Source organism: Flavobacterium lacus (genome assembly GCF_003268815.1).
Taxonomy (GTDB): Bacteria; Bacteroidota; Bacteroidia; order Flavobacteriales; family Flavobacteriaceae; genus Flavobacterium; species Flavobacterium lacus.
Genome location: NZ_QLSV01000011.1, coordinates 57672 through 115342, shown reverse-complemented (window position 1 = coordinate 115342; position 57671 = coordinate 57672). Strand labels below are relative to the sequence as shown.

Below are 57671 nucleotides of genomic sequence, written 5' to 3'. Positions count from 1 at the left end.
TTTCAAGCCTCCTTTTGATCACATCGCAACTTGGATAGATCATGGATATCAACCTTATAATTTTACTCTTTATCAAAATAATAATATCGATGTGAATGAGTTTTCAACAAATTTAAAGAGTAAAAACATCAATATTCTCTGGAATTACATCGATTCGGGAACCTCCACAATAGGTGTAATCAATCAGTTAAACAGAAACGACTTTACATTAAGCAGTTTTTATAAAGGAATTCTAAATCATCCTTTTAAAGATAAACTCGCAATGATGATAAAGAATATTATATTTCATTTTTACGCTGACAGAGAATTAATTCTTAAATATGGAAAAACAGCCGGTAGTTTTAAACGTTTTTTTTATCAACGAAATGTAAAGTCCTTTTTTACTTTTATTAATTGTGTTTTTAGTTTGTTGATTCCTATTTTAAAAGTTTTTTTATTTTGGAAGTCTAATAAAAATAAACCATATAAATTGGCAAATTATTCTCCACTTTTTTTTAAACATAAGATTCTTGATAATGAGTTTTATATTTTTCAAACATTAGAAATGGTTGATTTTAAAAAAGCATTACAAAAAGAAAATATTCTTAAACTTATAGATGAGAAAGGAATATTCATCGCACATACTTATTTTGCTGTCCCGATGAAATTTCATACAGGAAGAATTTTTAAAAAACCTAATCAAGTTGATGATGAAGTAGCTCAAAATTTTGCCAATTTAGGAGAAAAGATAGCAAAAAATGAAATTTGGAATCCAACTCTAGTAGAATTGGTAGATTATTTAATTAAATTTGAAAGAACAGAGTTAGATGTTGATTCAGATGGAAAGATTGTCGTAGCAAACTCAATAGATTTAATACATAGAATAGTGAATTAATGGAAATTATTTTTTCTAAAGATAATGTTTGGTTAGCTAAATGGGATGACTTTGTGCAAAACGAAAATAGAGCATCACATCTGTTACTTTCAGATTGGAATAAAGCATTTAAATCCTATGGCTTTGATTTTGAAATTGGCCTTTTAGTTGAAAACGACAAAATTATTGGGGGATTTTCTGCGGTAATTGCAAAAGCTCTTTTTTTTAAGTTTTATATAGTTCCTTTTGGTCCCATTGTTTCTGATGGTTATGAAAGTAAAGTGAATGGATTAATCGAGAAAGTAATTGAAAGAGCTAAATTTTATAAATCGAGCTATTGTCACATTACAATCCCAGAAAATGCCGATGGAAACGAGCACGTTTTTAGAGAATTACCATCACTTCCTATTTTAAATAATGTACAAAAGGGGCATTTATTTAAATATGTTTATTCATCAAACGGTTTAAATTGGAAAACTGTAAATAATTTTGCGAATGAAGAAGATTTACTTTCAAGTTTTAGAGCATCAGTGAGAAGATATATTAGAAGTTCAGAAAGAAAACAACTTGAGCTACGATTTTTAGAGTCGGAAGTTGAGGTTAAGCTAGCCTATAATTTATGCTTGGAAAACGCAAAAAATCATAATTATTCGCTACGTGAGTGGAGTTCTTTTAAAGAGACTTTACTTTCCATGATTGAAAATAAAAAGGCTAAGTTTTTAGGAGCTTTTTACGAAAATGATATTAAAGGGGCCGCACTTATTGTTAAAGCAGGAAATTATTATACTTATATTTTAGGGGGAACTAAGAAACAAAAACCAGATTTTTTAGCCGGTCATTTTTTACATTGGCAGGCAATTAAATTATCTTTTTCTGAAAAATTAAGAGGTTATAACATCTCTTTAGGTGGTTCAAAAGGGGTGGTTGATTTAAAAAATAGTTATGCGGATAGTCAAATTTATTTTGAAAATTCAAAATACCATTGGGTTCTAAAACCAACTCACTTTAAGTTATATTTATTTTTTGAAAAGAAATTAAAAAATAATAAAAAGCTAATTTCTAAACTATTAAATCGAATAAAAAGATAATGATTAAAAAGATCAAACCCTATTTAAAAGTTAAAAAAATTGATGTCTTAATTTATTACATGACACCTGATTTCGTAACTTCTTTTCCTTCCCTAGATTATCAAATTGATAAACAAATAATAGATGCTAATAAAACAAAATATTCAATTACGGTTGATTCGATTTGCATTCACAAAAGTTTTCTGTTTAAAAAATTAAATATTCTCAAATTAATTCATAGAAAAGGACCAACTATAGGAGATTGTGTCACAATACCTAAATATAAAGGAAAATCCATTTACCCGTATGTAATTAATTATATTGCTAATGAGGTTTTAAAAGAAGATAATGAAGTTTTTATCATTGTTAATTCTGATAATTTAAGTTCAATACGTGGGATTGAAAAAGCAGGGTTTAAATTGTATACTAAAATTCAAGCTAAGCGGATTCTTCTTTTTTATTACAATGTAAGTTTAACAAAACAAGTAGATTAAGTAAAAAATAGTTTAATCAAACTATTAAAAATTAAGAATTAACATTTTTATACTTTATCAAGTTTATGTGGTTGTCCTTTGAGAGCTTTTGTTCCGGTGGAGAAGAGATAAGTTATATAAAATATTGTTAATAAGTTGATTAGCCTTACATATAGTAAGGCTTTTTTTGTTAATAAATATTTAATGTTTCGTTAAAGGTTTAAGTTAAAATATTTCTTACTTTTAATTATTAACTTTTAAATCAATATATTATGAAAAAAATTAAATTATTAGTAGCTGGTGTTATTTGCATTTTGTTTGGACAATTTATTGGGTTTGCACAACTTTCAAACACTAATACAACACTTGGTCAAAATGCTCATCCAATTAATGCAGGTTCACAGAATACGGCTATAGGAAATTCTGCTTTGAATAGTAATAGTGTTGGAGATAACAATACTGCTATTGGTAGTCAAGCTCTACAAAAAAGCACTAGTGGAAATCATAATATTGCTATTGGAAGACAATCGATGTTTGAATGTATTAGCGGTATTAATAATATTGCGTTGGGATTTAAAAGTTTATCATACAATAAAACTGGTAGCAATAATATTGCTATTGGGTTAAGAGCTTTAAGTGGAGTTGGAACTAATAATAATCCACCATCATCTGATTTTGAATCTTTTGGAAATAATAATATTGCAATGGGTTCACAATCTTTAAATTATTTAGTTTCAGGCTCAGGTAATACTGTTTTAGGATACCAAGCATCATTAAATTTAAATTCAGGAGAATATAATAATACCATTGGATTTCAAACTTTACATAATATAAATTCAGGAAACAATAATAATACAATTGGATATAGAGCATTGTTTAGTTTAGTTGGAGGAAGTAACAATTTAGCCTTAGGCATGAATTCTGGAAATAATCTTGTAAGTGGAAGTGGTAATGTATTTATTGGAAGTGTTGGTTTACCTGCAAATACAACATTTAGTAATAGAGTTATTGTAGCATCTGGTGGATTTCATAGAATTTACATAAATGAAGATGGCTACACAGGTATCGGTTTAGGAAATAATATTTCTCCCGTAAACCGTCTTGAAATTGGTGGAGGAGGTGTGGCTAATACTGCCGGTCTTCGTTTTAGAATGATAAATAGTGCTAGTACTGCTATTCTAGGTAATGGTAAAGTATTGTCAGTAAATGCAAATGGAGATGTTATTCTTGTACAAGATCAAGTTGGCACAGGAGGAGGTATTGGAAATACTATAACAGCTGGAGATAATATTTCTGTAAATCTCACAGGAACAAATTATACAATTAGTTCTGATTATGAAAATATATACACACATAATGGAACATTAACCGCTGATAGAACCATGGATATGGCAGATTTCAATTTACATTTTAACACATCAAATAGTCCAACACACGGTAAAATATATATTGGAGACACTCCAAGTTATCCAACAACAACTGGAAACTATAAATTATACGTTGAAGGAGGAATTTTAACCGAAAAAGTGAAAGTAGCATTAAGAAATCCTGATACAAACTGGGCCGATTACGTTTTCGCAGATGATTATAAATTACAATCTCTAAAAGATGTTGAAGCTTACATTAAAGAAAACAAACATTTACCCGGTATTGAATCTGCTCAAGAACTAGTTGAAAACGGTCTAGATTTAGGCGAAATGCAAGCCAAACAAATGGGTAAAATTGAGGAGTTAACTCTATACGTTATTCAACAAAATAAAGAGATTGAAGAGTTGAAAGCTTTAGTAAAAGTTTTAATGGATAAAAAATAATGTAAGTTTAACTTAAATTTTTAATTATGAAGAACTTATATTTAATAATGATATTTTTGTGTATTTCAAAAAGTTATTCCCAGCAATATGTTACTTGGAATCCGGTACAAACTGGAACTCAAATATCAGGCTCTGTAATAATTGGAGGTCAAACAATAAATGTAGATGGTATTCAATTAGCTGGTGTAAATGGGAACAACCCAATAGAGTTTAATTCTCCTGGTGATACACAAAATTTAGTAGTTAGTGAAACTAATCAAGTGTTTGGCACTTTTGGACCTAATAATGATGGTAACTCAAGAGATTTGGTTTTTAATTTTTCTCAACCAGTATATGTAACGAGATATAATATGCATGACATTGATAGGCAAAATTGGTGGAATGATTCTTTCTTTTTCAATGGTATAAATTTTACAAATAATCCTGCTCCCAACGGAATTAATACTAATGTTTTTTTGGGTGGAGCACAGGCAACAATGGAAAATTTTAATTCTCCTGCTTCATGGTTTTGCTCTGACTCACCAGTATCTTCATTCAGAATAAATTATCAAACAACAGGTGGGTTAACTCATGCATATTTAGGATATTCAATGCAAGTTTTACTTTCACCATCTATTAATGATACAAATACAATATGTTTAAGTAGTACTCCACCATTATTTCCTGTTGTTGGAAATAATATTGTTGGAACTTGGAGTCCAAGTTTTATCAATACTAATACTATTGGAGATCTAACCTATACTTTTACGCCTAATGCTGGTCAACCAATTCAATGTCCAATTAGTATGACTGTTACTGTTGTTGATTGTTGTTTGCCTAATGCTATTTTATCATCACCAAACGAAGATGTTACAAATCTTTCTCCTTTTGTATTTTTAACAAATCCTTTAGCGGTTAGACATCTTGAAAGATCAGATTTTATTATAGCCTCAAATATTATAGGAATTGGTGACAATGTTTTCCAAAATGGAGTAGTTTATCATGCTGAAAATTTTGTGGAGTTAACTCCAGGTTTCGAGGCGTTATTTGGGTCTCAATTTGCAGCTTATCCTCAAGGATGTTCAGAGGATTTTACATACAGAAATACTAAACCAATTGAAAAAGAGGTAATTGCTGAAAATGAAGCTTTTGTTAATTTAACCAAACCTTCGATTTTAAAACTTTATTCACAAAATGATATTTTAAAAATATCTTTGATTGATATGTATGCAAATAACTTAACCATTGTTTCTCTAGACGGAAAAACATTACACCAAGATAATTCAAATGAAAAGGACTATTATGAAATTGATATTTCTAATTATGCTAAAGGAGTATATATAGTTAGTACAGTAATTGGAAATGGTCAAATTTACTCAGAAAAGTTTATTAAAAAATAATTACATTATTAAAATATTACAAAGGCTCCTTTTATCAAGGAGCTTTTTTATAGAAAACAAAAAGCAACAATTATGAACCACTTAAAGATTAAAATAAAAGTTTACTTTTAAAGTATTAACGTTAGGTATTCCAACCGAAATGTTCACCGTAATGTTTGCCATCGGCCGTTTACCGGGCTGGATTGCTCAATGGAAAGAAATGCGAGTGAACAAAGAACCAATCGGAAGACCAAGACAAGTGTATGTAGGTTCTCCGTTACGCGATTTTGTTCCCGTGGAGAAAAGATAAATATTTTTAATTGAATGATAATAAAGCCTTCCTCACCGAAGGCTTTTTACTTTTTATTAAATCACCAATCCACGTCAAACGTATCATTCTTTTAAATATATTTGTAAGTGCTTTAAAATGAACCATTCAGTTTTTAAAATAGATGAAAAAAAATTACGTATTATTCGCAATGCTTTTGAGCAGTATTTTTTTCTGCTCCGCCCAAACGTTTGAAGTAAAAAATTTAGCAAACGAACCGTTAGAATTAACCTTGCGTTTGCCGGCTTATACCAGTCAACAAAAAACGGTAGGGGGACAAAACTATGAAGACTTTTCTGCTCTCAAAAGCATATTGATGTTACAAAAAGAGGCTCCGGCCTTACCAATGTTTTCAGAGTCATTGCAAGTGCCCGATACAGGAGCTTTTTCAGTAGAAATTAGTTACGATAGTTTTGAGGAGTTTACCAATGTGGAGATTCTACCTTCCAAAGGAAGTTTAAAAAGAAACGTTAATCCCGAGACTATTCCCTACACAAAAGGGGACGTATTTAATCAAGATGCTTTCTTTCCGGGTAGTTTAGCTCAACTGGGAAATCCCTATATTCTTAGACAAACACGTGGGGTAACCGTATCGTTTTATCCTTTTCAATACAATCCTGTCACCAAAACGTTGCGTGTCTATCGCAATATAACAGCTAAAATTATTCATCAACCCAACGAAATCGGACTGAATGAACGTTCGGTTTTAGCTCCGAAAAGCGATGAGGTTTTTGCTCCGTTTTATCGAAATCATTACGCTAATTCCTTGCAATACCAGAGCATGCAAGAGCAAGGACAACTTTTAATTGTGTGCCCTCCAACTTATCGCAATGTCGTTGAATCACTAGCCAATTGGAAAAAAGAAAAAGGAATTGCCACTACTGTGATTGAGTTAACTCAACCGGGTGTAGTTTCTTCTTTTGATATTAAAGGTCTCATACAAGCTCAATACGAAGCTAATCCTGATTTGGTTTATGTTTTATTAATTGGTGACCACGAACAATTGCCTTCCCATAATTATGGATTCAACGGTGAAGAAAATTTATACAGCGACTCATTTTACGGACAGTTAGAGGGTGCTGATTTTTATCCTGAATTATTTGTCGGACGATTTTCAGGCAATTTAGCCCAAGTACTCACCATGGTTAACCGAACCTTAGAATATGAAATCAGTCCTTTACCGGGAGATTGGATGACGAATGCTATCGGAATTGGTTCTAATGAAGGATACGGTTATGGTGATGATGGTGAAGCCGATTGGCAACATCTTCGCAATATTAAAACTAAATTACAAGCGTTTGGATACAATACCGTTCATGAATTCTATGAAGGTTCACAAGGTGAAGGCGATAGTCCCGGAAATCCATCTTCTACAATGATTGTAAATGCTCTTAATCAAGGAACCGGTTTGATGAATTATACCGGTCATGGTTGGACGGAAGGAGTGAGTACCGGCGATTTCACCAACAGTGCTGTGGATCAGTTAACTAATTCAGGAAAATATCCGTTCGTAGTTTCAGTTGCTTGTAATAACGGGACTTTTGTATCAAATACTTCTCTGTGTGAATCGTTTTTGTGTGCCAAACAAGGGAGCGACATCACCGGAGCCATCGCCAGTTGTGGTTCGTCCATTCTCATGGCTTGGGCAGAACCGATGCAAACCCAAGACGAAATGACAGAATTAATCATTCAAAGTAATGAAAATACGCGGATGACAACCTTGGGCGGTTTGTTCTACAATGGTCAATTAAGTATGTTGGAAGCCTATGACCAAAGTAATACGGCGATTGAAGTAATGCAAACCTGGGTGTTTTTTGGTGATCCGTCGGTTGTGTTCCGCAATCAGATTTCGCAAGCAATTACGGCCGTTCATCCAGAGGAGGTTTCAATTAATGGTGGTGTAATTTCTGTAGGAAGCAATGTTGCTGATGCCAATGTAACCCTTACCCAAAACAACGTGATTTTGTATAATGGAACAATGGTTAACAATGAAATACAAATTGATTTGGCATCGTTAACTTCAGAAGAAGTGTTGAAAGTAACGCTTACCAAACCTAATATGACACCCTATCGTGGTGAAATTACAGTAAATGAGGCTCTATCTATTTCCGATTTCGAAAATGGATTTGTAATTTATCCAAACCCTGCCAAGGATGTTATCAATATTAAAAGTAATCGTACTGACTTAGGATTTGCTTCAGTGAAATTATTTGATTTAAATGGCAGAATGTTAGCGAATTATGACAATGTTTCACTTGATTCAGATTACAGTATTCCGGTACAAAATCTTCTGTCCGGTATTTATGTTTTATCAATTCAAAACGGAGATTTTCAGAAAAATCAAAAAATAGTGGTGAAATAATGATAATTTTACAATAGAAACACCAAAAGGCTCCTTTTATCAAGGAGCTTTTTTTATCTTTGTCAAAAGCCAAAAGCAACGTTATGCTACCATTACATATTCAAAACGAAACTTCCCGATTAAGGGCCGTGGTCTTAGGAACTGCGGTAAGCAACGGACCAACACCCACTGCCGACGAAGCCTATGACCCAAAATCACTTGAACACATTTTAGCCGGCACCTATCCCATAGAATCCGACATGATTACCGAAATGGAAGCGTTTAACCAAGTATTTAAAAAATACGACGTAGAAGTTTTCAGACCGGATATTATCCAAAATTATAACCAAATTTTTAGTCGCGATATCGGTTTTGTGATTGATGATATTTTTATCAAAGCTAACATTCTTCCCGACAGAGAAAAAGAACTCGATGCCATTCAATACGTGATTGATCACATTGACCCAAAAAAAGTCGTTCGTCCACCGGAGGAAGTCCATATTGAAGGTGGCGATGTCATGTTGTGGAACGATTATATTTTCATCGGCACCTACAAAGGATCTGATTACAAAGATTACATCACCGCACGAACCAATTGGCAAGGTGTGGAATACATCAAACAATTATTTCCATACAAAAAAGTAAAAGATTTCGATTTAGTCAAATCTAAAATTGAAGCCCGAGACAATGCGTTGCACCTCGATTGTTGTTTCCAACCCGTTGGAACAAACAAAGGAATTATCTACAAAAGTGGTTTTCGTGAAGAAGCCGATTATATGTTTTTAGTGAACCTTTTCGGGAAAGAAAATTTATTTCACATCACACGAGACGAAATGTACCACATGAATTCCAACGTGTTTTCCATCGCACCCGATGTGGTGGTTTCTGAAAAGAATTTCACCCGCTTAAACAACTGGCTTCGCGAAAACGGATTTACCGTAGAAGAAATTCCGTATGCAGAAATTGCCAAACAAGAAGGATTATTGCGATGTTCGACTTTGCCTTTGATTCGTGAATAGTATAAATTTATTGAAATAATTGTTATATTTGATATTCGAAAATATTGTTTTATGGGAACTGCAACCTCAAAAAAAGAACTTATCGATTGGATTTCTAATTTAAATGACGAAAAAATGTTGCATGAATTGGCTATGATAAAGCAAAAAGCAACGTTTAATTTTGATGAAGAATTTAAAAAAGGAATTCCTTTAGAAGAAGCGAAGAAACGTTCGATAGAAAAAATTCGAAAATATTGGTCAAAATGAATGTTGTAATTTCTGATGAAGCGTTAAATTATTTGGACGATTTAATCGAAATTTTATACAAAAAAGAATATTTTGGCTTTATTGAAAGTGCTGAAATTTATGTAACAGATATTTACGATTTTATTTTTCAAAATATCAAAGATTTTCCATCCAAAAAAACACCTATACCGTTAAATAACTTCGGGAGCAATTACATCTTTTACAATTCTAATTCTCGAACAACTTGGTATATTTTTTTTGAACAAAAAGGTTCAAATTATTTAATTACAAATATTCTCAACAATCACTGTGAAGAAGCAAAATGGTTGTGATTTGAAAAGACGATGATAATCTATTTAAAATAAAAAGAATAGAGGATTTGATCTATAAATTTGAAAATAACGAACCGATGAATGTAGAATAAAGAATGATGAAGTATTCAACCATTGCCCATTAATTACCCATTACCACATCAAAATGAACCAAACCACCAACTCCATCCTCATGATCCGTCCCGTTGCCTTCAGAATGAACGAGCAAACGGCAGTGAATAATTATTACCAAAAAGTATTAGACAATACAACTCCTGCCACTGTAAATGCCAAAGCTCAGCAAGAGTTTGATGTATTTGTAGAAAAATTGCAAAAAGTTGGCGTGAACGTAATTGTCGTAGATGATACTCTCGATCCCGACACACCGGACAGTATTTTCCCTAACAACTGGATTTCGTTTCATGAGAATGGCGATGTGACGTTGTATCCTATGTTTGCAGAAAACCGCAGAGCGGAACGTCGGGAAGATATTTTGGATATTTTGGAAGACAACGGTTTTGTTATCAATGAAATCATGGATTATACTTCTGCTGAAGAAGACGGTTTCTTTTTGGAAGGAACGGGCAGTATTGTTTTAGACCGCGATAACAGTAAAGCTTATTGTGCTCTTTCACCGCGAGCGGATGAGGAATTGTTCATCGAATTTTGCGAAGATTTTGACGTGGCTCCGGTCATTTTTGAAGCCTATCAAACCGTGAATGGGGAACGTAAACACATGTATCATACGAACGTCATGATGTGTATAGCTGAGACTTTTGCTGTTATTTGTGCCGATTGCATCGATGACAAACAAGAACGCAAAATGGTATTAGACAATTTGAAAGCCGATGGAAAAGATATCATTTTAGTAACCGAAGATCAAGTGAATAATTTTGCCGGGAACATGCTGCAAGTCAAAGGGAAAGACGATAAACGCTACTTAGTCATGAGCAATTCGGCTTACCAAAGTTTAACGAAAGCACAAATTCATAAAATTGAACAACATTGCGAAATTTTGCATGCCAATTTAGATACCATCGAAGCGTGTGGAGGAGGAAGTGCCCGATGTATGATGGCTGAAATTTTTCTTCCTATAAAGTAAATTTTTAATCATAAAGTGTAAAATCCAAATCCTATCGATTTGGATTTTTTATTTTAAAGCGTTGCTTGTCAGTGTGATATAAATTTTAACACATTTTAATCTATTTTTATTTAGAATTAATAAAAATAGTGTTTTATCTTTGTCTCGGTTTATTTAGAAAGATTCTTAATAATGAGACGTAGATTTATATTCCTTTTAACCTCTTTTTTTGTTACTTCAATTAGTTCTGCTCAAGCGGTGGATACGACTAAAACCATCGCTTTGAAAGATGTCGTGGTAACCGGTCAATTTGAGCCACAGTCGTTGAAAAAATCGATCTTTAATGTGCGTACAATTAACGAATCAGACATCCAACAATTGGCGGCGACTAATTTAGCCGATGCACTGAACCAAACGCTGAATATTACGGTTCAACCGGGCGGGAGAGATGGGCGTTCTTCGGTTTCATTATTTGGTTTGGATAGTCAGTATTTTAAAATTTTAGTGGATAATATACCTTTGGTGAATGACTCCGGATTGGGGAATTCAATTGATTTGACACAAATTAATTTGAATGACATCGAGCAGATTGAAATTATTGAGGGTTCGATGGGGGTGACACACGGAGCCAATGCGGTGAGTGGTATTTTGAATATCATTACCAAAAAGTCGGTGGCCAAAAAATGGGAGGTTACTGCTTCCGTGCAGGAGGAAACGGTTGGTAAAGAATATGCTTTTTTTAATGAAGGGCGACACATTCAAAACTTGCGTTTAGCCCATCAACTTTCGGAGGGTTTTACAACCAGTTTTAGTGTCAATCGAATTGATTTTGATGGTTTTTTGGGCAACAGACAAGGGGAAAATTATGCTGTAAATGATGGAAGAAGAGGTTATACCTGGTATCCCAAAGAACAATGGATTACGAATGGTTTTATTCAATATAAACGTGACAAATACAAGCTTTTTTACAAAGTAGAATATTTGAATGAACGTTTTGATTTTATGAATACCACGGTCAATACGGTGGCCAATGCTCCTTTTCCCGATATCAAATCGGCTTTTGATGAGCGGTATTTTACCACGCGTTGGTTTCATCATCTCAATTCATCAGGGACGTTCAAGGACAAGTATCCGTTTACAGTTTCGCTTTCCTATCAAAGTCAGGTTCGAGAGCAACGTGCTTTTACCTACAACATTACTACTCAAACCGAGGAAAATGCCTCACAAGCGGTTGATCAATCCTCAAAAGTGGCTTATTCAACCGGTACACTTTCCAATCTGTTTCAACATACCAAATGGGATGCTCAATTGGGGTATGAAGTGGTAATGAATGAAGGCTTTTCAAGAGTGATTGGTGAAAATAATTTTCTGAAAGAAATTCGCAAAGACATCAACAATTATGATGTATTTTTTTCAACGGAATACAAAGCCAATGATAAAGCCGCATTTCGTTCGGGGTTGCGGTATTCTATTCAAAATAAGTTTGACAATCAATATGCCGCTTCTTTCGGATTCCGCTATTTGTTTCCACAGGATTTTGAATTGCGGTTGGGAGCAGGGCGTTCTTATCGCACGCCTAATTTTGATGAATTATACAGTGAACTTATTTTTTCCGGTCACTTTTTTGTAGGAAACGAAAACCTCATTCCGGAAACCAGTACTTCGTTTGATTTTGGATTGAAAAAGAAATTTTCCTTTAAATCCTTACAATGGCAAAGTCAATTAGCGGTTAATTTTTTAGATGTTAAAGACCGCATTGAAATGGCGTTAATTGAATTGCAACCGATTGCTAAATCGCAATTCATCAACATCAGTTTTTATCAAATGTGGAATTTTGCTTGGACGCATCAATTGCAATGGAAGCAATTTAACTGGAACATCGGAGCTTCTGTAGTGGGAATTTCGCAAGCCATCAATAATGGGGAGGCTGTTTCAGATGATTCTTTTTTATTCACCCATCAATTGAATAGCTCGCTTACGTATCAGTGGAAAAAGGCAAACACCACTTTTTCTGCGTATTATAAATACAATGGCAGACAGCAACAGTTTGTAGCCACTTTTGACGACAATGGCAACCCTACTTTTCGGCCTTCGGTACTGGATGGTTTTAGTTTGATGGATGCCTCTGTTCGTAAACTATTTTACAACAATTCCTTTGAAATAACTGCAGGAGCCCGTAACATTTTCAACATCGTAACGGTCAATCAAACACAACCCAATGTAGGAGCAGTGCATCAGGCTGATGCGGCTCAGTTATTGGGTTACGGACGTTCTTATTTTTTAAAACTTGTCTATCACCTTAATTTTTAATTTCTATCCATATGAAAAAAAGTATTTTAGGATTTTTCGTTTTTTTAGGTCTAGTTACCTTAGGTTGTTCAGAAGAGGATAACACTTCTACTCCGGCCAATGCCGTTGCTTTTGTAAACAGTTCTGTCAATGTAGTGCAGGACAACACAACGGTAAACTTAGTTTTTCAAAACCCAACTGCTGCTGCGGGTTCTATTACCTTATCGGTTACGGAAGTAGCCACCGCTTATGGGGTAGATTACACCACTGTTCCGGCTGCTCAAAACAGCACTGTTGAAGTGCCTTTTGCGGCGAATATAACTTCAGCTTCTTTTACTTTTAACCGTTTGGTGGAAGCTACCGAGGAGCAAATTAAAAATGTTTCGTTTACCATTATGGCGGTTTCGTTGGCTCAAGTGGAAATTCCAACCATAACCCACACGATTCAATTGAACTTTGATGAAGCACCGATAACTTTAGCGACGAAGAGTCCTTCTATTGGTGGGCCAAATGTGCCTAATCAGGTGTATTTTGATTTCAGTTCCGGTGTAGAAACTCCTGTGGAACGCACTAAATGGGATTTAGGTTTCTTTGGTGGAAACGAATTTAGAGTAGCCATCAACGGGTCGTTAAAAATGGCTGTAAAAAATACGGAATTGACAGATATTACAGTACCGGTTGCTATTGATAACACGGTGGCAGTTGGAGAAGGAGGCGGTTCCGGTGTTTCCAATGGTAATCCTGCTTATGTGGATGGACCTAATGGCGACATCGCTTTGACTGCCATTCAAGCGGTTTCTGCTACGGATGCTGACAACAAAGTATATTTAGTCAACTTAGGTTTCGGGTTAACCAATGTTGCTCCCAACGTGGGTAGTGTGAACCCTTATGGTGACGCTCGAGGGTGGAAAAAAATCAGAGTGTTACGCAGCGGAAATGATTATAAACTGCAATATGCTAACCCTGAAGCGACCACTTTTAGCGAAGTAACGATTTCCAAAAACAGTGCTTTTAACTTTACTTTTTTCAGCTTAATGACGAACCAAGTGGTAGCCGCTGAACCGCAGAAAGATAAGTGGGATATTTTGTTTACTCCGTTTACCAACTTAACCAATTTTGGTAGTGGATTAGTGTCGTATGCGTTTCAAGATTTTATTGTGACCAATCGCAAAGGAGGAACTAGAGCCTATCAAGTGTTGAACAGTGCCGGTGTGGCGTATGCTGATTTTTCATTGACGAATGTAGTTACCGCTAATTTTGATTTAGAAACGTCTGTTGACCAACGGGTAATTGGTTCCAATTGGCGAAACGGGGGCGGACCAACCTCCTTACCCAGTGTGCGAGACGATCGTTTTTATGTGGTAAAAGACGTTGCCGGAAATATCTACAAAGTGCGTTTTGTAGCGATGTCAAATGCTGCCGGAGAACGCGGTAATCCCACGGTAGAATACCAAAAATTGAATTAATTAAATGATTTCACTACTTGTTTTTATTTGTTTGCTAGATTAATCGGGTTGGTCAAACAGCCCGGTTATCTTACACAAATAATAACTTAATGAAACTTAATTTCTTAATGGTTTAAAATATTAAATATTTAAAGTTAAAAACTATGAAAAACACCATCACTTTTCTTTTTTGTTTAGTTGGTACTGTTGCCTTTTCCAAGGAAAATAAAACAAATCAACATAGAATTATTACGCTCAATGGAGCTATCACCGAAATGGTTTGTGCTCTTGGTCATCAAGATAAAATTGTGGCCACCGATGTGACCAGTACGTTTCCAAAATCTTTAAACGCAAAAGATTTAGGTCACGTGCGAACGCTTTCTATTGAATCGGTTATGGCCTTAAAACCCACTTTGATTTTGGCTACAGAAAAAGATATGAATCCTGATTTAGCGGCCAAATTGAAAGCTTCGGGCGTAAAAACCCATATTTTTAAACAAGTGTTTTCCATTCAAGGAACAAAAGACCTTATCAAAGAAGTCGCCACTGTTTTGGGTGAAAAAAACTACGTAGCTTTACAATCGTCTATTGATAAAAAAGTAAAAACGGCAAAAGGTATTCCATCCAAACCCAAAGTGTTGTTCATCTATGCTCGTGGTGCAGGAATGCTTATGGTGGCCGGAAAAAACACACCGGTGGATAACATGATTGCTTTAGCCGGAGGTCAAAATGCCGTGACCGGTTTTGACGATTTTAAACCTTTAACCCCGGAAGCTTTATTGGCCAACAATCCCGATTATATTTTGTTTTTCGATAAAGGTTTACAAAGTGTAGGCGGTGTAGAAGGAGCCTTAAAAATAGAAGGTTTAGCTAAAACCAAAGCCGGAAAAAATAAAAATATCATCGCCATGGATGGGGCGTTACTTTCCGGTTTCGGACCACGAGTGGGCGAAGGCGTCGTTGAACTTAATCAATTACTTTCCGGAAATGCCCAATAGACTCGTTACCCACTCACTTTTAAGTATCTTGTTGCTGTTCCTTTTAGCAACCGTATCCTTATTTGTAGGCGTGTATGAATTTGAAACCGACGTTTTTTCCATCCTGACAAGTTTTTTTGATTCTTCAGTCAACGTTTCGGAAGCGGACCGGTATATATTATTTGATTTACGCTTGCCGCGAATTGTCATGGGCATCTTAATCGGTAGTATGTTAGCGGTTTCCGGCACCTGCATGCAAGGGATGTTTAAAAATCCGTTAGCAACACCCGATTTAATCGGAATTACTTCAGGGGCAACTTTGTTTGCTGCTGTTTCCATAGTTTTGGGAGGCGTTTTAAAAGCCTTTATACCGGAGAGTTTACACTTTTATTTACTGAGTTTGATGGCTTTTGTAGGTTCGTTGCTCACGATGTTGCTTGTGTATAAAATTGCCACCGTTAACGGAAAAACGAATGTGGTCATGATGTTGCTCTCTGGAGTAGCGGTAACCGCTATCGGATTTGCTTTTACCGGATTTTTAATTTACCTCTCCAAAGAAGAAGAACTTCGCGACTTAACGTTTTGGAATTTAGGTAGCTTGGCCGGAGCAACGTGGATGAAAAATGCTTTGCTTTTGGCCGTTTTATTGCTTTCCTATTTCTTTTTACTGGGAAAAGGGAAATCGTTAAATGCCTTGATGTTAGGTGAAAATGATGCCAAACATTTAGGCGTTCCGGTGGAAAAAATCAAAAAGCAAATTGTGGTTTTTACCGCTCTGATGGTGGGAACAACCGTGGCTTTTGCGGGAACCATTGGGTTTGTAGGGTTAGTCATTCCGTATATTTTGCGGTTGCTATTTAAATCCAATTACCAATTAATTTTACCGTTATCGGCCGTATTTGGCAGTATTTTATTGGTGGTTGCTGACACCATCAGCCGAACGATAGTAGCCCCTTCTGAAATTCCAATCGGTATCTTGACGGCGATGTTAGGAGCACCGGTTTTCATACTTATTTTAATCAAAAATAAAAAATCACTTTTATGATAGTGGCCCACAAAATATCGTATGCTCAAAAAAATATCGCGATTCTTCACAACATCGACGTGGATATCACACATGGTGAATTGGTCGTGATTATCGGACCCAATGGAGCCGGAAAATCTACTTTGTTGTCGATGTTGGCTAACGAAATGAACGATAAAGAAGAACCGATTTTTTTTAAAAAGAAAACGTTTGACCAATGGGATGCTCATCAATTGCCGTTGCATAAAGCCAAGTTTTCACAGCAATACAACCACGATATTCCGCTCACGGTGGAAGAAGTGGTTTTGATGGGACGCTATCCGTATTTTGATTCCGTTCCCTCCAAAGAAGATACAACTGCTGTTGAAAAGGCAATGGTTGAAACGGATGTGCTTTCACTTGCCAAAAGAAATTACACTACGCTTTCCGGCGGTGAAAAACAACGGGTACATTTGGCACGCGTGCTCACCCAATTGCACAATGAAGTCGCTCAAAAATTACTTTTTTTAGATGAGCCACTTAACAATTTAGATGTGTTGCATCAACATACTGTGATGCAATCCATACGCACTTTTGTTCAAAAAGGCAATACTGCCGTGGTGGTGTTGCACGATTTGAATTTGGCGGCACAATTTGCCACCCACATCATCATGATGAAAAAAGGGCGGGTCTTTTGTCAAGGAAAACCGTCCGATGTTTTTACAGGCGAAAACATCAGTCAGGTGTATAATTTTCCGTGTACGATTTGTACCAATCCTATCAATCAACATCCGTTAATATTATTTGGAACTTAAAACAATAAAAACAACATGAATACAACAACAACTTTAAAAAATCAGTGGGAAGCTTTAAAAGTTAGTCATCCCACTTTAAGAATCAGAAACGCTGCCGAGCAATTGGGCGTGAGCGAAGCAGAATTAGTGGCCACTCAAATTGGCGAAACGGTTACTCGTTTGAAACCGGAATTTGCCTCTATTTTATCCGAAATTGAAAGTATAGGAAAAGTGATGGCATTGACCCGCAATGCTTCTTGTGTGCATGAACGCAAAGGCGTTTATTTGAATCCTGATTTCAGCAGTCCGCATGCCGGATTGTTTGTAGGGGAAGATATCGACTTGCGAATTTTTCTTTCCACTTGGGATAAAGCGTATGCGGTAAGCGAAACTTCCGAACACGGAACACGTAAAAGTCTACAGTTTTTTGGGAAAGACGGTTTGGCTATTCACAAAATCTATTTGACTCCCGACAGTAATGAAGCTGCTTTTGATGCTTTGGTGGAAAAATACCAATCGGAGAATCAGGAAGTCACTGAAACCACTACACCCGTTAGTGCTTTGCCAAGCGAAAAACCGGACACTGAAATTGATGTGGAAGGTTTTCAAAAAGCGTGGGTAGCATTGAAAGACACGCACGAATTTTTTGGTATGCTTAAGAAATTCGGTGTGACTAGAACCCAAGCGTTGCGTTTGGCTCCCAACGACTATTTTGCTCAACCAATTGCCAAAGAAGGAATTGTCACCTTATTGGAAGCCGCAGCGAAACAAAAATTACCCATTATGGTATTTGTAGGGAATCGTGGAAATATTCAAATTCACACGGGAACGGTTCGCAAAACGATGTGGCACGGCAACTGGTATAATGTGATGGATCCTGATTTTAACTTGCATTTGGACATGACGAAAGTCGCTCAAACGTGGATAGTGAGAAAGCCAACCGAAGATGGTGTGGTTACAGCAGTTGAGGTGTTTGACGAAGCAGGTGAAATCATTGTTCAGTTTTTTGGGAAACGCAAACCGGGAATTCCTGAGTTGCAGGGGTGGAGAGGAATTGTGGCGGGGTTGTAATGAGACAATGTGGCAATTTGCGAATTAGCGGTCAAAAAAACTAACTTTTTAATGGAATACGGATTCCCGAAGTCTCGGGAGGGATTTAAAAGATGGGCACGGATTTTTTTTGGATTCGCTTTGCGAAAGCAGATGGAAACGGATTGGATTAGTGAAACATTTTCTTAAATGGAATACTTTTTTTTAACCGCAAAGAACACTAAGCAGGCACAAAGAACACAAAGTCACCTCTCATTTGGAATTTATCACATAGACGCTATAACGCAAGAATGCTTCGCTCGCTTGGTTGGATTTTTACCGTTATGAAATTAAGAATCATTTAGAGAGACAATAATCAGCGAATTAGTGGTGAAAAAAACTAATTTTTAATAGAACACCGATTAGGGATTCGTTTGTGCTAACATTGTTTAAAATAATTACGTAGAAAATCGAATGCGTTTTAAACCTTTTCATCGTAAATTCGTCTAACCAAAGAACCTAAAAAAATTAGACAATGAAAAAAGTAACCATTTTAGCTTTTGGCGTATTGCTTTTAGCCAGTGTTTCGTGTTCTCGTGAAGAACGTACCGGTGTTGACCAACAGTTGCTTAGTGCCAGTTCGGAAATTGATCAAACCAATGAAATTGATTTTAAAGAAGGAATTGATTTAACCACCAGTCAATCCACTTATGAAAATCGTCCTGCAGAGCCTACTGCTGCGAATGAATGTTTGACCATTACAGTGGATAATCCCGGGATAGGGGTTTTTCCGAAAACGTATACGTTGGATTATGGTGATGGTTGCACATTTAACGGAATTACCCGTGCGGGAACGTTAACGATTACATTAACGGATTATTTCATGAACGTTGGTTCGGTGATGACGATTGAGCGGGGTGATGATTATTATTTAAACGGCAGAAAATTAGAAGGTACCATTACTTATCTTAACACTACTTCTAATTCAGCAGAACCGCAATGGGAACGGACGATTGCCGATGGCGGAATAGTCACCTTAAATGGCAATTATTTCACTTTCTCCGGTCAGCGAACCGTGAAAATGACGGCCGGAGTGAATACACTCACCTTGATTGACAATATTTATGAAATTACTGCCGGCACCCACACCGTAGTTAATCCAAGTAACGGCAATACATTGAATATGGCAGTGGTGGAGCCGTTGATTAAAAAATATGCTTGTCCACACATTTCCCAAGGTAAATTGTCGCTGCAAGGCGTGTTGTTAGATGGAGTTTTAGATTACGGTGATAATACGTGTGATAACCAGGCGGTGTATACGCATTCGAATGGTGTGGATTATCCGGTTACGTTGTTTTAGGGTTGTCTGTTGTAGGTTGTAGGTTGTAGGTTGTAGGTTGTAGGTTGTAGGGTGTAGGGTGAAGTGGAAGGGGGAAGAGATGGTTTTCAATGGATAAACGTGAGTTAGATAAGTAGCTACTCTTTTCAGGAGTATATCAATTTAAAAAAATGCCAATGGTTTTTCTCATTGGCATTTTTTATTTAACGAGTGTAAGATTTTGAATTTTTTTTGAAAAAAAAGAGAGACTTTTTTCATTTTTTAAACAAATTTGTACACGGTTTACTCCCACACAAACCCCGTATTTGTTCGGAAAAGGTGCTTTTTTTGAAAATCAATAATTAACAAGGGGTACCACAACACCGAGCCAATATCGAACAAAACCCAATGAAAACCCAAAAAAAAATCTTCCCGCTGCTGAATCCTTTCGTGTGGTTCTAGCTAATCAATAGCGTTTTTTCTATTTTGAAATGAAAGGAACAAAATAAGTAAGCACTATATAGTAAACAATCCTGAAGCGTTTTATGTATTGAATAGCCACACGAAAGGATTCGTGCCTTAGCGAAGGGATTGGAGTAAACAGAGCAGTATTATAAAATGGTTTAAATAGAAACCGTTTTAATGATGGTCTACTTATTCTCAACAAAATTATCCTCGCTGTTCTTCGTTAATTTATTTTTATTTCTGTTTTTAAATCACTAAATTTACTACTCGCGTCTTTTAGACCTGAAACGCATTTTTTGAGATGGTTGCCTTTATTTGTGAACTAGTGAAAGTTATTTAACAAATTCCTAACTATGGCTAAAAAAGACAGAATAATTGTTTTAATTGACTTGTCGGACTATTCCGAGAATTTAATTCGTTTTGCGTTTGACTTTGCCATCTTGGTCAAAGCGGAAGTTGTTTTTTTACATCAAATTTTGGGCATGGTGCCCGCTATTGCTGACAATGAAAGCAGGAATGAAATTATAAAAATAGAAAAAGCAACTGCTTTAGCAAGTTTAAAAGTTTTGGCTCAAGGCGGAAGTCTTGGCGTGTCAAAATTTATTGTGAGTCAGGAATCTATTCTTTGTTTGCTCAAAGAGCTAGCGTCGGACGACTATACCGATTGGGTTTTTAGCGGATTAAAAGGAACCGGTTTTTTTAAACGTATTTTACTGGGAAGCACAACACTCGCTATAATCAACGAATCAAACTGTTTGTCTGTCGCCATACCGGTGCACGGACCTCTTTTAATTCCAAGAAAACTTGTTGTAGGAGTAACGTACAAATATCCAATCAATAACGACCAATTAAAAAAAGTGATTGCTTCCCTAACGGGTCAGATTGCTTCGATTGAGTTTTTCACTTTTTTGCAAGATAGTGAGGATGAAGCTATAGAACTTGAAAATTTAAATAAGTTGCAAAGCGAATTTTCGGAGCACCATTCCAGTGTTTTTTTAATCAAAGGCGAAGACAGATTAGCGATTTTAAAAGAACACATTGCAAAATCTGAACATCCTTTTTTGGTCCTTCAGCAAGGCTCTCGCACTTTAGAAGACCTGCTTTTTAGAAAATTTACGGTTAATGAATTGGTTTATTCCGGGCAAATCCCCTTAATTATACTATCAAAATGAATTGGTTAACTTCTATCGCCGAAAATCCTTTTTATGAATTTGCCATCATTTTAGCTTTTGCTGCTTTACTGGGGTTGATTGGTCAATTATTGAAACAACCCCTTATTGTCATGTTTATTGCGTTGGGTATTCTTGTTGGTCCCTCTGTACTTGATATTGTAAAATCGAAAGACAACATTCATTTATTAGCAGAAATAGGGATTTCAGTTTTGCTTTTTATAGTAGGTTTAAAGCTCGATCTCCGAATTATAAAGTCGGTCGGTAAAATTGCGTTACTCACAGGGTTAGGTCAGGTGCTCTTTACATCATTAATTGGTTATTTTATTGGTTTAGCTCTCGGATTTACGCCGCTACACAGTTTTTATATAGCCGTTGCTTTAACTTTTTCCAGCACCATTATCATTGTTAAACTTCTGTCAGACAAAAAAGAAATCGATTCCTTGCACGGACAAATTGCCATTGGTTTTCTGATTGTGCAAGACATTGTGGTCATTTTGGTAATGATTGTTTTGTCGGCTATACAAAAAGGAGGTGAAACATCTTTATCAGAAGATATTACTCGCACATTGGTTGCAGGGATTGGACTATTAGCCTTTACCTTCATCACAATGAAATGGGTTATTCCAACGGTTACCAACTATTTGGCAAAATCGCAGGAATTACTTACTCTTTTTGCCATTGCGTGGGCGGTTACATTGGCATCGGTTGGCGAATTAATTGGTTTTAGTGGCGAAGTTGGAGCCTTTTTGGCAGGAATGAGTCTTGCTTCCTCCGATTTTAAAGATAGTATCAGTAGTCGGTTGGTGAGTTTGCGAGATTTTTTGTTGCTTTTTTTCTTTGTCAATCTTGGTGCGAATCTTGATTTATCCATTATTGGGAATCAGGTTTCCTCTGCTATTTATTTTTCGGTATTTGTGTTGATAGGAAATCCAATCATCGTTTTAATCATCATGGGGGCGATGGGTTACAAAAAGCGAACTTCATTTTTAGCCGGGCTTACAGTGGCACAAATTAGTGAATTTTCGCTTATTTTTGCCGGACTTGGTTTAGCGGTTGGCCATATTACTAATGAAATTGTGGGGCTCATTACTTTAGTTGGTTTAATCACCATTGGGCTTTCAACCTACCTTATTTTGTATTCGCATCAGATTTTTGAATTTATTTCACCCGTATTAGGTGTTTTTCAACGAAAAAACAATTTTGTAGAAAATGACAACCTTGTTATTCAATCTGAAAATTATGATGTAGTAATTATTGGTTTAGGGAGATTTGGAAATCGATTGGCCGAAATGCTTGATACGCACGATGAAATTAGGTATGTAGGTGTGGATTTTGACCCGGGGATTATTAAAGAATGGCGAAAAAAAAATAGAGCCATTGCTTATGGCGATATTGACGACCCAGAGTTCTTGGAGCAGATTCCCTATCAAAGCTCAAAAATTATAGTTTGTACCGTTCCGGATGTAGAACTTTCTAAACAATTGGTAAAGTCGTTGGAACGAAATAAGTACAGCGGAAAAGTTGTTGTAACGGCCTTAACCGATAAAGATTATCAGCAACTGATCACTTGCGGCATTGAATATGTTTTGCAACCACAAAAAATGGCAGCGTCTGATTTTTATTTTAATTTTTTAAAAGATAAAATGGCTCGCATTTAAGACGGATACCTGTGCTTTGTTTTTGGTTATCAAATCACTAATCAATCCAATCACGGAATAGTGTGTATTTATTTTTTCATTTGATAATGACCGTAAAAAGTAGCAGGTTTGGGGGAGAATGAAAAATGATTGAACGATACCGATGCAAGCAAAACCTTTTTTTGAGTTTAAATCTTTCATCAATTAAAAATGGTTGTAGTTAAAAACTTAAATTTTAAAACGTTGAAGCAAAAAGCAGCGGGGAGCGTTGAGCTGAGGCAATCAAAATCACTGCTATGTAATAATTTTTTACACAATAAGGTGTTGTCATCTTCTTAGAAAATCTATTTTTGGCCTTTGAATCGTTTAAAATTGGAGTTGTGATGAAAAAAGGTATCGTTGTTTTGTTGGTTTTATTTTCTGTGTTTACGTATGCTCAAAGTAGTAAACTAAGGTTTGGTGTTCATGGAGGGCTTAATTATTCCGGTTTGCGAGGATATACCATTCCATCATCATTTGAGCAACAATATGATGAAAGTGCCGCTTTTGCTTATTTAGGAGGTGTTAGTATGGAGTATCAACTACAAGAAAAATTAAGTTTGAGGGTAGAACTTAACTATGAACGAAAAAGTCAAAAAGCAGATAATTCAATGGAAATTCGATTTAATTTTGACGAACAGCCACAGGTTTATAATTTCACCACCCGAAAAAATTATGATTATTTGGTTTTACCCATTTTGTTGAAATATAGTTTTACAGATAAAAATAGTTTCTTTGTGAACGGCGGACCTTTTATTGGCTATTTATTAAAATCTACTTTTACAAACGATCTTGAAATTCCTAATTTTGAAACGCCAAATGAAGATATGACCAAGGATAGTAAAAAAACTGATTTTGGTTTTTCTGCCGGAGTGGGTAAAAACTTTGAACTAGGAAATAGCAAAATGATTCATGTTGAAATTAGAAACAATTTAGGGTTAGCCAAAATCAATAAAAATGACGTTTGGAATGGCGGACATATAAGTACAAATTCGGTCAATTTTATTGTTGGTTTTTCGTTTAATTAACATCTGTTGTCGGTTGTCTGTTGTCCATAGTTGACATTGCAATCAGTAGTTGTGAAACCAGATGTTCTCTGAACGAATCCTTTTTAATCTTACTATAGCGAAGCTATCAATCCGTGAAGTTCTGTTTCATCCATCCAATCCGTGTGCCATTGAGCTATTATCAATTGTTTTAAAGTTAAAATATAATTACTATTTTAGTTCAATAAAATCAAAGCTATGCTCACAGCAATTCACCCCAAATTACCAATGCGGAATAAAAGCATCACGCTCCGATATTATACAGAAAGGTTGGGTTTTAAAATCTTTGGAAGTCCCGATTATCCCGACTATTTGATGATAGAAAAAAATAGCATTCAAATTCATTTCTTTCTGTTTGAAGATCTTGATGTTGAACAAAATTACGGTCAGGTGTACATTCGTGTGAATCGTATCGAAGATTTTTATCAAACGCTATTGGACAATAAAGTCAGAATCCATCCGAATGGATTATTGGAAACCAAACCTTGGGGACAACGAGAGTTTTCACTCTTAGATCCGGATAATAATTTGTTGACGTTTGGTGAAGGTTGAAAGTGATATAGTTATTAATTATCTTCTTAAAATAATTGCCTCACAATAAGTTAACATATTAATAAAAGATGTTAAACTACCGCTTTGTTAGTGTAATAATGCGTACCTTACTCAAAACGAAAAGGCAAAATTCACGCCTCGTTTTTTTATATTCTACAACAGTAAAAACGCTCTAAACAACACAAGCAAAATGGCAGGATTTGACTACATCGAAACGTGGGTGGATGAATTGTTACTGGCGTCCGGTATTGCACAAGAGTGGGCCATTTACCTTCGCTTGTTGTTGCTTCTTGTTGCTTTGCTGCTTCTTGCGGTGATGGGCTTTTATTTTGCTAAAAAAATCATTTTGCCTTATTTTTACAAACAAGTTCAAAAGTCACCCGCCCAATGGGATGATTTGCTCGTGGATAAAGCCGTGTTTCACAACTTTTCTCATTTGGTGCCGGCTATTTTTGTTCGGCTACTCGCACCCAGTATTTTTGATGATTTTGAAACCGTTTTGCCGATTGTCATCAAGTTAACCGACATTTACCTGATTATCGTAGCATTAAAAATCATCATTGCCGTGGTCAAAGTCGCAGAATTTGCTTTTTCGTCGCTGCCGGCTTTTCAAAATAAACCGCTCACGAGTTACTTTCAATTGCTTCGGATTTTGTTTTACATTGCCACGGCCATTTTACTTTTTTCAATCCTTTTAGGCAAATCGCCGGTTTATTTTTTAAGTGCTTTTGGAGCGATGACCGCCATTTTGTTGCTGATTTTTAAAGATACCATACTTGGTTTAGTTGCCAGTGTTCAAATGTCTACCAACGATATGGTTCGCGTAGGCGATTGGATTGAAATGCCCAAATTCAATGCCGATGGCGATGTAATGGCCATCAATCTAAATACCGTGAAGGTGCAGAATTTTGATAAAACCATTACCACCATTCCCACGTTTTATTTTATCACCGACAGTTTTAAAAATTGGCGAGGCATGATTCAAAGCGGCGGACGACGCATGAAACGCTCGCTTTTTATTGATGTCAATTCGATTCATTTTTTAGACGCTTCGCATCGGGAGGAACTGAAAAAAATTCACCTCATTGAACATTTCATGTCTGATAGACAGGAAGCGATTGAAACCTCGAATAAAAAAAACACTATTGATAATTCCGTTTTACTGAACGGACGACGCATGACGAATATTGGTGTTTTCAGACATTACATTGAGTTGTATCTTCAATCGCATCCGGGCATCAGTCAAGAAATGACGGTCATGGTACGGCAGTTAGCCATTGAAGACAAAGGAATTCCGTTGGAAATTTATTGTTTTGCCAACACCACCGAATGGTTACAGTATGAACGCACCCAAGCCGATATTTTTGATCATTTGTTCTCGGCAGCAAAATATTTTGACCTTACGTTGTTTCAACAGCCGAGTGGGAAAGATTTGACAGTGGGGATTGAGAATTGGAAGGGGGGGTAGGTTGTAGGGGGTAGGTTGTAGGTTGTGGGTTGTCTGTTTTCGGTTGATATTGTTTGGGGAAGGGAGGATTTGGTTTGGTGAGTTTTCTTTGAGGGGTAGTTGTCAAAAGAGCAAAAGCAATGCTAACCTGCTTTTTTGGATTAGCATTGCTTTTGGTGATGTGTTTTCTGAATTTTACTTTTTAATCACTTTGCCGGTTTTTACTAGTTTATCTCCGTTTGAAATTTGATAATGATAGATTCCGCTTGGTAGTTGGTCTATTGCTACATTGGTTTGCGTGGCGTTCAACACTGCTTGCTGCACCAACTGACCCAATTGGTTGTAAAGGCTCAATTGTGCGTTTTCTGCGAGGAGGTTTTCGTTGGTGTTTACTGTAAAGTGCGTGCTAGCAGGATTAGGGTAGAGGGAGATAGCATCTTTCGTATTTTCCGGTTGGTTGATGCTCAAAGCGTCTTCATTCGTTTTAATGATTCTACCCGTGCTGCCCGGAATAAAGCCAATGCCGTTGTAGGCTTCCACTCGTTTTAAATTGCCAATGCTCCCGCCGGTGATGGTAGCTTGTGTCCACGTTTCGCCATCGGGGGAGTAATACACTTTGTTGGAAGCACTCACTACCCAATGGTTAAGGATATACCGAATACTGAAAAAAGAGTTAGGAGAACCCATTGGCGTGCTGAATGTCCATTCGGTTCCGTTAGCGGATTTACCGATAATGCCATTGTTGCCAGCTAAAATAAAAGTTCCGTCATGAAAATCTACAGAATAGAACATATCAAAGTTGTCGTCTACTTCAATGATATTATTCCATGTGACACCGTCGGTTGAAGTGTACAAAATGCCTTTGGCGAATTGACGGCCTACCAGCACATATATATTGTTTCCGTAGGCTAAATCGAGGTAATCGCCATTGTTCATCGGGGCTGTCCAAGTTGTGCCATTGGTGGAAGTGGCAAATCTACCTTCGCCTCCTTGAAAATAGAGGTTGTTTACTTTTTTCAGGTTTCGGGCTGTGAAGACGGAATGGATGGATTCAAAATTCCATGTTTCTAAATTGGTTGAGGTGTACACTGTTCCGTTGGTCACCAATTTAAAGACATCGTCCATGAATACGATGTCATCGGGAAAAGCTGTGGGCACCGGAAGAGCAAAAGTGCTTTCGGTCCAGTTTTCACCATTGATAGAGGTAAAAAGTTTTTTCTGATTACCGGCATAGCTAATAGCGGCAAAAGTACCGTTTCCATACGTCAGGGCAATCATGTTGGGAACATTCGTTGTAGTACCTGGTGTAAGATTGATTCGTTCCCAGTTGGCTACGAGTGTTTGACTGTTTGCCTGATTAGTTGTGAAACATAAAGCCAGCATGAACAGTTGAAAAGACAATGTTGCAGTTGTAAAACGGATAAGTGTAGTAGTTTTTTTCATAGTCTATTGTTTGTAAAGTGATTTTATATTTTAAAAACCTCTGTTTAAATTTATTTGCAGCTGTTTAGTAAACTGCTGGTACAAAAATGGGAAAGGAATGCAAAGGAAACCATACGGCATTTGCCTTATTTTGGTAGGGAGTTAATAAGAGCTGATTTGATTAACCCTCGAAGTGTTTTCAACCCTTCGAGGGCTGGGGGCATGAAAGTCAATCAAAAGTGAAGAAGCAACGCTAATCAGTAGATAATCATTAATTTCCTAACTTTACTCAAAAAAGCGATGAAAAAATGCATGATGTTCTTGTTTGTATATTGTTTAGGAAGCCTTTTCCTCTCCTTTACAGTTCCCACTGAAGATACAACAGCTGCCAAAGGAATTGATTTTTTTAAAGGCACTTTTCAAGAAGCGTTGGCTTTGGCAGAGAAAGAGCAAAAGTATGTGTTTGTCGATGTGTATGCCACGTGGTGCGGTCCTTGTAAACAGTTGAAACGAACCACGTTCAAAGACAAAGAAGTGGGGGCGTATTTCAATAAAAACTTCATCAATATTGCCATTGACGGTGAAACCAAAGAAGGTGACGAAATCCTTAGCAGGTATACCATTCGTTCGTATCCCACTTTGTTGATTTTGGATGCCAAAGGTCGTGTGCAAACCCGACATTCCGGCTTTATGAAACCGTATATTTTGATTAATTTTGGGAGGAGGATTGTGCCGTGAGTGCAAAAAATAAAGGGAGGAGTAATCATAATTTATAGCATACAACTAGTTGAATTAAAAAAAAGAACTTATTTCAGTCATTGACTGCCAATAAGTTCTCTTTTTTTTTGAATTACATTGATCGCTTACTGAATCACAATCTTTTTGGTAAGTTGTGCCTTTTCCATGTTTAGTGTGGCGATATAAAGTCCTTTGGGTAAATAGTTGATGATGATGGGTGTAACACCATTTGAAAGGAGGTGTTCGCTTACTTTTCTACCTTGAACATCTACGAGGATAAGGGTAGCTTGGGAAAAGTTAGGTATTTCCGACGAGTCGATGTAAAGGATATCCGTTGCCGGATTCGGATATATTTTGACCGTGTTTATTGCGGCATCTGACAAGCTGAGATTAGGTGTATCGCCAACAACCCGCATTAAGCCTGACGGATTATAGGAGAACCATCCACCAATCACGATGTTTCCGTCATTCTGCACGATGCAGTGTCTCGCCCAATCATTGAAAGAAGTTTCGGGAAAGGAAGTGTCGACCGCTCCATTTTCCAAGTACCTTCTAAAAGTATAAGGACCACCGGCAGAGGCGAGAATTTTCCCATCGGATTGTACGGCAAATGCTGTAACATTGGAGAGGTCTAAGGCTAAAGAGGTGTCAACACTTCCATCGGAGTTTAATTTTACAATGGCTTTATTGTTTGCACCGGTGTGACGAAAGTTTCCGGCGGTGATGATTTGACCATTAGGTAAGAGGACTGTTTCCCATGCTTCTCCGTAGAAACCAAAAACTAATGAGAAGTTGTTTCCGGCATCAAATGTGGTGTCCAAACTGGCATCTTCATTTAATCGAGCCAATAAAATACGGCTTACAGACTTATAAGCAGTAAATAATCCGGCACACAGAATTTTACCATTCGGTTGCACGATTACGGTATGCACACGATTTTGACCGGCATTGGAAGTAAAACCGGTTGCCGAGTCGAATGAAGTATCTAACGAACCATCACTATTTAAACGTGCAATGGCTTGTCTATCAATACCACCCTGATTGAGCCAATCAAATTTTGAAAAAATTCCTCCCACCACAATTTTACCATCGGGTTGAAGGGCAATACTGTTTACATCACTGTCGAAACCGGTAAGCGGATTAAAACCAGTGTCTAATGACCCATCCGGATTTAATCGGGCAATACGGTGGCGGGTAACTCCTTGGTAGTCTAAAAAATTGCCCCCTACCAGAATTTTTCCATCCGGCTGAAGGGCGATTGCATTAACATAAGGAGAGGTTCCGTTAAAGCCTTGTCCCACATTAAAAGAAGTGTCAACGCTTCCGTCTAAATTTAAACGAACAATACGTCTGCTTTCCGTTCCGTTAAATTCGGAGAACCATCCGCCAAGGAGTAATTTACCATCCGGTTGTTGCACGATGGTTTCCACCCTTTTTTGAGTGAACGTAATTCCTGCACCGGTTCCAATGGCAAAGTTAGGGTCAATTGTACCCAATTGAGCTAAGGCATAAAAGGGTAAAAACAGCAAATAAAGTAGTGTAATTTTTCTTTCCATGTTTTATCTATTTTTGAATTGAACTTTTATTTTTACAAAATTGATAAAGGAATGAAAAGCAAACCATACGGCATTTGCCTTATTTTCACGATTGTTTTTTGGCGTTGAAACCCATTTTTAGGCTTAATTTTTTTATTTATAAATGTACTAAATTGGTTGGTAGTAAGGATCGATTCAACGTTCTACCGAGGGAAAACTTTTTTAGCTTTTTTACCTATCTTTGTGAGGTTTATAAGAGAATAACTTTTTAAAAGTTGTTGGTTTTACTATTTTTTCTGGTCAATGTACAAGCAGTATGAAAAATAATTTTCAGCTTTTCAGCTTATTACTTTTTGGAAGTTGTTGGTTAGGGTTTGCTCAAACACCTGATTCTTTGTTGTCGGTTTTACGGAAGAGTAGACCTACTCAATCTTCGGCTATTGAGATAGACATTTCTAAGCACTATCTCAATACATCAGTAGACTCTTCGTTGTATTATGCTAAAAAGGCACTTGTTTCTGCCCAAAAAATTAAAAATGACACAGCGGTTGCTAAAGCTTATCGATGGTTAGGCGAATGGTATCAAAATAAAACCCGTTACAGCGAATCGGTCAATGCCTATTGGAATGCTATCAAATTGGCTCAAAAATTAAAAGACAAAAGTTTAGAATCGTCTGTTTTTAACGGACTTGGTATTACTTATTACCTTCAACAAGATTTAAAAAAGGCAGAAGAATATATTCAAAAAGCGGCCCAATTGCGGTATGAGATCAAAGATTACACTTATTATTCGGTGATTTTGACCAATTTATCCGCTATCTACTTTCACAACCAAGCTTATGACAAGGCCATCAGTTTGTTGCGAAAAACTGAAAAGTCATTACTCAAGCAACCGGAAGGAGCTTACATGGCTTCACTCTACAACACACTGGGTGGTTGCTATCAAATGGCCTATCCGGAGAAGGACTCTGCCGTGTACTATTACACTAAAAGCATTGAAGTGGCACAGCGTTTTGGCATTTCGCAAAATGTGATGACCGGTTACCACAATTTGGGTGAGCATGCGTTGCGAAAACAAAATTATGACGTTGCGTTAAATTATTTAAAGAAAGCACTTGCCATTAGTACAACGCTAGGCAATGACACGTATGTGATGAATATTCACGCCACTTTGTCGGAAACATATCGAACCAAAGGTGATTTTCAAAATGCCTACAAGCACCAACAGGAAGAATTAGCGTTAAGCAAAATAATATTTGAATCAGAAAAACAAAAGACGATCAAAGAGATGGAGTTTAAATATGAAACAGCCATCAAAGACCAACAATTAAAAGAACAAGACGAAGTGATTCAAGCCGCTTTGTTGCGTGCAGAAAAAGACAAAAATACTCAAAATAAATTACTGTTTCTTTTTTTAATGGCTGTTTTGGTCATTGTTTTTGTATTGGTTTTTCAAGCTCAAAAGCGAAAAGCAAAAGTGAAATTAGAAGCTGAAAAGGCCAAGATATTTGAAAACATCGTACATGATATTCGAACACCTTTGACGTTGATTAAAGGACCGTTGGAGGTCATTAAAAAAGAACGTTTAGACGATCAGACGGCCAATGCTTTCCGCACCATTGAAGCACAATCAGAACAACTTATTTCATTAGTGAATGAGTTGTTGGATGCCTCCAAATTGGAAAAAGGGAAATATGTACCTACCATGAAAGTGGGTAATCCCATTTTGGAAATAGAAAAAAGAGTAGAAAGTGTGAAAGACAGCATAGTAGCGAAACAGATAGAGCTTCAGGTTGCGTTTTCTGAGGGGATGGAAAATTGCTATTTTCCGGCCGATGTATTTGACAAAGTAGTGGGTAATTTGTTAAGTAATGCCGTTAAATTTACACCTGAGAAGGGGGTAATAACTGTAAAAGCAAACTTATCTGAAACATTTTTGGATGTTACTGTTTTTAATTCAGGTGCCGAAATACCGACTGCTGAACAGCAGCGTATTTTTGAACGGTTTTATCGTCTACCCCAACATCAAGCCATTTCGGGTAGCGGCATTGGTTTGTCTCTCAGTAAAGAATTATTGGAGGTAGTGAACGGTTCCATTTTGGTAGAAAATAAACAAGGAGGAGTAGCTTTTGCGTTTTCACTTCCGGTAAGTATAGCCCGGTCGGCCATGTCTTTATCCGCCGATGAAGAAAAGCCAATTGTGTTATTAGTAGAAGATAATCCGGCTATTCGGGAATTTATGATGGACTATCTTTCGACTGATTTTCAGCTTCTTGTGGCCGAAAATGGGGAATTGGGTTATGACTTGGCAAAAGAAAAATTACCGGATTTGGTATTGACTGATATTTTAATGCCCGGAATGAGTGGAATGGAATTGTTGACACAACTCAAAGCCAATCCTTTGACTTCTCATCTTGCGGTGGTGATCTGTTCTTCCAGACAATCAGAAAGCAGCCGAATAGAAGCACTTTCGAAAGGAGCTTCTGCTTATGTATCCAAACCTTTTCATCCGGAGGAATTGCGGTTGACCTTACTCCGTCTTTTGGAACAGGAAAAATTGATTCGAAATAAGGTAGTCGAGCTACGCCAGGCGGAGTTACCTTGTAGGGAACGATTGAAGTCTACTCATGATTTTGTCAATAAAGCTACCGAACTCGTGTTTGAACAATTGGAGAATGTAGATTATGATGTGAATGATTTAGCGGACAGTTTACACCTCAGCAGAAGTCAGTTACACCGAAAGTTGACACAGCTAACAGGGTTATCGGCTTCTCAATTTATTAAAATGATTCGTTTGGAGCAAGCGAAAGATTACTTACAATCCGGGTCTTTCAATGTAACTGAAGTAGCCTACCGATGTGGGTTTAATACGCAGAGTTATTTTTCAACTTCTTTTCAAGACTATACCGGTCAAAGCCCTTCATCGTTTGTGAATGGGCCAAAAAAGTGACCTGATGCAACAAAATTAAACGAATGTGCAACACGAGTGTATAGTTTTTTTTTAATCGGTAAATTATCTTTGAGAAAAAATAATCACCTATGAAGATGAAAACTTTACTTTTGAAAAACAGTTGTGTTTTGTGGTTTCTATTTGCCGTAGTACACTTGCCTGCACAAGTTAATTTAACCAACGGTTTAGTAGCTTATTATCCGTTGAATGGAAATGCCAATGATTTCAGTGGAAATAACAATAACGGTTCACCTTTTGACAATGTTACTTATATAACCGATCCTTTTGGAAATGCGTCTTCGGCTGTTTCGTTTGGAGGAACTACCAGTCAAGGGAGAATTAGTATTCCCCATTCAGCGACATTGAATTTTACAACCGGTGCTACATTTTCGTTTTGGGCGAGGGTGAGTAGTAATACGGGTACTTTTGGCAACGGTTCAGTGGGAGCCGGGGGAAGTCATTGTTTTTTTGCCAAAGCCGGTGATGCCGGTGGAGGTTTTTGGCAGCTTTCCAATACACAGAGCGGAAACCTCAGACATCAAATTGGTAATAATAGTGTAGCTATCTTAACCGGTATTTTTGAGAATTACACTTTAAATCAATGGATACATTATGTTGTTACGATGGATGCTTCGGGTCATCGCACCTACATCAATGGGGTATTACAAACCACTAATACTATTGCGGCGAATTTTACGGCAATGGCCAATCGCCCTTTGGTAATCGGGCGATTTAATACGAATTGGTATCCCTTGAATGGAGGAATAGACGAATTCAGAGTATATAATCGGGTATTGACTACAGATGAAATCACGGCTTTGGCCACGAATGTAATTGGTGATGTTGCGATAACCTATGCTAATCCCGGAGAAGTTTGTGCGGGTAGCTCATTAGAAGTGAGTTATCAAGCGACGGGTTCTTTCTTGTCTACCAATCAATTTCAAGTGCAATTATCGGACAGAAACGGAAGTTTTGCAAACCCAATCGTACTTCGACGTGTAACAGGAACTAGTGTGAATGAGACGGCAACGGTAGTGTTACCGGCGGGATTGCCCTCGGGTACGCAATATCGCATTCGACTAGCTACAACAGCACCGCAGGAGTTTAGTGCCTCCGGATTGAGTTTTACGGTTAAAGGAACCACAGGTGATATTCCCGACCCCACATTATTTACATATATAGGGAATGTGAATGGGAGAGATTATTTTAGAAGTATTACTGCTCAAAACAGGAGTAATGCTAGAACTATCTGTTTGAATAACGGCGGTCATCTGGCTTCTATTCCAAATGCAGAAGTAAACCAATTTATTTTTGATAATGCAGGGAATAGTAGAATTTATATCGGTTTACAGGATAGCCAAACAGAAGGTGTTTTTGTTTGGGAAAATGGAGAAAGACTTACGTACACCAATTGGTCTCCAGGAGAACCGAATAATTCCTCTAACGAAGATTTGGTTGAGTTAGATAATACCAACGGACGATGGAATGATACCAATGGTTCGGCTACCCGACTATACTTTCTAGAATTAAACCCGGCAGGAGCATTAAAAACAGTTTGTGAAGGCAGTAATTTGACTTTACAAGCTCCAACCCTTAGCGGAGCCACTTATGTTTGGACTGGACCGAATGGGTTTAGTTCTTCTTTATCATCACCTATTTTAAGCGGAATTACTTTTTCACAAGCCGGCGTTTACACTTTACAATATACTGTTAACGGGTGTGTTTCTGCTCTCTATTCTACGCGAGTTGAGGTGATTCCTTTGCCCAAGAATATCGGAGAGAGTCAAGCTATTCCGGGCTCTGTATCACAAGGGCTTCAATTGCATTTACCGATGGATGGGAATGGGAATGATGTGAGTGGGAATGGTATCAATGCCACACTAGTTGGAGGAGTAGCCCCCATGAACAACCGATTTGGGATAGAAAATGCCGCTTTGCAATTGAATGGAAGCAATGGCCATCTTACGTTACCGGCCGGCGTCTATTTTAGCGGTTCTGATTTTACGGTAACCACCTGGGTTAGAAAAGATGCCAATAATAGTTGGAGTCGTTTATTTGATTTTGGAAATGGCCAAGCCAATCAAAATGTATTAGTGGGATTGACTAACGGCACCACCGGAAGACCGGCGTCACAGATTTATAATGGAACGGTGGGCGGTCCTACGCTAACAAGTGTGTCTGTTTTACCGAATAATCAATGGCAAATGTTTACTTACACTTGGTCGAATGGAGCAGGTCAATTGTTTATTAATGGAGAATTGGTTATACAAGGGCCTCAAACTACCCCTGAAAATGTGATACGAAATTTAAATTATATCGGAAGAAGTAACTGGTCTAATGATGGATTTGCGAATGCCGGATTGGATGAATTTAGGATATATAACCGTTTGTTGACTCCGGAAGAAATTCGTTTGATGACCGTTGAGCAACCTTCACCGCTGCAAGTTAGCTTAGAAAATGCGGAGGTTTGTAGTGGTCAAACCAATTCGATTATTCTTCAAAATACTCAGCCTGGATTAGTTTATCAATTGCGGTTGAATAGTAATGCCTCTAACGTTGGAGTGGCACAAACCGGCACCGGTGGCACCTTAACTTTTTCGTTGGGAACGTTAACAGCCACAACGGCTTATCATTTTTTAATACGTAATACTGCCTTGGCTTGTGCGGAACTTATTTCAACGGTTATTTCTGTGCCTGTAAATCCATTACCGGTAGCCCCTTCCACAACGGGAGCCTCTGTTTGCAGCGAAGGAAGTGTTACCTTAACAGCAACCGGGGCTCCGGAAGGAGGTTCTTATAATTGGTATTTAACGGCAACCGGCGGTACGTCACTCACCGGGGAAACAGGCAGTACTTTTACCACCCCTGTTTTATTGGTTACCCGAACTTATTATGTTTCCATCACCAATGCGAGTGGTTGTGAAAGTAGCAGAACACCGGTGATCGCTGAGGTAATTAATCCGTTTGCACCGGTGATTGACCTCAACAGTGGTTTGTTACTGCATTCTCGTTTGGATGGTAACTTATTGGACAGTAGTACTAATGCCATCAACGGAGGTTTAAACGGTAGTGTTTTTTCGTATGAAGAGGACAGGAACGGGAATGAAAGTTCAGCTTTGAGTATTACGAATGGTACTTTTGTGGACTATGGAAATCCTTCTGTAGTGCAACAATTGACCAACCAGGTTACGATTTCGTTATGGATTAAGCAAGATGCTTCTAATTTTGGCTTGTTTACCCCTTTGTTAAACAAATGGCAAGGAAATGGGATGTATTTGGCCTTGGACAGTTATCAGACAATTCCAGCAGGACCTATGAATGAAAACAGGGTAAGATGGAGAGTAAACAATAGTGTTTTTATCAATTCCAATACCAATGTGTTACACAACCGATGGCATCATATTGTGGTGACGTATAATGGAGCACAATTGCGAATTTATCAAGATGGGCAGTTGACGGGTCAGTTAAATCACAACGGGACCATTACTAACAATGGTGCGAATTTACAATTTGGAAGACAGTCAAATGGATTGGGGAATGCCACGTATCGTGGGGATGTAGATGAAATAAAACTGTATAATCGGGCGTTGTCCTTAAATGAGGTCCGTACTTTGTTTAACAATGAAAGTGTTGCTTTTGCCAATACGCCTTTGTGCGACAGTCAAGGAGATTTAGGTTTAACGACGTTGGCATTTCCCGGAGCTACTTATCAGTGGACGGGTCCGAATGGATTTAGTTCTACAGAGCAAAATCCTACTATTATTCCGCAAGCTGATGCGGCGACCTATGCCGGAGATTATACTTTAGTGGTGACTAATGCAGAGGGTTGTGCTTCTTTGCCTCAAACCGTTCAGGTAGTGATTCATCCTATTCCTGCAGCAGCGGAAGTTCAAAACGCAACCGTTTGTGGAAGTGGAAATGCTACTTTGCAGGTGCTTAATCCACCGGCCGGAGCTACTTTTAGATGGTACACGGTTGAACAAGGCGGAACACCGATTGCCGGTGCAACAAGTGCCACTTTACAACTTAATAATGTTACCCAAGAAACCATTCGTTACGTGTCCGTTGTTCAAAACAATTGCGAAGGTCCGCGAGTACCGGTAACGGCATTTTATTTTTCGAATGTGAATACCGGTTTAACGGTTACCGGTAGCAGCGTTTGTCAATCAGCTGAAACCGCTTTAGTGACCCTACCTCAATCTGAATCCGGAGTATTTTATCAAGTCTTTTTGGGAACTACTGCGGTAAGTCCGCTAGTCACCGGTACAGGCGTATCTATCGAAATTGCAGTTAATGCAACACTTTTAAACTTAGGAATAAATGCCTTAACTGTGCGAGCTAATTTTCCCAATTGTGGTCCGGTTGCGATGGAAAATCAACCAGAAGTTATTCGTTTGCAAGTAATTCAACCTGCTATTTCTTTCGATGGAAATTTACAAATATGTTCAGGAGAATCCATTCAATTGACAGCCTCCGCAGGGGTTTCCTATTTATGGAGTAATGGGGAGACAACAAGTGCGATTAATGTGACACAAGCTGGCGTCTTTTCTGTCACAGTAACCGATGAAAACGGTTGTCAAGCGACTTCTTCTTCGGTAACGGTCACGGTAAATCCGAATCCAACACCTGCCATTGCGGTGAATGGAAGTACGGTTTTATGTTCGGGAGAGACTACGCAGTTGCAAGCTTCGGGCGGAACAACTTACCTGTGGAGCACAGGAGCTACTACGCCAACGCTAACCGTTTCACAAGCGGGAACGTATTCAGTTACGGCTTTTAACGGAACGTGTCAAGCGACTTCTTCTTCGGTAATGGTCACGGTAAATCCGATTCCAACACCTGCCATTGTGGTGAATGGAAGTACGGTTTTATGTTCGGGAGAGACTACGCAGTTGCAAGCTTCGGGCGGAACAACTTACCTGTGGAGCACAGGAGCTACTACGCCAACGCTAACCGTTTCACAAGCGGGAACGTATTCGGTTACGGCTTTTAACGGAACGTGTCAAGCCACTTCTTCTTCGGTAACGGTCACGGTAAATACTATTCCACAAGCACCATTAGCAATTAACGGAAGCACGCAACTTTGTGCAAATAGTGAGCAAAATTATTCGATTGCACCGGTAAATGGAGCAACTTCTTATCAATGGATACTGCCGCAAGGTTGGACCGGAACTTCAAATTCAGCAACAATAATAGTGAATTCAACTAGTTCAGGAGGACAAATTAGCGTTGTAGCCGTCAATCAATGCGGGGAAAGTCAACAACAAGTTTTAACTGTTGAAGTAACAGCAGTTGATACAGCAGTTTCACAAGATGGCGTTCAATTAGCAGCGTTGGCAACAAATGCCTCCTTTCAATGGTATAATTGTTCAACCAATCAACTGATTCAGGGAGCAACGGATTCTATTTTTACGGCACTTGTTGCCGGAAGTTATGCGGTTTTAGTCACACAAAATGGTTGTAGTGAATTTTCGGACTGTTTTGATGTTACGCCATTGAGTTTACCTACAAATTCATTTTCCTATGCCATTCGAGCGTATCCAATTCCGGCACAACGTTTAATCGAAGTAAAAATAGAGCCGTCACCACAGGATAAAGTTGAATTGTCAGTGTTGAATGTTTTAGGACAAGAATTGAGAAATGAAGCTCCACTGTTTAATCAAAATGGGGTTTATACACTTGATGTAGAAAGCCTTCCGGATGGAAATTATTTTATAAAGGTTAAGTTAGCCGATCAACACCAGGTGATTTCTTTTATAAAAAGATAAAGATGTAATTTAGCGGTTGTTTTTCATACCATACTGGGCAAACACAGTGTCAATTTTTGATGCTGTGTTTGCTTTTTTTATTATCGAATGCTAAGCGGTTTAGCTTGGGGTGAGTAATGGATTATGAAATGTATATTTCACTGCTTTTTTTAATCGACTATATCATTATTTTTACGTAGTATGATAATTATCATTTGAAGAATTTTTATTTGGAAGTAATTTTGATAGTGTTGCTAATCAAATAATTAACTCTTAAAAATTAAACAAATGAAAATTAGATTTTTATTATTTTTAGTACTGTTTTGGGCTGTTTACGTAAATGCTCAAAATTTAGTAGCTTATTATCCGTTTAATGCAAATTCCGATGATGAAAGCGGAAATTTTAACCATGGAACGGTGCATGGTGCTACTCTAGCGAGTGATCGCTTTGGGAACATAGATAGTGCCTATGAATTTGATGGTATTGATGATTATATTTTGGTAACCAACAGTACTTCTTTAAATATTTTCAACAGTGACCTTACTGTTACAATGTGGATTTATAATGACAATCCATTGTTAAGTGATTCAAGTTACAAAGGAATTTCTAAAGGAGGTTGGAGCACTGGTGTAGGGTATGAGTTGTTATATTCAAATTATTGGAATGATGGTACGTTGCATTTTACAACCGGAAGTAGTGGTAATAATGTTTTCTCATTTAACAATTATAATAACCAATGGATTATGATAACTGGAACTTTTGATAATGCTACCTCTACAAAAAAAATGTATATCAATGGTATTGAACAAACAAGCACAATTCAAGGGGTAGATGCTTTAAGTTCAAGTGCTCATGATTTATATATTGGTAGACGTCACCCTTTAAATAATTACGCTGGTTTTGTTAAAGGGAGAATGGACGATATTCGCATTTACAACATAAAACTCACTGCAACAGAAATTTTGAATTTATATAATTTTAATGCATTAAATGTAAATGACATTAAAAATCCTGATCTAACCAATTTTTATGTTTTCGACAAAAAAATATATATTAGAGAGCACTTCGATTTAAATGAATTGATAGGTGTGGAAGTATATAATATGTTTGGCCAACCCGTTTTTCAGACTTCAAAAATTGAAAATCAAATTGCCTTGGATGGGCTTGATAAACAAATTTATATTTTAAAAGTTTTATTTAGAAACGGAAATTTTCAAACCTTAAAATTTATTACTTATTAACCCGTTGGATGTACTTAAATTTTGAAATAATTTTGCTGCTAATTCACGATTTTTTAGATCAATTATTCGGTTAAAGTCGAATTTTCATCAAAGCGGTACTGTTCCAAAGTTAGTGCTGAATTAAAACGCACATCTTAACCCTATGTACATCAATATTTAAATAAAATTTTAAAATAAGAGGCAAGCGTACTAGTTTGCCTTTTTAGCTTTGAAAATAGCTTAAAAAGGATGTACTGGAGAAAAGCCAAATACTATTTTTTGCAGAGTTAGTGCTGGAGTGATTTTAAAAAATCATTTTCCATCATTTAAACCTCCCCGCACCATTACAATTTTCAAACGGGGGCACAATCTTGTATTTTTACAACGCCGTAGTCGTAAAACTCAAGAGAAGAAGTTCATTCGGTTCTACCGACCAATGAAATGACCACCACCGATTACCTTGGTGGGTTTCAATATGAAAAGACTGTTTTAAAGTTTTTCCAAGCACAATAAAAAAGAACATTATAATTATGTACAACTATTTTCACTTTCATTTGGCTAGTTTATTGTTTTATCGTAATATTGCAATATAATAATTAATTGTATGGGAGCGTCAAAAACAGATTCTTTTTCGGTGGAGCAAAATGAAATAGCGAATTTATTCAAAGCCCTTTCACATCCCGCCAGAATCGCCATAGTAGATTATTTATTGACGGTTGATACTTGTATTTGTGGCGATATTGTTGAGGTATTGCCTTTGGCTCAGCCTACGGTTTCTCAACATTTAAAGGAACTCAAAAATGCGAATATCATCAAAGGCACGATAGAAGGCACAGCGATTTGTTATTGCATCAATCCTGCCATAATTGATAAAATTGAAAATCATTTTGGGGTGATTCGGCAAAAGTTGAGGAATAAGTGTTGTTAGCCGGTCACTAATTATGCATCACTAAATACGTACATCATGAAACTATCAGAAATTAAAAATCAGTTAAAAAATCTTTCGCAAATTGCGTTTCAATTGCCCAATGGTGAATTGGTTCCGAGTCACTTTCATGTGACGGAAGTAGGCTTAATCACCAAAAATTTCATCGACTGTGGCGGACAAATCCGGGAAGAAGCGGTTGTGAATTTTCAACTTTGGGAAGCCAATGATTACGACCATCGGTTGCATCCGGAAAAGTTGGTCAGTATTATTGAGTTATCCGAAAGAAAACTTTTGATTCCAGATTTAGAGGTGGAAGTAGAATACCAAATGAAGGAAACAATAGGAAAATTCAGTTTGGACTTTGATGGAACAAATTTTCAATTAAAATCCAAATTAACCGATTGTTTAGCAAAAGATAATTGCGGCATTCCAACAGAAAAATTGAAAACTAAAATAGGCGAGTGGAAGCAAAAAGAAACTTCCTGTTGTACCCCTGATTCGGGATGTTGTTAGGAATTAATTGAAAAATAAAAAATAAGATACCAGTTACTACCTAGTGCGGGCTTAATGCCTTCTTAGTGTATTGGTTGGTTAGCCAAAGAAATATGTCGGATAAAAAACAACATTGGGAAACTGTTTTCACAACTAAACTGGTCAACGAAGTAAGTTGGTATCAAATCGAACCCAAAACCTCGATCCAGTTGATACAAGCTTGTCAGGTAGCCAAAGAAGCTAAAATCATCGATATTGGCGGTGGTGATAGCTATTTGATTGACCATTTATTAGACTTGGGTTACACCAATTTATACTTACTTGATCTATCTGCTGCGGCCATTGAACGGGCGAAAAAGCGATTAGGCGAAAAAGGCGAAATGGTCACTTTTATTGTTTCGGATAGTTTGCATTTTCAATCCGATGAAAAATTTGACGTTTGGCATGATCGAGCATCGTTTCATTTTTTTACAGCAGCTGATGATATTCAACAATACAAAGCCAATGTACTCGCCAATACCAATCCAAATGCCCATTTTATAGTAGGGACTTTTTCTGAAGATGGCCCTTTAAAATGCAGTGGTTTACCTATCACACAGTATTCCGTTGAAAAAATGGAAGCGGTTTTTGGGGCTAATTTTGAATTGGAAAATTGTTTTACAGAAGACCATCAAACTCCTTTTGATACGGTTCAGAATTTTATTTTTTGTCATTTTAAAAAGAATTAATATGTTGGAAAATTTATCGAAAACGATCGAAATTATTTCAGAAATCACCGTTCCAAACAAACGAAAAGAAGTGTTGCAACCGCTGATTGATTACCTTCAAAAGAAAGTGAATGGAAAGCAAGAAATTCGTTTAAATTTTATTTGTACCCATAATTCCCGAAGAAGTCATTTGTCGCAAATTTGGGCACAGACTATGGCATTCCATTTTGTAATTCCCAATGTTTATTGCTATTCCGGTGGTACGGAAGCCACAGCGATGTTTCCAAAAGTAGCAGAAACGTTAGTGAAACAAGGTTTCCAAATTCAAACGTTAAGCCAAGAACAAAATCCGGTTTATGCTGTGAAATTTGACGAAAATCAACATCCGATTATTTGTTTTTCAAAAGCTTTTTTCGATGATTTTAATCCAAAAAGTCAGTTTGGTGCCATCATGACCTGCAACCATGCCGACCAAGGTTGCCCGATGGTTTTTGGAGCAGATGCTCGTTTCCCCATTACCTACGATGATCCGAAAGCATTTGACGGTACCGATTTAATGGATACCAAATATGCCGAACGCAGTTTGCAAATTGCTTCTGAATTATTTTATGTCTTTTCTCAATTAAAAAAGTCGTAGTTCAAAGCACATTGTTTTTATTTTAGATTTGTTGAAGTATGGAAATTGAAATTAGATCATAATCATCAATTGTTTGTTTTAAAATAGTATCAATAGCCTATTTCGATTGTTTTCGGGGTAGAAATTAAAATTAATAAATATGGGTAAGTTCGAAAAATACCTTACAATTTGGGTACTCTTGTGCATCGGTCTAGGAGTTGGAGTTGGACAGTTGATGGGTGATTCCATACAAGTAGTAAGTAATTGGGAAATTGCAAAAGTGAACATACCAGTGGCTATTTTGGTTTGGCTTATGATTTATCCGATGATGGTGCAGATTGATTTTTCGTCCATCAAGGGCGTTTCTAAAAATATGAAAGGTTTGAGCCTCACGGTTTTCATTAACTGGTTGGTAAAACCATTCACGATGGCCTTTTTTGCCTGGTTGTTTTTTGATAATTTATTTCAAGCTTGGCTCACTCCGGAGGATGCTGAACAATACATTGCGGGTGCTATTTTGCTGGGTGCGGCTCCGTGTACAGCCATGGTTTTTGTGTGGTCGTATTTGGTTAAAGGCGATGCAAACTATACTTTGGTGCAGGTTTCGGTTAACGATTTAATCTTGTTGATTGCCTTTATTCCCATCGTAGGACTTTTGTTTTATTGGTTAGGTGTAGATTCTATTTTTATAGACAAAGAGGAACTCGGAATTCCATATGACACGCTGATTTCATCGGTGGTTATCTTTGTAGTTATACCGCTGTTGGCAGGATATGCCAGTAATAACTATTTGATAAAAACAAAAGGCGAACAATGGTTTAAGGAGGTTTTTATGGCCAAACTAAAGCCTATTTCTATCGCTGCACTTTTGCTCACGTTGGTGTTGTTGTTTGCTTTTCAGGGAGAAAAAATTATCACGAATCCTTTTGCTATTTTGTTGATTGCCATTCCTTTGACAATACAAACCTATTTTATTTTCTTTGCCTCATGGTTCATTGGCCGCAAACTACATCTTCCCCACACCATCTGTGCTCCGGCAGCCATGATTGGAGCGAGTAACTTTTTTGAATTAGCTGTAGCGGTGGCTATCGCCTTGTTTGGATTGAATTCGGGTGCTGCACTTGCCACTGTCGTAGGAGTTCTTATTGAAGTGCCGGTAATGTTAACGTTGGTCGCGTTGGCAAATAGATGGAAGTATTGAGGAAGTAAAATATTTGATTTATCAACTGTAAACGCAAGAGTAAAATTTTGCAGCAGTCAATCAATCTATTCCAATTTCCATTTTTTAAGCATTTTTTTGTCTTGCTTTTTGTTTCGAAAGAAATTGCTATCCGATAAGATTTTTAAATAATTTGGTAAAAAACACTTTTGTTAATTTTTACAAAAGTGTTTTTATTTTGAATTATTGTTCGTAATTTTACGAATGATAAAGCAATGATTACATGAAAACAATTAAAGATAATTATTTTTCAACTACTCAAGTAGATACTGCACGATTTGCGAAAGCGTTGAGTCATCCGGTGCGAATTGCCATTTTGGAATTGTTGAATTCACAGTCTTGTTGTTATCATGGTGATATGGCAGAAGAGCTACCCATTGCCAAATCAACACTTTCACAACATTTAAACGAATTGAAAGACGCAGGCCTCATCCAAGGAACAATTACTCCACCCACAGTCAAATATTGTATCAATAGGGAAAATTGGGCATTAGCCAAGTATTTGTTAGGAAATTTATTAAAGTAAAAAAATTTAAGAACAGTATTCGTTGAATTACGAACTACGAACAGTAAAATTCAAATCATGAGCACAATAATTAAAGTACTAGGACCGGGTTGTCCAAAATGTAAAACCACCTTTCACAATGTGGAAGAAGCGTTAAAGCAATTAGGGATTGAAGCGACACTTGAAAAAGTGGAAGACATCGAAGAGATGATGAAATACAATGTATTAACTACGCCGGTTTTGATTATCAATGATGCAATAAAAATCAAAGGGAGAATAGCTCAAGTGGAAGAAATTAAAGCACTTTTAAAATAAGGAATCATGGAAAATCAAACGTTAGTCAAAGAAATTTGTGCTACTACAACACAACAATGGATAAAAGAAGGAGCGTTATTAGTAGATGTTCGCGAAAAAGATGAAGTAGTCCAATTGGCTTTTGATGTACCCAACCTACTGCCTATTCCATTGTCGGAATTTGAAGAGCGATACAGTGAAATTCCCAAAGACATACCTGTCGTAATGGTTTGCAAAAGTGGTGGCAGAAGTTTGAGAGCCACCGGATTTTTAGTCAATCAAGGCTATGAAAACGTGGTGAACATGCAACATGGAATAATCCGTTGGGTACAAAAAGGATTTCCAACAACTGGGGACGCTTCTTTTGCAACAGGAAGTGATTCATGTTGTACTTCTTCGGGATGTTGCTAATTTACTATTAAAAAATAAATAAAGTCAACACCATGTTCGATTGGCTCCAGCACTTTTCTGATTGGCTAATTTACTCCGTTTTTCAAATTGGAGCATCGACGCGTTTGGGGATAGCACTCAATTTTTTTGTGTATGATGTAGTTAAAATACTCATTTTGTTGTTTGTTATTGTTTTTTTAATGGGAATTATAAATGCGTATTTACCAATTGAAAAACTTAGAGACTACCTTCATAGAAAAAAATTATATGGTTTAGAATATTTGTTTGCATCCACTTTTGGGGCCATTACACCATTTTGCTCGTGTTCGTCTGTACCACTTTTTATCGGATTTGTGCAGGGAGGAATCCCGTTGGGAGTAACCTTTGCGTTTCTAATTACCTCTCCTTTGGTGAATGAGGTAGCGATTGCCTTATTCATTGGTATGTTTGGTTTAAAAGCAACTTTGATTTATGCCGTTTCCGGAATTTTACTGGGAACTATTGGGGGTTGGCTTTTGGGAAAACTTAAGTTAGACCATTTGCTTTCAGATTGGGTCAAGAAAATTTTGGCAAATAAATTACAGCAGTTTGAATATGAAGAGGAGAAACTCACTTTTCGTCAACGATTGCCAGAAATCACTCGCGGTGCATGGGACATCGTGAAGGGAGTTGTTATTTACGTCGTTATCGGAATTGGTATTGGTGCAGCCATGCACGGTTATGTTCCCGAAAACTTTTTTAATCAATATTTAGGTGGCGGTCAGTGGTGGACAGTACCGCTAGCGGTTTTGGTAGCCGTTCCCATGTATGCCAATGCTGCCGGAATAGTTCCTGTAATTCAAGTGTTTGTAGCCAAAGGGGTTCCGCTAGGTACCGCAATTGCATTTATGATGGCTACCGTTGGACTATCTATTCCGGAGGCTACCTTACTTAAAAAGGTAATGACGATGAAGTTAATTGCAATCTACTTTGGGGTCGTGACTTTTTTCATCATTCTTTCAGGATATATTTTTAATTTAATTTTATAACAAAATGAAAAATAAAACAGCACTTTTATTAGAACTATGGATTGAAGCTAGAACCCGTTTTTCAAATCAATTGGAAACTATTTTGGCTGTAGATTTATCCAAAAAAATTGGAAGTGCGCCAAATTCTTTAGGTTTCTTGATTCGTCATCTTGGCGATGTAGAATTATTATTTGCCAAGAATGTATTTGGAGCTTCGGATATAAAAGTGGTCGCTAAAACAGTCATTGATAAATATGACAACGGCGAATGGACAGATTTAGAAAGCTTAAAAACCTATGTTCACTTTTCTTTTGAAAAATTGAAAGAAATTGTTGCTACGCAAACCGATCAAGATTGGGAAACGAGCATCACTACTAAGGAATTTGGTACTAAAACAAAAGCAGAAGCGTTCGGAAGAATTGTATCGCACACTGCTTATCATGCCGGTCAAATGGCGATTGTAATGAAATATGGACTTTAAAAATAGAATAAAATGAAATCAATTAGTTTAAAAATCTTCACAGTATTGCTTGTTATTTTCGTAGGCTCTTGCCAAGGAAATTCAAAATCGGAAACCGCAACAACCGTTGACAACGCATCAAAGGAATTGGTGGATAATCAAATCCAAGTCATTCAGTTTCATTCCGAGAATCGTTGCATGACATGTAACAAAATTGAAGCCTTGGCGTTGGAAACGTTGAAAAGTTATCCTGAATTACAATTTCAATTGGTCAATGTAGATGATGCAAAAAATGAACAATTATCGGAACAATTTGAAGCTACCGGAACCGCCTTATTTTTATATAATTCTGCTACTAAACAAAAGCTAGATTTAACCGAGTTTGCCTTTATGTCTGCCGGTAATGAAGCCAAATTTGAAACTGAATTGAAAAAAGAAATCGAAAAATTTATTAACTAGTCAATCGACACATTGACCAATTGACACATTACACTATGGAATGGCTTAACGAATTAGCTCAAAATAGAGAAACGCCTTTACTCGCCGCTTTAGCTTTGGGATTACTCACGGCGATTGCTCCTTGTCCGTTAGCAACGAACATTACAGCAACGGCTTTTATTGCGAAAACAATTAAAAGCAAACGGAAAGTAATTTTAAGTGGTTTATTGTACACCATCGGTAGAATGTTCTCCTATACATTAGTGGCGACAATTATTTATTTTGGTGCAAGTAAATTTCACATTGCTAAATTATTTCAAGGCAATGGCGAAAAGTACATTGGTTTTGTTTTAGTGGTCTTAGGTTTAATCATGTTGGATGTGATTCAATTCAACTTCATCAAAGGCGGCAACTTAACCGATAAACTATCCGACAAATTCAAAAACAAAGGTTTATTGGGTTCGTTTTTGCTGGGGGCATTATTTGCCTTGGCTTTTTGTCCGTATAGTGGAGCCTTATTTTTTGGTATGTTGGTGCCAATGACCATTCAATCGGGACTGACTTTACCGTTAGCTTTTTCGTTGGGTACAGGATTACCGGTCATTCTTTTTGCCTTTGTCATTGCATTCAGCATTCAAAAATTAGGATTATATTTCAATGCGATAACCAAATTTGAAAAGTGGATGCGCAAGGTTGCAGGGATTATTTTTATATTGACCGGCTTGTATTATATTACAATTTATTTCAAGCTACTATAAATGAAAAGGATGACTTTTGGTCATCCTTCCTCTTTAACAAAAGTTTGGTTATAATTTATCCACCGGTAATTTATACGTAGGGTCTTCCATAATATTTACATCAATAATCGCTTCTGCTTTGTTGAGTAAGTTAATACAATCTTGACTCAAATGGCGTAAATGCACTTTTTTACCTAGTTTGAAGTAACGGTGTGTAATTACGTTTAATGCTTCGATTGCGGACATATCTGCCACTCTACTTTCCTTAAAATCGATGATTACTTCGGCAGGGTCGTTGACTACATCAAATTTTTCTGCAAAGCCCTGAACTGAACCAAAAAATAACGGTCCGAATATTTCATAGTGTTTGACTCCGTCCTCATCCACAAACTTTCTAGCACGAATTCGTTTGGCATTTTCCCATGAATAGGCTAATGCGGATAAAACTACACCCAATAAAACGGCTATTGCTAAATTGTGTGTAATAGCTGTAATTAATGTTACCACGACCATGACAAATACATCTGACCAAGGCATTTTTTTAAACGTTTTAAAACTAGCCCATTCAAAAGTACCAATGGCAACCATAAACATCAAGCCTACTAAAGCAGCCATCGGTAATTTTTCAATTAAACCGGAACCAAACATGATGAAAACCAAGAGCATAACTGCTGCAACAATTCCCGATAATCGGGCTCTAGCTCCGGCAGAGGTGTTGATTAAGCTTTGACCAATCATGGCACAACCACCCATTCCGGAGAACAAACCGGACAAGATGTTTGCAGAACCTTGCGCGATACATTCTCTATTGCCATTTCCACGGGTTTCAGTAATTTCATCGATGAGGTTTAGTGTTAATAAACTTTCAATTAATCCTACTCCGGCTACAATGCACGCATACGGAAAAATAATTTTTAAGGTGGTTAAATCAAAAGACAGATCCGGAATTGTTAATGGGGGAAAACCGCCTTTGATGGTTTCACCGGCATTTAATGTGTCTCCCACTGTCATGGTGTCTACGCCAAAACCAATTACAATTGCCGCCACAACGATAATGGCTACCAATGAAGACGGGACCACTTTTGTGATTTTAGGAAAACCCCAAATGATGAGCATAGTTAGTAAAGTAAGACCCAGCATGATGAATAGGGTAGAGCCTTCTAATAAATTTGAAGTTCCTTTTTGGTAAAAATTAGGAAATTGAGCCATAAATATTATGATGGCTAGACCATTTACAAATCCAAACATCACCGGATGGGGAACCAAACGTATAAATTTACCCAACCGCAAAACACCTGCGAGTATTTGTAGGATTCCGGCAATAATTACAGTGGCAAAAACGTATTGTAAAATTGTTTCAGAAGTTATATCGGGAAAAGTGTTTCTTAATTCTAAAATTAAACCCACAAAAATCACGGCGATTGCACCGGTTGCACCGGAAATCATTCCGGGTCTTCCTCCCAAAACGGCGGTAACCAATCCCATCACAAAAGCTGCATATAATCCGGTTAAAGGGGAGAATCCGGCAATCATGGCAAAGGCTATCGCTTCGGGAACTAGGGCTAAAGAGACGGTTATGCCAGATAAAATTTCTGTTTTGTAATCTACTTTCTGTTTTAAGTCGAATAAATTAAATACTTTTTGCATACTGAAATAATAAAAGTTTTTTGTGTATTCGTAAGATACACAGTAAATGAGTTTTGATAAATGAAAAGAAAATCCTTGGTTTATAGGTTGTAAATCAAGGCGGAGTAACTTTAATAAAAGAGGTAGTTTTTCTCATAACGGGTGCAAATATAGGTTTTTAAAGTTATTAAGACAAACTAAAGAAAAAATGGTCTTTGGTTTGAGTATTTCTTCTTTGCATTTTAAAACTTTTATATTAATGGTTAAGAAAAAATAAATTGTGTATTTTTGAAATGGATATAACCAATATTTTTTTTCAATGGCTACTAACAAAACTACAGAAACGCAAGAAAATGCATTCGATTTTATTCATTCTTTCGTTGACAACGATCAAAAGAAAACAGATAGTTTTCGGCTCATTGAATTGATGCAGGAATGGTCTGGTTTTGAAGCCAAAATGTGGGGGCCATCCATCATTGGGTTTGGGAGTTATCATTACAAATATGCAAGTGGTCATGAGGGCGATGCTCCGCTGATTGCTTTTTCACCGCGAAAAGCGGCATTTTCTCTTTATGTTTACTCTGCTAGAGAAGACAACAAGCATTTGCTGGATAATTTTGGGAAATTCAAAATAACCAAAGGGTGTATTTACATTAAAAAACTTTCCGACATTGATTTAACAGTGTTAGAAAAAATGTGTCGTGATTCGATTGCGTATTTGGAAGAGCATTATGCGTGTGGGTGTAGAAAGTAGAGCATGCGTCAATTGACAAGGACAGGATTTGGAAAAGAAATTATTTTTATGGGGATTTCATTTTTTAGTTATCAATTTGATAAATGCGGCTTTAACGCTATATTTATTTTAGTTGTATTCAAACACAGTATTTCTTAAGTTTTTCAAATCTGTGTTCAAAAAATGCACTTTTAAGTTCTGACTATTTCCCAATATTCCGAATCATTCCACCAAAAATAAAATAATGAAACGGCACTAAACTGTACCAATACAATCTTCCAAAAAGTCCTCTTGGTCTAAAGGTCGCAATTTGGTGCAAAACATTTTCTTCGTCAATTCTAAATTCCAACCACGCTTCACCGGGTAGCTTCATTTCGGCAAACAAAAGCAATCTTTTTTCTTCTTTATTGGCCAACAGAACACGCCAAAAATCTAATGAATCACCGCTGTCTAAATTGAAAGGGTGTGTTCTTCCTCTTCGTAAACCAACGCCGCCAAAGAGTTTGTCCATGAATCCGCGAGCTTGCCACATCCAATTACCGTAATACCATCCTTTTAATCCGCCAATTGTCCAGATGTTGTCTAGTACTTTCTCTGGGTTTTCAATCTTCATTTTCTTCTCATCTTTCAAACAACCAAAAGTGGGTACCTGAATAAATTCGGATAAATTGTGTTGAAAACGTCCGCTTACTAAACTGTCTTTCCAGCTGGAAATCACTAAGTTTTGTTCGATTTTGATAAAAGCTAATTTGATTGCTTCGGTATAGGAAATGGGTTTAATTCCGAGCATTTTTTGCAAACGATTGTCGTTGCAAATCACTTCCATTTTCATGCTATCTACTAAGTTCATGGCTAATGTATACGACGTTGAGGTTACAAAATACAACCAGTAGGAAGATAATTTTGGGGTCATGATTGGAACCGTAAAAACCCAATTGCGGAATCCTCTTGTTTTGGCGTAGAGCTGCATCATTTGTTTATACGTCAACACATTTGGTCCACCAATATCAAAGGAATCGTTGTAGCATTCTTCTTTGAGCAAAACACCCATTAAATATTGAATGACATCGCGAATGGCAATGGGTTGGGTTTTGGTTAACACCCATTTTGGGGTAATCATGACGGGTAATTTTTCACATAAATCCCGAATAATTTCAAAGGAAGAGCTTCCGGAGCCCACAATTATTCCGGCACGAAGTACCGTTAGGTTATAATTACCGTGGTATAAAATGTCTTCCACATTTTTGCGAGATTGCAAATGTTTGGAAAGCGTGTTGTTGTTTACGATGCCACTTAAATAGATCACTTGTTTCACGCCAATGTGGTTCATGTAGCGATTGAAATTTTCGGCGGCCTTGGATTCCATCGTATCAAAAACTTGCGTAGAGGCTGACATGGAGTGAATTAAATAGTAGGCCACATCAATGTCTTTTGGGGTATTTTCAAACGAAATTTCTTCTAAAAAATCTACTTCCCAGATTGTAATGGAGTTGAGTGTTGCTTTATCTAAACCCAATCGGTTTTTATCGCGAACGCAACAAATAATTTCGTGATTTTGCGATAAAAGTTCGGGTAACAAACGACGACCAACATAGCCATTTGCACCTGTGAGAAGGATTTTCATTGTAGTTATTTTTTTAAAGGTACTAAGAAAAACAATAGAACAATCGTTAAATTGTTTTGAAGATGTTTACCACGGAACTACTGATGTATTGCACACCAATGGCAATTACAATAAATCCAATGATTCTGGAAATGGCCACAATTCCCGAAGCACCTAATATCCTGGAGAGGTAATGAGCACTTTTGAGAATAAAATAAATGACTACTGCCACTGCTAAAATAGAGATAACGGCAATTATCTTTTCACTGATTTTGGTATAATCCTGATAAAAAGCAATTAAAAGCGAAATAGAACCCGGTCCTGCCAACATTGGGATGGCTAATGGGGTCAAGGCAATTTGGTTGCGGGTTTGCGCATCGCTTTCCACTTTTTTGTTCACCCCACGGGTTTTACTAAAATTCCCGGTGAGCAACGAAAAACCGGAACTTACAATGATTAAACCACCGGCAATTCGCAGTGCATCAATACTAATTCCGAAAAACTTCAACACATATTCACCGATAAAAAACGAGATGATTAAAATGATAAAAACGTTGAGGGCAGTTAATAATGAAACCCGAGAACGTTCTACTTTGGTATAATCTTGTGTTAATCCCACAAAAATAGGTACTGCTCCCAACGGGTTTAACACAGAAAATAGGGCTGCGAAGATGTATATGAATAGTTCCATTGTTTTTTTTGCAAAATAAAGATAACTCACCATTTAGTAAGTTATCAAATCAACAAAACAAAGTTACTATAAATCGTCGATATAAGTAGGCGAATTATTCGCTTTAAATTGATTTATTTTTTCAATGAAGCTATTCACGCTTTTATTTTTGGGTGGTGCATCAATGGAAATAAAATGATGGTCCATGTGCAGTGTGACACTATTTCCAGGTTTAAAAACAACTAATTTATAAAAAGGGATCACAAGTGAAAAAGTCTCCAATAAAGACCGAAAACGAATAATTATTCCATTTGGGCGTAATTCGATGTTACAAAAATTTCGGTTGTTGTCATAGGAAAGAAGTGTGGCAATTTCTTCGCTGGTTTTGGTAATGTCTAATCGCGGAGAACCGACACCATTTAATTTTATGTTGTCTAACAAGCCAAAAGGATTTCCGACCAAATCATTTATGGCTTGGTTTATTTTTTTTTCGTTGTAGGAAGTGTTTACCAGCATTTTAATGTGTCAATTTGTGCATGTGTCAATTAGTCAACTTAGTATTTAGTGTAAAATTAATCAATTGAATTGTTTGATTCGAGTGAATTAATAAAGGTTTAAGAGTTGTTTTATTTATAAAATTGGACGAAGTTTATAAAAAGCACTACTTTTGTGCGATAGAATAATAAGATGAAAAAAACTTTAGTTATTGGTGCTTCCACAAATCCGGAACGCTATTCTTTTATGGCCATAAACAGTTTGCTTAAAAAAGAGCATGCCGTGGTGGCTATTGGTCAAAAGTTGGGTGAAGTAGCCGGTGTAAAAATCCAAACCAAACAAATTCCGTTTAAAAATATCCATACTGTCACTTTGTATTTGAATCAGAAAGGGCAACGAGATTACTACAATTATATCGTTGGTTTGCAACCTAAACGCGTTATTTTTAATCCAGGCACAGAAAACCCTGAGTTTTATGCGTTGTTGGGGATTAATAATATTAAAGTGGAGGTGGCATGTACGTTGGTTTTGCTTTCTACGAATCAGTATTGAGGGTTGTAGGCTGTAGGTTGTAGGTTGTGGGTTGTAGGTTGTGGGTTGTAGGTTGTGGGTTGTAGGTTTTTTTTAAAATACAGTTCTTATTTACCTTTTACGGATAAGCATCAATCCTACAAAAGTTAATAATCCATTCACGATTAGTATTTCAAATCCAAAGGCAAAACCGAACCAAGCCTCGCTGTTGAGGTTGAGTATAATTGACGTAATTACTGCAAAAATAGCGACAAGAGGTACCCATTTGTCTTTCACGTTCCATTTGGTGAATAATCCAAAACTATAGAGACCGAGCAAAGGGCCGTAGGTGAATCCGGCAAATTTTAATACTTTATCGATAATACTGGCATCCTCCACAAAGTATTTAAATCCTAAAATTACCAACACAGAGACTAACACAAACATCTTGTGGATTTGCTTTCTAATGACGACCTGTTTTATGGTATCGTATTTTTTTTCTATTTCTAAAATGTCAATACTAAACGAGGTGGTGAGTGAAGTTAATGCACTGTCCGCACTGGAGTAGGCTGCGGCAATTAATCCTAAAACAAAGAAAAATGCCACGCCAATTCCTAAATATTCATTGGCTAGAATGGGGAAGAGTTGGTCTTTGTGAGCATCAATGTTGTATTTTAAAGCATATTCGGTAAACAATAATCCCATCACTAAGAAAAGAAAATTTACAAAAGTGAGCACAATCGTAAACCAAAACATGTTCTTCTGAGCATCTTTTAAACTGCGGCACGTGAGGTTTTTTTGCATCATATCTTGGTCAAGACCCGTCATCACAATCGCAATAAAAGCCCCTGATAAAAACTGTTTCCAAAAATAATTGGGCGAACTAATATCTTCAAAAAAGAAAGTTTTAGAAAAATCACTATCGGCAATAAAACCGGAAAGAGTGGAGATATTTAATCCTAAATCTTGCGAAACGGTGACAATACAGAAAACCACGGCTATCAGCATGAACAACGTTTGCAGCGTGTCTGTCCAAATAATGGTTTTGATTCCGGATTTATTGGTATATACCCAAATTAGTAAAATGGTGACGGTAACGGTTACCCAATACGGCACATTTAGTTTGTCGAAAACGATTGTCTGCAGTACATCGGCTACCAGCATTAATCGTAAGTTTGAGCCAACCGTTCGAGAAAGTATAAAAAACCAAGCTCCGGTTTTATAGGCATTTTTACCAAATCGGTCGCCTAAATAGGTATAAATTGAAGTAAGATTTAATCGGTAGTAAAGTGGCAGTAAAACGGTTCCAATAACAAAATAACCCACGATATAACCAAGAACCAATTGAAAATAAACAAATTGAGACGCTTCTACTTTTCCCGGAACAGAAATAAATGTAACCCCAGAAAGCGATGCACCAATCATTCCGAATGCGACTAAATACCAAGGAGAGTTTTTATTGGCTTTAAAAAAGGCATCGTTTCCTTCGTCTTTTTTACTGATTAAAGAAGAAATTAGAATAAGTAATCCAAAATAGCCGAGAATGAGTAAGAGAATAGAAATCGGTTCCATCTATAATTTTTAATTGGTTGGCAAATTACAAAAAGGAACCGGCATTCTAATTTAGAACTTATTTTTTATTTAAAAATTCCTTCCAAAGGTTTGAGTTGCTCCCTATCGATATCCGATTTTTGAAGAGCACTCAACAGCGTCATAAAATCTTCGGGATTCATTTTGTCGCCTAAAACACGAACCACGGCAAAACCATTTTCGTCTTTACTTCCGTAGAGCACAAACTCTTCGATAGCATCGTCTTTTCCAACAAAATAAACCGCTGCACCTTCTTTACCGGAACCAAATTTCATTAATTCCTGGTATTTTTCGTCTTTTAAAATTTCTTTCACTTTGGTTTGCTCACCATCAAATTTAGTCTTGTTTTTCTCGGTAAGTTTAAAGGCTAAGACGTTCATTTTTTTGAATGATTTCAATGCTTCTTGTTGTTCTAAAGACAATACTTCCGGCTTAATGTTTAGCATGCTGGTTGACATATCTATTGAGATGAAGTCGGTAGATTCAGTTTTTTCTACAAAATATTTTTGTAAGCTTGGTTCTTTTTCACAGGCGATGAAACTCACCAGCAAGAGGGTTAAAACTATTTTTTTCATATTATTTACTTTTTAACGTTTGTAAAATTCGCTCTTCATTTTCCGAAAGAGGCAAAGCATTATTAGTTTCCCAGAAATTTTCGGTAAAATTCATTCCGTTTGAATATAAATTTCTTTCCTTAAAAAGTTTATTTTTTTCCGGGAATGATGAAACATCGTCTGTAAAATCAGTCACCACCAAATCACTTATACACATCATTCGGTCATTCATTTGCTTACCAAATTTTATGTGCAAGTCAATTAGAGATTTTCTGTAACCAGGAATGTATTTCCCATTGATGAATTTATAAGTTTGCTTAATTTGAATATCATGAACTGCAAATTTCATGATCAATGCATTAATTGTTTCGACGTATTGTTTATGGTTTTCAGCCATTTTTATATCAATATCTAAAACTACTTTTTGAATAGGGTCATAAATGATTTTTCCTGTTAACAATGCTTTTTTAACGTTCGGTTTTGGCTTTATATAAATGACTTCCAGTGTATTTCCGTTTTGGTCTTTTTTAGAACGAAGTTCATACTCGTAGTTCTCGTTGGCTTTTTCAGATGAAAGTGTTTGGATGTATTCATAGGTAAAAAAACCATTGGCGGCTTTTTGAATATCAAAAAAGGAATCCATTTCAGCTAAATCAGCCTTTCCTTTTTTCTCAATTTCATCATCACTAGCCAACTGAAATGCTCGACTTTGATTGACAACAAGTTTACCTTCCACTTTTTCTTTCTTTTTAGGTTGAATGTAAAAATCAATCATTCCATCTGCGAATTTTGAATACTTATTATTGATTTGTACAAATTCACGATAATACGTTTCCAATTTGATGCTTTTATCCAATTGGTTTTTTGAATTGAGTAACACTCCGGCCAAAATTTGATTGATTGGTTTGTTGGTTACAATTACTTCTTCCAAAGCCATCTCATCCGATTCTAAAAGTATTGTTACCGGTTCTGCTTTGATTTCTTTAACCAAAAATACTTGCGTTTTATAACCAATATGACTGATTTCAATGTTTTCGGCATCTTTTGGAATATAAAATTTGAATGCACCATCTTCGTTAGAAATAACCCCTTGTGTAGAATTTTGAACAAGAATATTGGCAAACGGAATGCTTTCCTGCGTTGTTTTATCAACAATCTTGCCTTCAAAAATAAGCGATTGAGCCGTTGATGGTAAAGCAATTAAAGCGAAAAGGAACAAGTAAATTTTTTTCATGTGTCGGATTGGTGTTAGTTTAATGAATTGCCAAGGTAAGAATTTACAACAAAAAAAACTTTGCCAAAATTGGCTCTTGACAAAGTTTTCACTATTTTATTTCAAAAGATTACTTATTTTTTTTCGACGCTTTTTTCAAATTGTCTCCGCCGGGAAGGTTCATTTGATCGGTTAATGCGGAAATTTCATCTAAATTAAAGTTGCCGGTTAACGAGAATAAAACGGTTTCGTTGTCTTTGGCGTTTCCTTCAATAAACATAAATAATTCTTTTACGATGGTATCATTTGCCCCGGAACGCATGTAGATTTTTACGTTTTTTCCGCCGTCTGAAATTCGCATTAACTCATCCATACCGGAAGTTTTTAAATATTTATCGGCTGTCGCTCGCATTTCGGCAGTTTGTTTGTTACTCGAAGTGATAAATACTTTAAGGTTATCTAACTTTTTAAGCAAATTTACATACTGTTGTGTTTCTTTGTCGTTGGCTTTCACTTTACTCATCATTTCAAACATTTTTTTGTTTACGATGATGGTTTTCACATCTTCTGGTCCGTCAAATTTGTCAAAAACAGATTGAGCAAATAATACTTGAGAAAGTAGTAATGCAGCAAACACTAATAAAGAGGTTATAATTCTAGTCATTTTTTTATTTTTTAAAGATTAAATTTTTTGAGTTTTCGTATTCATTAATATACTTTACACTTTCCATGCCAATGTTCACTTTTTCAGACAAAAGAGCTAAGGCTTTGTGTGTTTCTTCAAAGGCTTCTTCGGGTGATTCAAAAGAGCCTAATTCAGCATTTGTTTGTTGTGGTTGGTTGTTTGGCGAATAGTTTATAAACGTAATTATGCCTACTAAGAATACTAAACTTGCGGCAAATGCTATCCTGGCAACGGTAATTTGTTTTTTAGTTTTTAAGGATAATGTTGGCGTAAATTGCTCTTCTTTTTCGGCAGAAAAGTAACCAAAAAGCGGTTTGTAGTGCTCTAAATGAGCGGCTACTTGTTCGGTTGAAAAGTACTGTTTCAACTGAATTTCTTCTGCAATGGTGGTTTCTCCTTCGAAGTATTTTTCCAGTAATTGTTCTATTTTAGCTAATTCCATAGTGATGGGTTTTAGTCATTTTTTCTCTAATTGTTTTTCTGGCTCGGGATAAATTCACTCGAAC

52 protein-coding genes and 1 pseudogene (2 of these 53 cut by a window edge) are annotated in these 57671 nt (G+C 36.8%); 41 read left to right on the top strand and 12 right to left on the bottom strand.

Features of this window, described 5'->3' with window-relative positions; all coding sequences use genetic code 11:
• From B0I10_RS11645 to B0I10_RS11530, 23 genes and pseudogenes are all read left to right on the top strand, one after another.
• Positions 1–874: the 3' portion of a hypothetical protein gene (locus B0I10_RS11645; RefSeq protein ID WP_112086684.1), read on the top strand. It extends 746 nt beyond the left edge of the window; the window shows 874 of its 1620 coding nt (coding positions 747–1620); its start codon lies off the left edge, out of view; the stop codon is at positions 872–874.
• On the top strand, positions 874–1941 hold the full coding sequence (locus B0I10_RS11640; protein ID WP_112086683.1) for a GNAT family N-acetyltransferase: 1068 nt from the start codon (positions 874–876) through the stop codon (positions 1939–1941). Before B0I10_RS11645 ends, B0I10_RS11640 begins: the two co-directional genes overlap by 1 nt.
• On the top strand, positions 1941–2414 hold the full coding sequence (locus B0I10_RS11635; protein WP_112086682.1) for a hypothetical protein: 474 nt from the start codon (positions 1941–1943) through the stop codon (positions 2412–2414). Before B0I10_RS11640 ends, B0I10_RS11635 begins: the two co-directional genes overlap by 1 nt.
• 251 nt (positions 2415–2665) lie before the next feature.
• A complete protein-coding gene (locus tag B0I10_RS11630; RefSeq protein WP_112086681.1) occupies positions 2666–4204 on the top strand; it encodes a hypothetical protein in 1539 nt (512 codons plus the stop codon).
• Positions 4205–4230: 26 nt separating this feature from the next.
• Entirely contained in the window at positions 4231–5583 is a 1353-nt protein-coding gene (locus B0I10_RS11625; RefSeq protein WP_112086680.1) for a T9SS type A sorting domain-containing protein, read from the top strand.
• Between the two features lie 121 nt (positions 5584–5704).
• A pseudogene (locus B0I10_RS11620) lies at positions 5705–5872 on the top strand (citrate/2-methylcitrate synthase); the annotation flags it as partial.
• Positions 5873–6014: 142 nt separating this feature from the next.
• Complete coding sequence (locus B0I10_RS11615; RefSeq protein ID WP_112086679.1) at positions 6015–8252, top strand: C25 family cysteine peptidase; 2238 nt, start codon at positions 6015–6017, stop codon at positions 8250–8252.
• An 83-nt stretch (positions 8253–8335) separates the two neighbouring features.
• Entirely contained in the window at positions 8336–9250 is a 915-nt protein-coding gene (locus B0I10_RS11610; RefSeq protein WP_112086678.1) for a dimethylarginine dimethylaminohydrolase family protein, read from the top strand.
• A gap of 51 nt (positions 9251–9301) precedes the next feature.
• Positions 9302–9496: a hypothetical protein gene (locus B0I10_RS11605; RefSeq protein WP_112086677.1), complete on the top strand. Its 195-nt coding sequence runs from the start codon at positions 9302–9304 to the stop codon at positions 9494–9496.
• Positions 9493–9807 (top strand): hypothetical protein, encoded by a 315-nt coding sequence (locus B0I10_RS11600; protein WP_112086676.1) that lies wholly within the window; start codon positions 9493–9495, stop codon positions 9805–9807. Before B0I10_RS11605 ends, B0I10_RS11600 begins: the two co-directional genes overlap by 4 nt.
• A 145-nt stretch (positions 9808–9952) precedes the next feature.
• On the top strand, positions 9953–10888 hold the full coding sequence (gene ctlX / locus B0I10_RS11595) for a citrulline utilization hydrolase CtlX (RefSeq protein ID WP_112086675.1): 936 nt from the start codon (positions 9953–9955) through the stop codon (positions 10886–10888).
• Between the two features lie 171 nt (positions 10889–11059).
• On the top strand, positions 11060–13177 hold the full coding sequence (locus B0I10_RS11590; protein ID WP_112086674.1) for a TonB-dependent receptor plug domain-containing protein: 2118 nt from the start codon (positions 11060–11062) through the stop codon (positions 13175–13177).
• A gap of 11 nt (positions 13178–13188) precedes the next feature.
• Entirely contained in the window at positions 13189–14622 is a 1434-nt protein-coding gene (locus tag B0I10_RS11585) for an HmuY family protein (protein ID WP_245942989.1), read from the top strand.
• A gap of 143 nt (positions 14623–14765) precedes the next feature.
• Positions 14766–15599, top strand: a complete 834-nt coding sequence (locus B0I10_RS11580) for a heme/hemin ABC transporter substrate-binding protein (protein ID WP_112086673.1) — start codon at positions 14766–14768, stop codon at positions 15597–15599.
• Positions 15589–16623: a FecCD family ABC transporter permease gene (locus B0I10_RS11575; RefSeq protein ID WP_112086672.1), complete on the top strand. Its 1035-nt coding sequence runs from the start codon at positions 15589–15591 to the stop codon at positions 16621–16623. Before B0I10_RS11580 ends, B0I10_RS11575 begins: the two co-directional genes overlap by 11 nt.
• Positions 16620–17396: a heme ABC transporter ATP-binding protein gene (locus B0I10_RS11570; protein ID WP_112086671.1), complete on the top strand. Its 777-nt coding sequence runs from the start codon at positions 16620–16622 to the stop codon at positions 17394–17396. Before B0I10_RS11575 ends, B0I10_RS11570 begins: the two co-directional genes overlap by 4 nt.
• A 15-nt stretch (positions 17397–17411) precedes the next feature.
• Positions 17412–18446 (top strand): hemin-degrading factor, encoded by a 1035-nt coding sequence (locus tag B0I10_RS11565; RefSeq protein WP_112086670.1) that lies wholly within the window; start codon positions 17412–17414, stop codon positions 18444–18446.
• A gap of 493 nt (positions 18447–18939) precedes the next feature.
• Complete coding sequence (locus B0I10_RS11560; protein WP_112086669.1) at positions 18940–19764, top strand: hypothetical protein; 825 nt, start codon at positions 18940–18942, stop codon at positions 19762–19764.
• 776 nt (positions 19765–20540) lie between these two features.
• Positions 20541–21359, top strand: coding sequence for a universal stress protein (locus B0I10_RS11555; RefSeq protein WP_112086668.1), 819 nt, complete (start codon positions 20541–20543; stop codon positions 21357–21359).
• Positions 21356–23017 (top strand): cation:proton antiporter, encoded by a 1662-nt coding sequence (locus B0I10_RS11550; protein WP_112086667.1) that lies wholly within the window; start codon positions 21356–21358, stop codon positions 23015–23017. Before B0I10_RS11555 ends, B0I10_RS11550 begins: the two co-directional genes overlap by 4 nt.
• A gap of 362 nt (positions 23018–23379) precedes the next feature.
• Positions 23380–24063, top strand: coding sequence for a porin family protein (locus B0I10_RS11540; protein ID WP_112086665.1), 684 nt, complete (start codon positions 23380–23382; stop codon positions 24061–24063).
• A gap of 216 nt (positions 24064–24279) precedes the next feature.
• Entirely contained in the window at positions 24280–24633 is a 354-nt protein-coding gene (locus tag B0I10_RS11535) for a bleomycin resistance protein (RefSeq protein WP_112086664.1), read from the top strand.
• A 190-nt stretch (positions 24634–24823) separates the two neighbouring features.
• Positions 24824–26101 (top strand): mechanosensitive ion channel family protein, encoded by a 1278-nt coding sequence (locus B0I10_RS11530; protein WP_112086663.1) that lies wholly within the window; start codon positions 24824–24826, stop codon positions 26099–26101.
• 174 nt (positions 26102–26275) lie between these two features.
• Here the strand turns inward: B0I10_RS11530 and B0I10_RS11525 are convergent, their stop codons facing one another.
• Positions 26276–27523: a T9SS type A sorting domain-containing protein gene (locus B0I10_RS11525; protein ID WP_112086662.1), complete on the bottom strand. Its 1248-nt coding sequence runs from the start codon at positions 27521–27523 to the stop codon at positions 26276–26278.
• A 279-nt stretch (positions 27524–27802) separates the two neighbouring features.
• Here B0I10_RS11525 and B0I10_RS11520 point away from each other — a divergent pair, with 279 nt between their 5' ends.
• A complete protein-coding gene (locus B0I10_RS11520) occupies positions 27803–28240 on the top strand; it encodes a thioredoxin family protein (RefSeq protein ID WP_112086661.1) in 438 nt (145 codons plus the stop codon).
• A 125-nt stretch (positions 28241–28365) separates the two neighbouring features.
• On the opposite strand, the gene B0I10_RS11515 is transcribed toward B0I10_RS11520, so the two are convergent.
• Positions 28366–29796, bottom strand: coding sequence for a T9SS type A sorting domain-containing protein (locus B0I10_RS11515; RefSeq protein ID WP_112086660.1), 1431 nt, complete (start codon positions 29794–29796; stop codon positions 28366–28368).
• A gap of 295 nt (positions 29797–30091) precedes the next feature.
• Here B0I10_RS11515 and B0I10_RS11510 point away from each other — a divergent pair, with 295 nt between their 5' ends.
• From B0I10_RS11510 to B0I10_RS11440, 15 genes are all read left to right on the top strand, one after another.
• Positions 30092–32725 (top strand): tetratricopeptide repeat protein, encoded by a 2634-nt coding sequence (locus tag B0I10_RS11510; protein ID WP_112086659.1) that lies wholly within the window; start codon positions 30092–30094, stop codon positions 32723–32725.
• An 89-nt stretch (positions 32726–32814) separates the two neighbouring features.
• Positions 32815–38493, top strand: coding sequence for a LamG-like jellyroll fold domain-containing protein (locus B0I10_RS11505; protein WP_112086658.1), 5679 nt, complete (start codon positions 32815–32817; stop codon positions 38491–38493).
• 267 nt (positions 38494–38760) lie between these two features.
• On the top strand, positions 38761–39714 hold the full coding sequence (locus B0I10_RS11500) for a LamG domain-containing protein (protein WP_112086657.1): 954 nt from the start codon (positions 38761–38763) through the stop codon (positions 39712–39714).
• Positions 39715–40297: 583 nt separating this feature from the next.
• A complete protein-coding gene (locus B0I10_RS11495) occupies positions 40298–40621 on the top strand; it encodes an ArsR/SmtB family transcription factor (RefSeq protein WP_112086656.1) in 324 nt (107 codons plus the stop codon).
• Positions 40622–40657: 36 nt separating this feature from the next.
• The gene (locus tag B0I10_RS11490; protein WP_112086655.1) at positions 40658–41134 is read left to right on the top strand and encodes a DUF6428 family protein; all 477 of its coding nucleotides are present in this window, start codon (positions 40658–40660) and stop codon (positions 41132–41134) included.
• A gap of 92 nt (positions 41135–41226) precedes the next feature.
• Positions 41227–41841 (top strand): class I SAM-dependent methyltransferase, encoded by a 615-nt coding sequence (locus tag B0I10_RS11485; protein WP_112086654.1) that lies wholly within the window; start codon positions 41227–41229, stop codon positions 41839–41841.
• Between the two features lies 1 nt (position 41842).
• Positions 41843–42457 carry an arsenate-mycothiol transferase ArsC gene (locus B0I10_RS11480; RefSeq protein ID WP_112086653.1) on the top strand — a complete coding sequence of 205 codons (615 nt, stop codon included), beginning with the start codon at positions 41843–41845 and terminating at the stop codon, positions 42455–42457.
• A 139-nt stretch (positions 42458–42596) separates the two neighbouring features.
• On the top strand, positions 42597–43637 hold the full coding sequence (gene arsB, locus B0I10_RS11475; protein WP_112086652.1) for an ACR3 family arsenite efflux transporter: 1041 nt from the start codon (positions 42597–42599) through the stop codon (positions 43635–43637).
• A gap of 241 nt (positions 43638–43878) precedes the next feature.
• Positions 43879–44181 carry an ArsR/SmtB family transcription factor gene (locus B0I10_RS11470; protein ID WP_112086651.1) on the top strand — a complete coding sequence of 101 codons (303 nt, stop codon included), beginning with the start codon at positions 43879–43881 and terminating at the stop codon, positions 44179–44181.
• 57 nt (positions 44182–44238) lie between these two features.
• Positions 44239–44475: a thioredoxin family protein gene (locus B0I10_RS11465; protein ID WP_112086650.1), complete on the top strand. Its 237-nt coding sequence runs from the start codon at positions 44239–44241 to the stop codon at positions 44473–44475.
• A gap of 6 nt (positions 44476–44481) precedes the next feature.
• A complete protein-coding gene (locus B0I10_RS11460; RefSeq protein ID WP_112086649.1) occupies positions 44482–44865 on the top strand; it encodes a rhodanese-like domain-containing protein in 384 nt (127 codons plus the stop codon).
• 32 nt (positions 44866–44897) lie between these two features.
• The gene (locus tag B0I10_RS11455; RefSeq protein WP_112086648.1) at positions 44898–45872 is read left to right on the top strand and encodes a permease; all 975 of its coding nucleotides are present in this window, start codon (positions 44898–44900) and stop codon (positions 45870–45872) included.
• Positions 45873–45876: 4 nt separating this feature from the next.
• Entirely contained in the window at positions 45877–46332 is a 456-nt protein-coding gene (locus B0I10_RS11450; RefSeq protein ID WP_112086647.1) for a DinB family protein, read from the top strand.
• Positions 46333–46344: 12 nt separating this feature from the next.
• Positions 46345–46770, top strand: coding sequence for a nitrophenyl compound nitroreductase subunit ArsF family protein (locus B0I10_RS11445; RefSeq protein ID WP_112086646.1), 426 nt, complete (start codon positions 46345–46347; stop codon positions 46768–46770).
• Between the two features lie 35 nt (positions 46771–46805).
• A complete protein-coding gene (locus B0I10_RS11440) occupies positions 46806–47507 on the top strand; it encodes an aromatic aminobenezylarsenical efflux permease ArsG family transporter (protein ID WP_112086645.1) in 702 nt (233 codons plus the stop codon).
• 48 nt (positions 47508–47555) lie between these two features.
• On the opposite strand, the gene B0I10_RS11435 is transcribed toward B0I10_RS11440, so the two are convergent.
• Complete coding sequence (locus tag B0I10_RS11435) at positions 47556–49133, bottom strand: SulP family inorganic anion transporter (protein WP_112086644.1); 1578 nt, start codon at positions 49131–49133, stop codon at positions 47556–47558.
• A gap of 298 nt (positions 49134–49431) precedes the next feature.
• Between B0I10_RS11435 and B0I10_RS11430 the strand changes: the two genes are divergently transcribed.
• Entirely contained in the window at positions 49432–49866 is a 435-nt protein-coding gene (locus tag B0I10_RS11430) for a DUF1801 domain-containing protein (protein ID WP_112086643.1), read from the top strand.
• A 181-nt stretch (positions 49867–50047) separates the two neighbouring features.
• Here the strand turns inward: B0I10_RS11430 and B0I10_RS11425 are convergent, their stop codons facing one another.
• The 3 genes from B0I10_RS11425 to B0I10_RS11415 all read right to left on the bottom strand — a co-directional run bounded on the left by B0I10_RS11425 (position 50048) and on the right by B0I10_RS11415 (position 52634).
• Positions 50048–51469 carry an SDR family oxidoreductase gene (locus B0I10_RS11425; protein WP_112086642.1) on the bottom strand — a complete coding sequence of 474 codons (1422 nt, stop codon included), beginning with the start codon at positions 51467–51469 and terminating at the stop codon, positions 50048–50050.
• Positions 51470–51515: 46 nt separating this feature from the next.
• On the bottom strand, positions 51516–52139 hold the full coding sequence (locus B0I10_RS11420; RefSeq protein ID WP_112086699.1) for a MarC family NAAT transporter: 624 nt from the start codon (positions 52137–52139) through the stop codon (positions 51516–51518).
• 66 nt (positions 52140–52205) lie between these two features.
• Complete coding sequence (locus B0I10_RS11415) at positions 52206–52634, bottom strand: hypothetical protein (protein ID WP_112086641.1); 429 nt, start codon at positions 52632–52634, stop codon at positions 52206–52208.
• A gap of 171 nt (positions 52635–52805) precedes the next feature.
• Between B0I10_RS11415 and B0I10_RS11410 the strand changes: the two genes are divergently transcribed.
• On the top strand, positions 52806–53165 hold the full coding sequence (locus B0I10_RS11410; RefSeq protein WP_112086640.1) for a CoA-binding protein: 360 nt from the start codon (positions 52806–52808) through the stop codon (positions 53163–53165).
• A 90-nt stretch (positions 53166–53255) separates the two neighbouring features.
• Here the strand turns inward: B0I10_RS11410 and B0I10_RS11405 are convergent, their stop codons facing one another.
• From B0I10_RS11405 to B0I10_RS11380, 6 genes are all read right to left on the bottom strand, one after another.
• A complete protein-coding gene (locus tag B0I10_RS11405; RefSeq protein WP_112086639.1) occupies positions 53256–54695 on the bottom strand; it encodes a sodium:solute symporter in 1440 nt (479 codons plus the stop codon).
• Between the two features lie 65 nt (positions 54696–54760).
• Positions 54761–55288, bottom strand: a complete 528-nt coding sequence (locus B0I10_RS11400) for a DUF4252 domain-containing protein (protein ID WP_112086638.1) — start codon at positions 55286–55288, stop codon at positions 54761–54763.
• A gap of 1 nt (position 55289) precedes the next feature.
• Entirely contained in the window at positions 55290–56501 is a 1212-nt protein-coding gene (locus B0I10_RS11395; RefSeq protein ID WP_112086637.1) for a carboxypeptidase-like regulatory domain-containing protein, read from the bottom strand.
• Between the two features lie 109 nt (positions 56502–56610).
• Positions 56611–57144 carry a DUF4252 domain-containing protein gene (locus B0I10_RS11390; RefSeq protein WP_112086636.1) on the bottom strand — a complete coding sequence of 178 codons (534 nt, stop codon included), beginning with the start codon at positions 57142–57144 and terminating at the stop codon, positions 56611–56613.
• Positions 57145–57148: 4 nt separating this feature from the next.
• Entirely contained in the window at positions 57149–57607 is a 459-nt protein-coding gene (locus B0I10_RS11385) for a hypothetical protein (RefSeq protein WP_112086635.1), read from the bottom strand.
• Positions 57594–57671 carry the final stretch of an RNA polymerase sigma factor gene (locus B0I10_RS11380; protein WP_112086634.1) on the bottom strand. 432 nt of this gene lie beyond the right edge of the window, so 78 of the gene's 510 nt are visible here — the last part of the coding sequence; the start codon falls outside the window, past its right edge; it ends in the stop codon at positions 57594–57596. The genes B0I10_RS11385 and B0I10_RS11380 overlap by 14 nt, the downstream gene beginning before the upstream one ends.

Bases quoted from the DNA above. Each gene is read 5' to 3' on its own strand.
- B0I10_RS11470 (WP_112086651.1), top strand. From the start codon at position 43,879: ATGAAAACAATTAAAGATAATTATTTTTCAACTACTCAAGTAGATACT.
- B0I10_RS11565 (WP_112086670.1), top strand. From the start codon at position 17,412: ATGAATACAACAACAACTTTAAAAAATCAGTGGGAAGCTTTAAAAGTT.
- B0I10_RS11575 (WP_112086672.1), top strand. From the start codon at position 15,589: ATGCCCAATAGACTCGTTACCCACTCACTTTTAAGTATCTTGTTGCTG.
- B0I10_RS11465 (WP_112086650.1), top strand. From the start codon at position 44,239: ATGAGCACAATAATTAAAGTACTAGGACCGGGTTGTCCAAAATGTAAA.
- B0I10_RS11570 (WP_112086671.1), top strand. From the start codon at position 16,620: ATGATAGTGGCCCACAAAATATCGTATGCTCAAAAAAATATCGCGATT.
- B0I10_RS11485 (WP_112086654.1), top strand. From the start codon at position 41,227: ATGTCGGATAAAAAACAACATTGGGAAACTGTTTTCACAACTAAACTG.
- B0I10_RS11615 (WP_112086679.1), top strand. From the start codon at position 6,015: ATGAAAAAAAATTACGTATTATTCGCAATGCTTTTGAGCAGTATTTTT.
- B0I10_RS11425 (WP_112086642.1), bottom strand. From the start codon at position 51,469: ATGAAAATCCTTCTCACAGGTGCAAATGGCTATGTTGGTCGTCGTTTG.
- B0I10_RS11540 (WP_112086665.1), top strand. From the start codon at position 23,380: ATGAAAAAAGGTATCGTTGTTTTGTTGGTTTTATTTTCTGTGTTTACG.
- B0I10_RS11580 (WP_112086673.1), top strand. From the start codon at position 14,766: ATGAAAAACACCATCACTTTTCTTTTTTGTTTAGTTGGTACTGTTGCC.
- B0I10_RS11610 (WP_112086678.1), top strand. From the start codon at position 8,336: ATGCTACCATTACATATTCAAAACGAAACTTCCCGATTAAGGGCCGTG.
- B0I10_RS11450 (WP_112086647.1), top strand. From the start codon at position 45,877: ATGAAAAATAAAACAGCACTTTTATTAGAACTATGGATTGAAGCTAGA.
- B0I10_RS11590 (WP_112086674.1), top strand. From the start codon at position 11,060: ATGAGACGTAGATTTATATTCCTTTTAACCTCTTTTTTTGTTACTTCA.
- B0I10_RS11600 (WP_112086676.1), top strand. From the start codon at position 9,493: ATGAATGTTGTAATTTCTGATGAAGCGTTAAATTATTTGGACGATTTA.
- ctlX (WP_112086675.1), top strand. From the start codon at position 9,953: ATGAACCAAACCACCAACTCCATCCTCATGATCCGTCCCGTTGCCTTC.
- B0I10_RS11625 (WP_112086680.1), top strand. From the start codon at position 4,231: ATGAAGAACTTATATTTAATAATGATATTTTTGTGTATTTCAAAAAGT.
- B0I10_RS11515 (WP_112086660.1), bottom strand. From the start codon at position 29,796: ATGGAAAGAAAAATTACACTACTTTATTTGCTGTTTTTACCCTTTTAT.
- B0I10_RS11420 (WP_112086699.1), bottom strand. From the start codon at position 52,139: ATGGAACTATTCATATACATCTTCGCAGCCCTATTTTCTGTGTTAAAC.
- B0I10_RS11640 (WP_112086683.1), top strand. From the start codon at position 874: ATGGAAATTATTTTTTCTAAAGATAATGTTTGGTTAGCTAAATGGGAT.
- B0I10_RS11405 (WP_112086639.1), bottom strand. From the start codon at position 54,695: ATGGAACCGATTTCTATTCTCTTACTCATTCTCGGCTATTTTGGATTA.
- B0I10_RS11395 (WP_112086637.1), bottom strand. From the start codon at position 56,501: ATGAAAAAAATTTACTTGTTCCTTTTCGCTTTAATTGCTTTACCATCA.
- B0I10_RS11455 (WP_112086648.1), top strand. From the start codon at position 44,898: ATGTTCGATTGGCTCCAGCACTTTTCTGATTGGCTAATTTACTCCGTT.
- B0I10_RS11525 (WP_112086662.1), bottom strand. From the start codon at position 27,523: ATGAAAAAAACTACTACACTTATCCGTTTTACAACTGCAACATTGTCT.
- B0I10_RS11390 (WP_112086636.1), bottom strand. From the start codon at position 57,144: ATGACTAGAATTATAACCTCTTTATTAGTGTTTGCTGCATTACTACTT.
- B0I10_RS11445 (WP_112086646.1), top strand. From the start codon at position 46,345: ATGAAATCAATTAGTTTAAAAATCTTCACAGTATTGCTTGTTATTTTC.
- B0I10_RS11480 (WP_112086653.1), top strand. From the start codon at position 41,843: ATGTTGGAAAATTTATCGAAAACGATCGAAATTATTTCAGAAATCACC.
- B0I10_RS11400 (WP_112086638.1), bottom strand. From the start codon at position 55,288: ATGAAAAAAATAGTTTTAACCCTCTTGCTGGTGAGTTTCATCGCCTGT.
- B0I10_RS11630 (WP_112086681.1), top strand. From the start codon at position 2,666: ATGAAAAAAATTAAATTATTAGTAGCTGGTGTTATTTGCATTTTGTTT.
- B0I10_RS11415 (WP_112086641.1), bottom strand. From the start codon at position 52,634: ATGCTGGTAAACACTTCCTACAACGAAAAAAAAATAAACCAAGCCATA.
- B0I10_RS11435 (WP_112086644.1), bottom strand. From the start codon at position 49,133: ATGCAAAAAGTATTTAATTTATTCGACTTAAAACAGAAAGTAGATTAC.
- B0I10_RS11505 (WP_112086658.1), top strand. From the start codon at position 32,815: ATGAAGATGAAAACTTTACTTTTGAAAAACAGTTGTGTTTTGTGGTTT.
- B0I10_RS11440 (WP_112086645.1), top strand. From the start codon at position 46,806: ATGGAATGGCTTAACGAATTAGCTCAAAATAGAGAAACGCCTTTACTC.
- B0I10_RS11635 (WP_112086682.1), top strand. From the start codon at position 1,941: ATGATTAAAAAGATCAAACCCTATTTAAAAGTTAAAAAAATTGATGTC.
- B0I10_RS11550 (WP_112086667.1), top strand. From the start codon at position 21,356: ATGAATTGGTTAACTTCTATCGCCGAAAATCCTTTTTATGAATTTGCC.
- B0I10_RS11530 (WP_112086663.1), top strand. From the start codon at position 24,824: ATGGCAGGATTTGACTACATCGAAACGTGGGTGGATGAATTGTTACTG.
- B0I10_RS11430 (WP_112086643.1), top strand. From the start codon at position 49,432: ATGGCTACTAACAAAACTACAGAAACGCAAGAAAATGCATTCGATTTT.
- arsB (WP_112086652.1), top strand. From the start codon at position 42,597: ATGGGTAAGTTCGAAAAATACCTTACAATTTGGGTACTCTTGTGCATC.
- B0I10_RS11555 (WP_112086668.1), top strand. From the start codon at position 20,541: ATGGCTAAAAAAGACAGAATAATTGTTTTAATTGACTTGTCGGACTAT.
- B0I10_RS11560 (WP_112086669.1), top strand. From the start codon at position 18,940: ATGAAAAAAGTAACCATTTTAGCTTTTGGCGTATTGCTTTTAGCCAGT.
- B0I10_RS11500 (WP_112086657.1), top strand. From the start codon at position 38,761: ATGAAAATTAGATTTTTATTATTTTTAGTACTGTTTTGGGCTGTTTAC.
- B0I10_RS11460 (WP_112086649.1), top strand. From the start codon at position 44,482: ATGGAAAATCAAACGTTAGTCAAAGAAATTTGTGCTACTACAACACAA.
- B0I10_RS11520 (WP_112086661.1), top strand. From the start codon at position 27,803: ATGAAAAAATGCATGATGTTCTTGTTTGTATATTGTTTAGGAAGCCTT.
- B0I10_RS11410 (WP_112086640.1), top strand. From the start codon at position 52,806: ATGAAAAAAACTTTAGTTATTGGTGCTTCCACAAATCCGGAACGCTAT.
- B0I10_RS11510 (WP_112086659.1), top strand. From the start codon at position 30,092: ATGAAAAATAATTTTCAGCTTTTCAGCTTATTACTTTTTGGAAGTTGT.
- B0I10_RS11385 (WP_112086635.1), bottom strand. From the start codon at position 57,607: ATGGAATTAGCTAAAATAGAACAATTACTGGAAAAATACTTCGAAGGA.
- B0I10_RS11585 (WP_245942989.1), top strand. From the start codon at position 13,189: ATGAAAAAAAGTATTTTAGGATTTTTCGTTTTTTTAGGTCTAGTTACC.
- B0I10_RS11605 (WP_112086677.1), top strand. From the start codon at position 9,302: ATGGGAACTGCAACCTCAAAAAAAGAACTTATCGATTGGATTTCTAAT.
- B0I10_RS11495 (WP_112086656.1), top strand. From the start codon at position 40,298: ATGGGAGCGTCAAAAACAGATTCTTTTTCGGTGGAGCAAAATGAAATA.
- B0I10_RS11490 (WP_112086655.1), top strand. From the start codon at position 40,658: ATGAAACTATCAGAAATTAAAAATCAGTTAAAAAATCTTTCGCAAATT.
- B0I10_RS11535 (WP_112086664.1), top strand. From the start codon at position 24,280: ATGCTCACAGCAATTCACCCCAAATTACCAATGCGGAATAAAAGCATC.